Annotated in this window: 60 protein-coding genes and 1 pseudogene (2 of these 61 cut by a window edge); 48 read left to right on the top strand and 13 right to left on the bottom strand. The window is 64.1% G+C overall.

Annotated elements, in window-relative coordinates; translation table 11 throughout:
• The 37 genes from fliS to PF66_RS24900 form a co-directional block, all read left to right on the top strand.
• A protein-coding gene (gene fliS / locus PF66_RS24720; protein ID WP_054060750.1) for a flagellar export chaperone FliS crosses the window boundary here: on the top strand, positions 1–373 show its 3' portion. 23 nt of this gene lie to the left of the window's left edge; only the last 373 of its 396 coding nucleotides appear in the window; its start codon lies beyond the left edge, outside the window; it ends in the stop codon at positions 371–373.
• A 13-nt stretch (positions 374–386) separates the two neighbouring features.
• Positions 387–683 (top strand): hypothetical protein, encoded by a 297-nt coding sequence (locus PF66_RS24725; RefSeq protein ID WP_054064080.1) that lies wholly within the window; start codon positions 387–389, stop codon positions 681–683.
• Between the two features lie 172 nt (positions 684–855).
• Positions 856–2,331 (top strand): sigma-54 dependent transcriptional regulator, encoded by a 1,476-nt coding sequence (locus PF66_RS24730; RefSeq protein WP_054060748.1) that lies wholly within the window; start codon positions 856–858, stop codon positions 2,329–2,331.
• A gap of 128 nt (positions 2,332–2,459) precedes the next feature.
• On the top strand, positions 2,460–3,647 hold the full coding sequence (locus tag PF66_RS24735) for a sensor histidine kinase (RefSeq protein ID WP_162491356.1): 1,188 nt from the start codon (positions 2,460–2,462) through the stop codon (positions 3,645–3,647).
• Between the two features lie 2 nt (positions 3,648–3,649).
• Positions 3,650–5,050 carry a sigma-54-dependent response regulator transcription factor FleR gene (gene fleR / locus PF66_RS24740; RefSeq protein ID WP_054064081.1) on the top strand — a complete coding sequence of 467 codons (1,401 nt, stop codon included), beginning with the start codon at positions 3,650–3,652 and terminating at the stop codon, positions 5,048–5,050.
• A 135-nt stretch (positions 5,051–5,185) separates the two neighbouring features.
• The gene (fliE, locus tag PF66_RS24745) at positions 5,186–5,515 is read left to right on the top strand and encodes a flagellar hook-basal body complex protein FliE (protein WP_054060745.1); all 330 of its coding nucleotides are present in this window, start codon (positions 5,186–5,188) and stop codon (positions 5,513–5,515) included.
• Positions 5,516–5,530: 15 nt separating this feature from the next.
• Positions 5,531–7,312 (top strand): flagellar basal-body MS-ring/collar protein FliF, encoded by a 1,782-nt coding sequence (gene fliF, locus PF66_RS24750; RefSeq protein WP_054064082.1) that lies wholly within the window; start codon positions 5,531–5,533, stop codon positions 7,310–7,312.
• Positions 7,305–8,324, top strand: a complete 1,020-nt coding sequence (fliG, locus tag PF66_RS24755) for a flagellar motor switch protein FliG (RefSeq protein ID WP_017902256.1) — start codon at positions 7,305–7,307, stop codon at positions 8,322–8,324. Before fliF ends, fliG begins: the two co-directional genes overlap by 8 nt.
• A gap of 10 nt (positions 8,325–8,334) precedes the next feature.
• Positions 8,335–9,117, top strand: a complete 783-nt coding sequence (gene fliH, locus PF66_RS24760; protein WP_054059744.1) for a flagellar assembly protein FliH — start codon at positions 8,335–8,337, stop codon at positions 9,115–9,117.
• Complete coding sequence (fliI, locus tag PF66_RS24765) at positions 9,107–10,465, top strand: flagellar protein export ATPase FliI (protein WP_054059745.1); 1,359 nt, start codon at positions 9,107–9,109, stop codon at positions 10,463–10,465. Before fliH ends, fliI begins: the two co-directional genes overlap by 11 nt.
• A 7-nt stretch (positions 10,466–10,472) precedes the next feature.
• The gene (gene fliJ / locus PF66_RS24770; RefSeq protein ID WP_054059746.1) at positions 10,473–10,922 is read left to right on the top strand and encodes a flagellar export protein FliJ; all 450 of its coding nucleotides are present in this window, start codon (positions 10,473–10,475) and stop codon (positions 10,920–10,922) included.
• Positions 10,923–11,056: 134 nt separating this feature from the next.
• Positions 11,057–11,362: an STAS domain-containing protein gene (locus PF66_RS24775; protein ID WP_054059747.1), complete on the top strand. Its 306-nt coding sequence runs from the start codon at positions 11,057–11,059 to the stop codon at positions 11,360–11,362.
• Positions 11,363–11,367: 5 nt separating this feature from the next.
• Entirely contained in the window at positions 11,368–13,074 is a 1,707-nt protein-coding gene (locus PF66_RS24780) for an ATP-binding SpoIIE family protein phosphatase (RefSeq protein WP_054064083.1), read from the top strand.
• A gap of 29 nt (positions 13,075–13,103) precedes the next feature.
• A complete protein-coding gene (locus tag PF66_RS24785; RefSeq protein ID WP_081006041.1) occupies positions 13,104–13,463 on the top strand; it encodes an Hpt domain-containing protein in 360 nt (119 codons plus the stop codon).
• A gap of 87 nt (positions 13,464–13,550) precedes the next feature.
• Complete coding sequence (locus tag PF66_RS24790) at positions 13,551–14,963, top strand: flagellar hook-length control protein FliK (protein WP_054064084.1); 1,413 nt, start codon at positions 13,551–13,553, stop codon at positions 14,961–14,963.
• 202 nt (positions 14,964–15,165) lie between these two features.
• Positions 15,166–15,678, top strand: a complete 513-nt coding sequence (fliL, locus tag PF66_RS24795; RefSeq protein ID WP_054061284.1) for a flagellar basal body-associated protein FliL — start codon at positions 15,166–15,168, stop codon at positions 15,676–15,678.
• A 9-nt stretch (positions 15,679–15,687) separates the two neighbouring features.
• Positions 15,688–16,656: a flagellar motor switch protein FliM gene (gene fliM, locus PF66_RS24800; protein ID WP_054061283.1), complete on the top strand. Its 969-nt coding sequence runs from the start codon at positions 15,688–15,690 to the stop codon at positions 16,654–16,656.
• 54 nt (positions 16,657–16,710) lie between these two features.
• On the top strand, positions 16,711–17,169 hold the full coding sequence (gene fliN / locus PF66_RS24805) for a flagellar motor switch protein FliN (protein ID WP_054061282.1): 459 nt from the start codon (positions 16,711–16,713) through the stop codon (positions 17,167–17,169).
• Positions 17,170–17,604, top strand: a complete 435-nt coding sequence (fliO, locus tag PF66_RS24810; RefSeq protein WP_054064085.1) for a flagellar biosynthetic protein FliO — start codon at positions 17,170–17,172, stop codon at positions 17,602–17,604.
• Positions 17,604–18,356, top strand: coding sequence for a flagellar type III secretion system pore protein FliP (fliP, locus tag PF66_RS24815; RefSeq protein ID WP_054064086.1), 753 nt, complete (start codon positions 17,604–17,606; stop codon positions 18,354–18,356). Before fliO ends, fliP begins: the two co-directional genes overlap by 1 nt.
• A gap of 20 nt (positions 18,357–18,376) precedes the next feature.
• Positions 18,377–18,646, top strand: a complete 270-nt coding sequence (gene fliQ / locus PF66_RS24820) for a flagellar biosynthesis protein FliQ (RefSeq protein ID WP_054061324.1) — start codon at positions 18,377–18,379, stop codon at positions 18,644–18,646.
• Position 18,647: 1 nt separating this feature from the next.
• Positions 18,648–19,430: a flagellar biosynthetic protein FliR gene (fliR, locus tag PF66_RS24825; RefSeq protein ID WP_054061323.1), complete on the top strand. Its 783-nt coding sequence runs from the start codon at positions 18,648–18,650 to the stop codon at positions 19,428–19,430.
• Positions 19,431–19,432: 2 nt separating this feature from the next.
• Positions 19,433–20,572, top strand: a complete 1,140-nt coding sequence (gene flhB, locus PF66_RS24830; protein WP_054061322.1) for a flagellar biosynthesis protein FlhB — start codon at positions 19,433–19,435, stop codon at positions 20,570–20,572.
• A 128-nt stretch (positions 20,573–20,700) separates the two neighbouring features.
• Positions 20,701–22,830 (top strand): flagellar biosynthesis protein FlhA, encoded by a 2,130-nt coding sequence (gene flhA / locus PF66_RS24835; protein ID WP_054061321.1) that lies wholly within the window; start codon positions 20,701–20,703, stop codon positions 22,828–22,830.
• A gap of 11 nt (positions 22,831–22,841) precedes the next feature.
• Positions 22,842–24,170, top strand: a complete 1,329-nt coding sequence (gene flhF / locus PF66_RS24840; RefSeq protein ID WP_054061320.1) for a flagellar biosynthesis protein FlhF — start codon at positions 22,842–22,844, stop codon at positions 24,168–24,170.
• A gap of 121 nt (positions 24,171–24,291) precedes the next feature.
• On the top strand, positions 24,292–25,125 hold the full coding sequence (gene fleN / locus PF66_RS24845) for a flagellar synthesis regulator FleN (RefSeq protein ID WP_017902274.1): 834 nt from the start codon (positions 24,292–24,294) through the stop codon (positions 25,123–25,125).
• Positions 25,122–25,862 (top strand): RNA polymerase sigma factor FliA, encoded by a 741-nt coding sequence (fliA, locus tag PF66_RS24850; RefSeq protein WP_054064087.1) that lies wholly within the window; start codon positions 25,122–25,124, stop codon positions 25,860–25,862. The genes fleN and fliA overlap by 4 nt, the downstream gene beginning before the upstream one ends.
• Before the next feature lie 191 nt (positions 25,863–26,053).
• On the top strand, positions 26,054–26,425 hold the full coding sequence (locus PF66_RS24855; RefSeq protein WP_003183998.1) for a chemotaxis response regulator CheY: 372 nt from the start codon (positions 26,054–26,056) through the stop codon (positions 26,423–26,425).
• Between the two features lie 22 nt (positions 26,426–26,447).
• Positions 26,448–27,236 (top strand): protein phosphatase CheZ, encoded by a 789-nt coding sequence (locus PF66_RS24860; RefSeq protein ID WP_054061318.1) that lies wholly within the window; start codon positions 26,448–26,450, stop codon positions 27,234–27,236.
• 14 nt (positions 27,237–27,250) lie between these two features.
• On the top strand, positions 27,251–29,566 hold the full coding sequence (locus PF66_RS24865) for a chemotaxis protein CheA (protein ID WP_054064088.1): 2,316 nt from the start codon (positions 27,251–27,253) through the stop codon (positions 29,564–29,566).
• A gap of 52 nt (positions 29,567–29,618) precedes the next feature.
• On the top strand, positions 29,619–30,761 hold the full coding sequence (locus PF66_RS24870) for a protein-glutamate methylesterase/protein-glutamine glutaminase (protein ID WP_054064089.1): 1,143 nt from the start codon (positions 29,619–29,621) through the stop codon (positions 30,759–30,761).
• Positions 30,761–31,501 carry a flagellar motor protein gene (locus PF66_RS24875; protein ID WP_054061400.1) on the top strand — a complete coding sequence of 247 codons (741 nt, stop codon included), beginning with the start codon at positions 30,761–30,763 and terminating at the stop codon, positions 31,499–31,501. The genes PF66_RS24870 and PF66_RS24875 overlap by 1 nt, the downstream gene beginning before the upstream one ends.
• A gap of 10 nt (positions 31,502–31,511) precedes the next feature.
• Positions 31,512–32,399, top strand: coding sequence for a flagellar motor protein MotD (motD, locus tag PF66_RS24880; RefSeq protein WP_054061401.1), 888 nt, complete (start codon positions 31,512–31,514; stop codon positions 32,397–32,399).
• A 52-nt stretch (positions 32,400–32,451) separates the two neighbouring features.
• On the top strand, positions 32,452–33,240 hold the full coding sequence (locus PF66_RS24885; RefSeq protein ID WP_054061402.1) for a ParA family protein: 789 nt from the start codon (positions 32,452–32,454) through the stop codon (positions 33,238–33,240).
• 69 nt (positions 33,241–33,309) lie between these two features.
• Positions 33,310–34,182, top strand: a complete 873-nt coding sequence (locus tag PF66_RS24890) for a CheW domain-containing protein (RefSeq protein WP_054064090.1) — start codon at positions 33,310–33,312, stop codon at positions 34,180–34,182.
• A gap of 79 nt (positions 34,183–34,261) precedes the next feature.
• Positions 34,262–34,744, top strand: a complete 483-nt coding sequence (locus PF66_RS24895; RefSeq protein ID WP_010449884.1) for a chemotaxis protein CheW — start codon at positions 34,262–34,264, stop codon at positions 34,742–34,744.
• Complete coding sequence (locus PF66_RS24900; protein WP_054060529.1) at positions 34,745–35,137, top strand: DUF2802 domain-containing protein; 393 nt, start codon at positions 34,745–34,747, stop codon at positions 35,135–35,137.
• Positions 35,138–35,213: 76 nt separating this feature from the next.
• Here the strand turns inward: PF66_RS24900 and PF66_RS24905 are convergent, their stop codons facing one another.
• Both PF66_RS24905 and PF66_RS24910 read right to left on the bottom strand, forming a co-directional pair.
• Positions 35,214–35,543 carry an EscU/YscU/HrcU family type III secretion system export apparatus switch protein gene (locus PF66_RS24905; RefSeq protein WP_054060530.1) on the bottom strand — a complete coding sequence of 110 codons (330 nt, stop codon included), beginning with the start codon at positions 35,541–35,543 and terminating at the stop codon, positions 35,214–35,216.
• Entirely contained in the window at positions 35,540–37,111 is a 1,572-nt protein-coding gene (locus PF66_RS24910) for a flagellar hook-length control protein FliK (RefSeq protein ID WP_054060531.1), read from the bottom strand. Before PF66_RS24910 ends, PF66_RS24905 begins: the two co-directional genes overlap by 4 nt.
• Positions 37,112–37,272: 161 nt before the next feature.
• On the opposite strand from PF66_RS24910, the gene ccmA reads away from it, so the two are divergent.
• The 10 genes from ccmA to PF66_RS24960 are packed head-to-tail and all read left to right on the top strand — an operon-like array spanning position 37,273 to position 44,624.
• The gene (ccmA, locus tag PF66_RS24915) at positions 37,273–37,944 is read left to right on the top strand and encodes a cytochrome c biogenesis heme-transporting ATPase CcmA (protein WP_162491354.1); all 672 of its coding nucleotides are present in this window, start codon (positions 37,273–37,275) and stop codon (positions 37,942–37,944) included.
• The gene (gene ccmB / locus PF66_RS24920; RefSeq protein WP_054060532.1) at positions 37,941–38,609 is read left to right on the top strand and encodes a heme exporter protein CcmB; all 669 of its coding nucleotides are present in this window, start codon (positions 37,941–37,943) and stop codon (positions 38,607–38,609) included. The genes ccmA and ccmB overlap by 4 nt, the downstream gene beginning before the upstream one ends.
• A 44-nt stretch (positions 38,610–38,653) precedes the next feature.
• Positions 38,654–39,412, top strand: a complete 759-nt coding sequence (locus PF66_RS24925) for a heme ABC transporter permease (protein WP_192842782.1) — start codon at positions 38,654–38,656, stop codon at positions 39,410–39,412.
• Positions 39,409–39,585, top strand: coding sequence for a heme exporter protein CcmD (gene ccmD / locus PF66_RS24930; RefSeq protein WP_054064091.1), 177 nt, complete (start codon positions 39,409–39,411; stop codon positions 39,583–39,585). Before PF66_RS24925 ends, ccmD begins: the two co-directional genes overlap by 4 nt.
• Positions 39,582–40,037 (top strand): cytochrome c maturation protein CcmE, encoded by a 456-nt coding sequence (ccmE, locus tag PF66_RS24935; protein ID WP_054064092.1) that lies wholly within the window; start codon positions 39,582–39,584, stop codon positions 40,035–40,037. The genes ccmD and ccmE overlap by 4 nt, the downstream gene beginning before the upstream one ends.
• A 2-nt stretch (positions 40,038–40,039) precedes the next feature.
• Entirely contained in the window at positions 40,040–42,013 is a 1,974-nt protein-coding gene (locus PF66_RS24940) for a heme lyase CcmF/NrfE family subunit (RefSeq protein ID WP_054060536.1), read from the top strand.
• Entirely contained in the window at positions 42,010–42,546 is a 537-nt protein-coding gene (locus PF66_RS24945; protein WP_054060537.1) for a DsbE family thiol:disulfide interchange protein, read from the top strand. Before PF66_RS24940 ends, PF66_RS24945 begins: the two co-directional genes overlap by 4 nt.
• Entirely contained in the window at positions 42,543–43,013 is a 471-nt protein-coding gene (locus tag PF66_RS24950; protein WP_017906324.1) for a cytochrome c-type biogenesis protein, read from the top strand. The genes PF66_RS24945 and PF66_RS24950 overlap by 4 nt, the downstream gene beginning before the upstream one ends.
• A complete protein-coding gene (gene ccmI, locus PF66_RS24955; RefSeq protein WP_054064093.1) occupies positions 43,010–44,218 on the top strand; it encodes a c-type cytochrome biogenesis protein CcmI in 1,209 nt (402 codons plus the stop codon). The genes PF66_RS24950 and ccmI overlap by 4 nt, the downstream gene beginning before the upstream one ends.
• Before the next feature lie 10 nt (positions 44,219–44,228).
• On the top strand, positions 44,229–44,624 hold the full coding sequence (locus PF66_RS24960) for a hypothetical protein (protein WP_054064094.1): 396 nt from the start codon (positions 44,229–44,231) through the stop codon (positions 44,622–44,624).
• 118 nt (positions 44,625–44,742) lie between these two features.
• Here PF66_RS24960 and PF66_RS24965 read toward each other — a convergent pair whose 3' ends face one another.
• The 7 genes and pseudogenes from PF66_RS24965 to gcl form a co-directional block, all read right to left on the bottom strand.
• Positions 44,743–45,738 (bottom strand): sulfate ABC transporter substrate-binding protein, encoded by a 996-nt coding sequence (locus PF66_RS24965; protein ID WP_054064095.1) that lies wholly within the window; start codon positions 45,736–45,738, stop codon positions 44,743–44,745.
• A 92-nt stretch (positions 45,739–45,830) separates the two neighbouring features.
• Positions 45,831–46,655 carry an ion transporter gene (locus tag PF66_RS24970; protein ID WP_054064096.1) on the bottom strand — a complete coding sequence of 275 codons (825 nt, stop codon included), beginning with the start codon at positions 46,653–46,655 and terminating at the stop codon, positions 45,831–45,833.
• 135 nt (positions 46,656–46,790) lie between these two features.
• Positions 46,791–47,669: an urea transporter gene (locus PF66_RS24975; RefSeq protein ID WP_054064097.1), complete on the bottom strand. Its 879-nt coding sequence runs from the start codon at positions 47,667–47,669 to the stop codon at positions 46,791–46,793.
• Positions 47,659–47,775: pseudogene (locus PF66_RS33070) on the bottom strand (hypothetical protein); the annotation flags it as partial. The gene PF66_RS24975 and the pseudogene PF66_RS33070, both read right to left, overlap by 11 nt.
• 234 nt (positions 47,776–48,009) lie before the next feature.
• Positions 48,010–48,900 carry a 2-hydroxy-3-oxopropionate reductase gene (locus tag PF66_RS24980; protein WP_054059553.1) on the bottom strand — a complete coding sequence of 297 codons (891 nt, stop codon included), beginning with the start codon at positions 48,898–48,900 and terminating at the stop codon, positions 48,010–48,012.
• A gap of 42 nt (positions 48,901–48,942) precedes the next feature.
• Positions 48,943–49,725, bottom strand: a complete 783-nt coding sequence (gene hyi / locus PF66_RS24985) for a hydroxypyruvate isomerase (RefSeq protein ID WP_054059552.1) — start codon at positions 49,723–49,725, stop codon at positions 48,943–48,945.
• A 142-nt stretch (positions 49,726–49,867) separates the two neighbouring features.
• Positions 49,868–51,643: a glyoxylate carboligase gene (gene gcl, locus PF66_RS24990; protein ID WP_054064098.1), complete on the bottom strand. Its 1,776-nt coding sequence runs from the start codon at positions 51,641–51,643 to the stop codon at positions 49,868–49,870.
• 262 nt (positions 51,644–51,905) lie between these two features.
• Here gcl and PF66_RS24995 point away from each other — a divergent pair, with 262 nt between their 5' ends.
• A complete protein-coding gene (locus PF66_RS24995) occupies positions 51,906–52,346 on the top strand; it encodes a GlcG/HbpS family heme-binding protein (RefSeq protein WP_054059550.1) in 441 nt (146 codons plus the stop codon).
• Between the two features lie 118 nt (positions 52,347–52,464).
• Here the strand turns inward: PF66_RS24995 and PF66_RS25000 are convergent, their stop codons facing one another.
• The 4 genes from PF66_RS25000 to PF66_RS25015 all read right to left on the bottom strand — a co-directional run.
• Positions 52,465–53,073 (bottom strand): TetR/AcrR family transcriptional regulator, encoded by a 609-nt coding sequence (locus tag PF66_RS25000; protein WP_054064099.1) that lies wholly within the window; start codon positions 53,071–53,073, stop codon positions 52,465–52,467.
• Between the two features lie 167 nt (positions 53,074–53,240).
• Entirely contained in the window at positions 53,241–54,521 is a 1,281-nt protein-coding gene (locus PF66_RS25005) for a TRAP transporter large permease (protein ID WP_054059548.1), read from the bottom strand.
• Positions 54,522–55,049: a TRAP transporter small permease gene (locus tag PF66_RS25010; protein WP_054059547.1), complete on the bottom strand. Its 528-nt coding sequence runs from the start codon at positions 55,047–55,049 to the stop codon at positions 54,522–54,524. It lies immediately after the preceding gene.
• A 71-nt stretch (positions 55,050–55,120) separates the two neighbouring features.
• A protein-coding gene (locus PF66_RS25015; RefSeq protein ID WP_054064100.1) for a TRAP transporter substrate-binding protein crosses the window boundary here: on the bottom strand, positions 55,121–55,421 show its end. Its footprint extends 671 nt past the window's final position; the window shows 301 of its 972 coding nt (coding positions 672–972); its start codon lies beyond the right edge, outside the window; the stop codon is at positions 55,121–55,123.

A 55,421-nucleotide genomic window follows, 5' to 3' on the forward strand; every position in this document is an offset into this window, starting at 1 on the left:
GCAATATCAGAAAGTGGGGGCCCAGGCACAGACCTCCGAGGCCAGTCCTCACCGTCTGGTGCAAATGCTGATGGAAGGTGGCCTGGATCGCATCGCGCAGGCCAAGGGGGCTATCGCGCGCAATGATATCCCCGCCAAGTGCGTGGCGATCGGCAAGGCCATTGGTATCGTCGGTGGCCTGCGTGAGGGGCTGGACCTGGAGAAGCAGGCGGATGCCCTGGCTGATCTGGACAGTCTCTATGCCTACATGATGAAGCGTCTGGCCGAAGCCAACATCAAGTCCGATCCGAAGATCCTTGATGAAGTCGCAGGCCTGCTCAGCACGGTCAAAGAGGGTTGGGACGCCATTGGCGCGCCCACTCCACAGTTCTAGGGAGCACAGCGTCATGAGCCTCGTACTGCAGCGTATCCAGGAAACCCGTGAAGCCTTGGTGAAGGCCCTTGCCGAGCGTGACTGGGGTAGCATTGCCGAGCTGGACCTTGCATGCCGTGCCTGTATGGAGGATGTGCTCAATGAGGCATCGGTCGATGAGGATGCCTTGCGCAGTAACCTGGAAGAGCTGTTGCACGTCTATCGACAGTTGCTGGAGACGGCGATGGCGGAGCGGCAGGCGATAGTCGACGAGATGCAGCACCTGCAACAGGCGCAGAACGCGGCGAAGGTTTACCATTTGTTCGGTTGACACAGGGTTAATCGAAACGTATTGCGCCATAAATTTGACTACGCACGATTTTTTGACTTAACTAGTGCTGTTTTTCCGATTTCAGTCGTCTTTGAAGGTGATAGCCCACCTCGGGCGTCAAGTGTTGCCCATCCATCCCGGGCATCGAGTTGACTAGGGAAGTTGCTATTGCATGTGGCGTGAAACCAAAATTCTGCTGATCGATGACGATAGCGTTCGCCGCCGGGATTTGGCGGTGATTCTAAATTTTCTCGGCGAAGACAACCTGTCCTGCGGCAGCAATGACTGGCAGCAGGCGGCCGAGTCCCTGGCGTCCAGCCGCGAGGTGTTGTGCGTCCTGATCGGGACTGTCAACGCGAGCGCGGGGCTATCGGGCTTGCTTAAGACACTCGGAACCTGGGATGAGTTCCTTCCTGTTCTGCTTTTGGGTGAAAATAGTTCTGCCGAGCTGCCCGAAGACCTGCGCCGCCGGGTGCTTTCCAGCCTTGAACTGCCGCCCAGCTACAGCAAGCTGCTCGATTCCCTGCACCGTGCCCAGGTCTATCGCGAGATGTATGACCAGGCCCGCGAGCGTGGTCGCCAGCGCGAACCGAACCTGTTCCGCAGTCTGGTCGGTACCAGCCGTGCGATTCAGCACGTGCGGCAGATGATGCAGCAGGTGGCCGATACCGATGCCAGCGTGCTGATCCTCGGTGAGTCCGGTACTGGCAAGGAAGTCGTGGCGCGCAACCTGCACTACCATTCCAAGCGGCGCGACGCGCCCTTCGTTCCGGTCAACTGCGGGGCGATTCCGGCCGAGTTGCTGGAAAGCGAGCTGTTCGGTCATGAGAAGGGCGCCTTCACCGGCGCCATCACCAGCCGGGCCGGGCGCTTCGAGCTGGCCAACGGCGGTACGCTGTTCCTCGACGAAATCGGCGACATGCCGCTGCCGATGCAGGTCAAGCTGCTGCGCGTGCTGCAGGAGCGTACCTTCGAGCGCGTGGGCAGCAACAAGACCCAGAGCATCGATGTGCGGATCATCGCGGCGACCCACAAGAACCTCGAAAGCATGATCGAGGTGGGCAGTTTCCGTGAAGACCTCTACTACCGCCTGAACGTCTTCCCGATCGAGATGGCGCCGCTGCGCGAGCGGGTCGAGGATATCCCGCTGCTGATGAACGAGCTGATCTCGCGCATGGAGCACGAGAAGCGCGGTTCGATCCGCTTCAACTCGGCCGCGATCATGTCGCTGTGCCGTCATGGCTGGCCGGGCAACGTCCGCGAGCTGGCCAACCTGGTGGAGCGCATGGCGATCATGCACCCCTATGGGGTGATCGGCGTGGCCGAACTGCCGAAGAAATTCCGCTACGTCGATGACGAAGACGAGCAGATGGTCGACAGCCTGCGCAGCGACCTCGAGGAGCGCGTGGCGATCAACGGCCATACGCCGGACTTCAGCACCTCGGCGATGCTGCCGCCCGAAGGCCTGGACCTCAAGGACTACCTGGGTGGCCTGGAGCAGGGGTTGATCCAGCAGGCCCTGGACGATGCCAATGGTATCGTCGCCCGGGCCGCCGAGCGTCTGCGTATTCGGCGTACCACCCTGGTGGAGAAGATGCGCAAGTACGGCATGAGCCGCCGTGAAGGTGATGAACAGGCGGATGATTGACGCCTGTTTTTCAAGTTACTGAAAATTGGGCGGTTTTTTTTAGGCACGGGTATTGCTAAGTCTCCCGCAACCTTCCGTTTAAATGACGGTCAGTCAAGCGAGAGATGACGATGCCCCAAGCCGCCCAGATGCCTCCTGTCCCCGATGTCGCGGGGCAACCTTCCGTAGAGCAGGCAAGCCGGCTGGGCCTTGAGCAGGCGTTTGCGCTGTTCAACCAGATGTCTACGCAACTCACCGATTCCTACAGCATGCTCGAGGCGCGGGTCACCGAACTCAAGGGTGAACTGGCCGTGGTCAGCGCCCAGCGCATGGCTGAGCTGGCGGAAAAGGAGCGCTTGGCCAACCGTCTGCAGAACCTTCTGGACCTGCTGCCGGGTGGCGTCATCGTCATCGATTCCCATGGTTTTGTCTGCGAGGCCAATCCGGCGGCCCGCGAGTTGCTTGGCGAGCCGCTGGAAGGCGAGCTGTGGCGCCAGGTGATCGCCCGCTGCTTCGCGCCGCGCGAGGACGACGGTCATGAGATCTCGCTCAAGGATGGTCGCCGCCTGTCGATCGCCACGCGGTCGCTGGAAGGCGAGCCGGGGCAGTTGGTGCTGCTCAATGACCTGACTGAAACCCGTCGTCTCCAGGATCAGCTGGCTCGTCACGAGCGTCTGTCTTCCCTCGGGCGGATGGTCGCCTCCCTGGCCCACCAGATCCGCACGCCGCTCTCGGCGGCGTTGCTGTACGCCAGCCATCTCAATGAACAGGCCTTGCCGGTGGAAACCCAGCAGCGTTTCGCCGGGCGTCTGAAGGAGCGCCTGCACGAGCTTGAGCATCAGGTGCGCGACATGCTGGTGTTCGCCCGCGGTGAACTGCCGCTGACCGACCGTCTGACGCCCGCGACCTTGCTGCAGACCCTGCAGGCGGCGGCGCAGACCCATGTGCAGGGTGTGGCGATCCGTTGGCAGTGCGACAGTCATGACGGCGAGTTGCTGTGCAATCGCGACACCCTGGTCGGCGCACTGCTCAACCTGATCGAAAACGCCATGCAGGCCAGTGGTGCCGATGTGCGCCTCAAGGTGCACCTGTACAGCCGGGGCAATACCCTGCGCCTGAGCATCAGCGACAACGGCAGCGGGATCGAGCCGCAGGTGCTGGCGCGCCTCGGCGAACCTTTCTTCACCACCAAGACCACCGGTACCGGCCTCGGCCTGGCGGTGGTCAAGGCTGTCGCCCGGGCGCACCAGGGCGACATGCAATTACGTTCACGTCCGGGGCGTGGCACCTGCGCGATGTTGTGCCTGCCGCTGATTCCCGGCGCCACGGAGGCATAGTGATGGCGGCACGGATCAGGGTTCTGTTGGTCGAGGATGATCGGGCGCTGCGCGAGGCGCTGGCGGACACCTTGCTGCTGGCCGGGCATGACTTTCGCGCGGTGGCCTGCGCCGAGGAGGCGTTGCAGGCCGTGGCGCAGGAGTCGTTCAGCCTGGTGGTCAGCGACGTGAACATGCCGGGCATGGATGGGCACCAGCTGCTCGGCCTGCTGCGGGCCCGCCAGCCATTGCTGCCGGTGCTGCTGATGACGGCTCATGGTGCGGTCGAACGCGCCGTGGAAGCGATGCGTCAGGGCGCCGCCGACTATCTGGTCAAGCCGTTCGAGCCCAGGGCGCTGCTGGAGCTGGTGGAGCGTCATGCGCTGGGGTTGTCCGGTGCGGCGGAGAGCGAGGGTCCGGTCGCCGCCGAGCCGGCCAGTGCGCAGTTGCTGGAGCTGGCTGCGCGGGTGGCCCGCAGCGATTCGACGGTGCTGATTTCCGGCGAGTCGGGGACCGGCAAGGAAGTGCTGGCGCGCTTCATCCACCAGCAATCCCAGCGGGCGGGGCAACCGTTTGTCGCGATCAACTGCGCGGCCATCCCGGACAACATGCTCGAAGCTACGCTGTTTGGTCATGAGAAGGGTTCCTTTACCGGCGCGATCGCGGCCCAGGCGGGCAAGTTCGAACAGGCCGACGGTGGCACCCTCCTGCTCGACGAGATTTCCGAGATGCCCCTGGGGTTGCAGGCCAAGCTGCTGAGGGTGTTGCAGGAGCGTGAGGTCGAGCGGGTCGGTGCGCGCAAGCCGATTGCCCTGGATATCCGGGTGGTGGCCACCACCAACCGTGATCTGGCGGCCGAGGTGGCGGCAGGGCGGTTCCGCGAGGATCTCTATTACCGGCTGTCGGTTTTTCCGTTGGCCTGGCGTCCACTGCGCGAGCGGACTGCCGATATCCTGCCATTGGCCGAGCGCCTGTTGGCCAAGCACAGCGCGAAAATGAAACATGCCGCCGTCAGATTGTCGCCTGGGGCCCAGGCCTGTCTGGTTGGCTATGCCTGGCCGGGCAATGTTCGCGAACTCGACAATGCGATCCAGCGAGCGTTGATTCTGCAACAGGGCGGTGTGATCCAGGCCGAGGACTTCTGCCTGGCCGGGCCGATCGGCTGTGCGCCATTGCCGACGGCGCGGGCACCATCGGTAGAGGTGGACGCCAGCGAAATGGCGGTGGCGGAATCCGCCGGGGCGCTGGGCGACGACCTGCGTCGACGCGAGTTCCAGATGATCATCGACACCCTGCGCGCCGAGCGCGGGCGTCGCAAGGAGGCGGCCGAGCGGCTGGGTATCAGTCCGCGTACGCTGCGCTACAAATTGGCGCAGATGCGCGATGCCGGCATGGATGTGGAAGCCTATCTGTTCGCCACTTGAGTCGCTTCACCCGTTATACGGTCGTGTATCGGTTTTTATTCGGAGGCGATAAGGAGATGGCACCCTTGTTGCTAACACCTCCACTAACCGCTGCACGAGTGTCAAAAAATTGCAGGTTGCCGGAGAGAGTAGTTCATGAGCCAGGGTATTGAATTTAATCGGTTGATGTTGGACATGCGCGCCATGCAAATGGATGCCATGGCTCAGCCGAAGTCGGCTGTGGCCGCGCCAGAAGTCGCCGGCAGCAGCTTTGCCGATCTGCTCGGCCAGGCCGTCAACAAGGTCAACGATACCCAGCAGGCTTCGAGCCAGTTGGCCAATGCCTTCGAAATCGGCAAGAGCGGCGTCGACCTGACGGACGTGATGATTGCCTCGCAAAAGGCCAGCGTCTCGTTCCAGGCCCTGACCCAGGTCCGCAACAAGCTGGTGCAGGCGTATCAAGACATCATGCAGATGCCGGTTTAAGGGCGAGATTGAGTCATGGCAGAAGCAGTCGCCGATAACGTACCGGCCAAGGCCGGCGCGACAGAGAGCAAGCCGCTGTTCGGTTTGTCCTTTCTGGAAAACCTTTCCGAGATGACCATGCTGCGTCAGGTCGGCCTGATGGTCGGCCTGGCTGCCAGCGTGGCGATTGGTTTTGCCGTGGTGTTGTGGTCCCAGCAACCTGACTATCGGCCGCTTTACGGCAGCCTGGCCGGTATGGATGCCAAGCAGGTCACCGAAACCCTGGCGGCGGCGGACATCCCCTACACCGTTGAACCTAATTCCGGCGCGCTGCTGGTCAAGGCCGAGGACGTGTCCCGCGCCCGCCTGAAGCTGGCGGCCGCCGGTGTCACGCCGACCGATGGCACTATCGGCTTCGAAATCCTCGACAAGGACCAGGGGCTGGGGACCAGCCAGTTCATGGAGGCGACCCGTTACCGGCGCGGCCTCGAAGGCGAACTGGCGCGGACCATCTCCAGCCTGAACAACGTCAAGGCGGCCCGTGTGCACCTGGCGATTCCGAAGAGCTCGGTGTTCGTCCGTGACGAACGCAAGCCAAGCGCCTCGGTACTGGTCGAGTTGTACCCTGGCCGTTCCCTGGAGCCGGGCCAGGTGGTGGCGATCATCAACCTGGTGGCAACCAGCGTCCCCGAACTGAACAAGTCGCAGATCACCGTGGTCGACCAGAAGGGCAACCTGCTCTCCGACCAGGTACAGAACTCCGAGCTGACCATGGCCGGCAAGCAGTTCGACTACAGCCGCCGCATGGAAAGCATGCTGACCCAGCGGGTGCACAACATCCTGCAACCGATCCTCGGCAACGATCGCTACAAGGCCGAGGTATCGGCTGATGTCGATTTCAGCGCGGTCGAGTCGACTTCCGAGCAGTTCAACCCGGACCAGCCGGCGCTGCGCAGCGAACAGTCGACCAGCGAACAGCGCACCGCCAGCAACGGCCCGCAAGGCGTGCCCGGTGCCTTGAGCAACCAGCCGCCGGCACCGGCCTCGGCGCCGCAGACCACCGGTGGCGCCACCGCCTCGGCCGGCGCGGTGCAGCCTGGCCAGCCACTGCTCGATGCCAACGGGCAGCAGATCATGGACCCGGCCACGGGCCAGCCGATGCTGGCGCCGTATCCGTCGGACAAGCGTCAACAATCCACCAAGAACTTCGAGCTGGATCGTTCCATCAGCCATACCAAGCAGCAGCAGGGTCGTCTGACCCGTCTGTCGGTGGCGGTGGTGGTCGACGACCAGGTCAAGGTCAACCCGGCCAACGGCGAAACCACCCGCAATCCGTGGAGCGCCGACGAATTGGCGCGCTTCACCCGCCTGGTGCAGGATGCCGTCGGTTTCGACGCCAGCCGCGGCGACAGCGTGAGTGTGATCAACGTGCCGTTCTCCGCCGAGCGCGGGGAAGTGATCGCCGATATTCCGTTCTACTCGCAACCCTGGTTCTGGGATGTGGTCAAACAGGTGCTGGGCGTGCTGTTTATCCTGGTCCTGGTGTTCGGTGTGCTGCGTCCGGTGCTGAACAACATCACCAATGGTGGCAAGAGCAAGCAGCTGGCCGGTCTCGGCGACGTCGAGCTCGGTGGCATGGGCGGCCTGGATGGCGAGCTGGCCAACGACCGTGTGAGCCTCGGCGGTCCGCAGAGCATCCTGCTGCCAAGCCCGAGCGAAGGTTATGACGCGCAGTTGAACGCCATCAAGAGTCTGGTAGCCGAAGATCCGGGCCGTGTGGCACAGGTCGTCAAAGAGTGGATTAACGCCGATGAGTAATAACGCCGCCGTCACCCAGAAGTTGACCCGGGTCGATAAAGCCGCGATTTTGCTGCTGTCGCTGGGGTCGGCCGATGCTGCACAGGTATTGCGTCACATGGGGCCCAAGGAGGTCCAGCGTGTCGGCGTGGCCATGGCGCAGATGCGCAACGTGCATCGCGAGCAGGTCGAGCAGGTCATGAGCGAGTTCGTCGACATCGTCGGCGACCAGACCAGCCTGGGCGTCGGTTCCGACGACTACGTGCGCAAGATGCTGACCCAGGCCCTGGGTGAGGACAAGGCCAACGGCCTGATCGACCGCATCCTGCTCGGTGGCAACACCAGCGGCCTGGACAGCCTCAAGTGGATGGAGCCGCGCGCCGTGGCCGACGTCATTCGCTACGAGCACCCGCAGATCCAGGCGATCGTGGTGGCCTACCTCGACCCGGACCAGGCCGGCGAAGTGTTGAACAACTTCGACCACAAGGTGCGTCTGGACATCATCCTGCGGGTTTCCTCGCTGAACACCGTGCAGCCGGCGGCCCTGAAGGAACTCAACCAGATCCTCGAGAAACAGTTCTCCGGCAACTCCAACGCGGCCCGTACCACCCTGGGCGGTATCAAGCGTGCCGCGGACATCATGAACTTCCTCGACAGTTCGATCGAAGGCCAGCTCATGGATTCGATCCGCGAAGTGGACGAGGATCTGTCGACCCAGATCGAAGACCTCATGTTCGTCTTCAACAACCTGTCCGACGTCGACGACCGCGGCATCCAGGCGCTGCTGCGCGAGGTCTCCTCGGACGTGCTGGTGCTGGCGCTCAAGGGCTCCGACGAGAACGTCAAGGAAAAGATCTTCAAGAACATGTCCAAGCGTGCGGCGGAACTGCTGCGCGACGACCTCGAGGCCAAGGGCCCGGTCCGCGTCAGCGACGTGGAAACCGCGCAGAAGGAAATCCTCACCATCGCCCGCCGTATGGCCGAAGCCGGAGAAATCGTGCTCGGCGGCAAGGGCGGCGAAGAGATGATCTAAGGATCAAGCCATGACTGATCCAACCGATCTGATCCGCGCGCGAGACGTCAGCGGCTTCGACCTGTGGTCGCTGCCCAGTTTCGACCCGCATGTCGAAGAGCCCGAGCCGGAACCTGAGGAAGAGCCGCAGGCCGAGATTGAGGAGGTGCCGCTGGAGGAAGTCCAGCCGCTGACCCTCGAGGAACTCGAGACCATTCGCCAGGAAGCCTACAACGAAGGCTTCGCGGTGGGTGAGCGTGAAGGCTTCCACAGCACCCAGATCAAGGTCCGCCAGGAGGCCGAGGTGGCCCTGGGCGTCAAGCTGGCCAACCTCGAGCGGCTGATGAGCAACCTGTTCCAGCCCATCGCCGAGCAGGACCAGCAGATCGAGAAAGCCCTGGTGGGGCTGGTCGGGCACATCACCCGGCAGGTCATCCAGCGCGAACTCAAGAGCGATTCCAGCCAGATCGAGCATGTGCTGCGCGAAGCGCTGAAACTGTTGCCGCTGGAAGTCGATAACGTGCGGCTGTACATCAATCCGCAGGACTTCGAGCAGGTCAAGGCCTTGCGCGAACGTCACGAAGCGTCCTGGCGCATCGTCGAGGATGAGGCGCTGCTGCCGGGCGGTTGCCGGGTCGAGACCGAGCATAGCCGGATCGATGCCAGCGTCGAAACGCGGATCGAACAGGCGATCGCGCAACTGTTCGATCAGATGCACGAACAGTCGCTGCACCCGGCCCAGCCTGACCTCGAGGTCGACCTGGGTGAATTCCACGTGCCGCTCGGCACTCCGGAACCCGCCGATGCGTCTTGAACGGACCAGCTTCGGCAAGCGCTTGAGCACTTACGCCGATGCGATCAACCTGCCGGGGCAACCGATTCTCGAAGGGCGCCTGTTGCGCATGGTCGGCCTCACCCTCGAAGCCGAGGGCTTGCGCGCGGCCATGGGTGCGCGCTGCGTGGTGATCAACGACGACAGCTACCATCCGGTGCAGGTCGAAGCCGAGGTCATGGGCTTTTCCGGCAACAAGGTATTCCTGATGCCGGTGGGCAGCGTCGCCGGTATCGCGCCGGGGGCCCGGGTCGTGCCGCTGGCCGATACCGGCCGCCTGCCGATGGGCATGGGCATGCTCGGGCGGGTCCTGGACGGTGCCGGGCGGGCGCTGGACGGCAAGGGCGGTATGAAGGCCGAGGACTGGGTGCCGCTGGACGGCCCGACCATCAACCCGCTCAATCGTGACCCCATCCACCAGCCGCTGGATGTGGGCATTCGTTGCATCAACGGACTGTTGACGGTCGGTCGTGGCCAGCGTCTCGGGCTGTTCGCCGGTACCGGCGTCGGCAAGAGTGTGCTGCTGGGCATGATGACCCGCTTCACCGAGGCCGACATCATTGTGGTGGGGCTGATCGGTGAGCGGGGTCGCGAGGTGAAGGAGTTCATCGAGCACATCCTCGGTGAGGAAGGCCTCAAGCGTTCGGTGGTGGTCGCGTCCCCTGCCGACGATGCGCCACTGATGCGCCTGCGTGCGGCGATGTACTGCACGCGGATCGCCGAATATTTCCGCGACAAGGGCAGGAATGTCCTGCTGCTGATGGATTCGCTGACGCGTTTCGCCCAGGCCCAGCGGGAAATCGCCCTGGCCATCGGCGAGCCGCCGGCGACCAAGGGTTATCCGCCTTCGGTGTTCGCCAAGTTGCCGAAACTGGTGGAGCGGGCCGGTAATGCCGAGGCGGGTGGCGGTTCGATCACCGCGTTTTACACCGTGCTGTCGGAAGGCGACGACCAGCAGGACCCGATCGCCGACTCGGCGCGGGGTGTGCTCGACGGGCATATCGTGCTGTCGCGGCGTCTGGCCGAAGAGGGGCATTACCCGGCCATCGACATCGAGGCCTCCATCAGCCGGGTGATGCCGGCGGTGGTCAGTCCCGAACACATGAAGCGTGCGCAATACTTCAAGCAGCTCTGGTCGCGTTATCAACAGGCCCGCGACCTGATCAGCGTCGGTGCCTATGTGGCCGGCGGTGACCGCGAGACCGACACGGCGATCTCGCTGCAGCCGTCGATGGTCCAGTACCTGCGCCAGGGCCTCAACGACAACGTCAGCCTCGGCGAGAGCGACGCACACCTGTCGACGATCTTCGCCCCGGCGCCGGGCGGCTGATCCGGTCATGGCCCAGAGTCGTGCCGCGCGCCTGGCGCCGGTGGTGGAGATGGCCGAGAGCAAGGAGCGCACGGCTGCCCAGCGCCTGGGGTATTTCCAGGGGCAGGTGCAACTGGCGCAGAACAAGCTGGCTGACCTCGAGGGATTTCGCCTGCAGTATCAGGAGCAGTGGATCGAGCGTGGCCGGCACGGTGTGTCCAGCCAGTGGCTGCTGGGCTACCAGCAGTTTCTCAGCCAGTTGGACACCGCGGTGGCCCAGCAGCGCCAGAGCCTGGCCTGGCACCAGAACAACCTCGACAAGGGCCGGGTGACCTGGCAGGAAGCCTATGCCCGTGTCGAAGGCCTGCGCAAGCTGGTCCAGCGTTATATCGAAGAGGCGCGGATGCTGGAGGACAAGCGCGAGCAGAAACTGCTGGACGAACTGTCCCAGCGCCTGCCGCGCCATGACGTCTACTGAGCGTGAGGCACCCTGAACCCCACATTCCAGGCGGGGTCGCAGGTCAACCGCAGGTATTTTGACGGTCTTGGTTGCCCTGCCGTCAGCGGGGTGCTAAACCTTGTACACATTGCCACTGACAAGGAAGCTGGATCATGGCTGTAGAGTCTGCAGTAAGTGACAACGGCAGGAAATTGACGATCTCCATCAAGGGGCGCTTCGATTTCGGCAAGCATCAGGAATTTCGCGATTCCTACGAGCGGGTCGACACCAAACCCGACTCGGTGGTCGTCGATCTGAAGGATGCCACCTACCTCGACAGTTCGGCCCTGGGGATGCTGCTCCTGTTGCGTGATCATGCGGGCGGCGACAGCGCCGATATCCGTGTGATCAACAGCAACTCGGACGTGCGCAAGATCCTCGCCATCTCCAATTTCGACAAGCTCTTCGACATCGCCTGACGATCATGCAGTCCGACGAGGAGCCGCTGACGGTACTGATTGCCGAGGATGGTGCGGCGGACCGCTTGTTGCTGTCGAACATCGTGCGACGTCAGGGGCATACGGTGCTCACCGCCAGTGATGGCGCCGAGGCCGTCGAGGTGTTCCAGGCGCAGCGGCCGCAGCTGGTGCTGATGGACGCCCTGATGCCGGTGATGGATGGCTTCGAGGCAGCGCGTCGGATCAAGCGGCTGGCCGGCGAGTCGCTGGTGCCGATCATCTTTCTCACCTCCCTGACCGAAAGCAGCGCACTGGCTCGTTGTCTGGAGGCGGGCGGTGACGACTTTCTGGCAAAACCCTACAACCAGATCATCCTGGCCGCCAAGATCAAGGCAATGGACCGCCTGCGCCGGCTGCAGGCGACCGTGTTGCAGCAGCGCGACCTGATCGCCCGGCACCATGACTACCTGCTCAACGAGCAGCGGGTCGCCAAGGCGGTGTTCGACAAGGTCGCCCACTCCGGCTGCCTGCGGGCGCCGAATATCCGTTACCTGCAATCGCCCTACGCGTTGTTCAATGGCGACCTGTTGCTGGCGGCCTACACGCCGGGTGGCGACATGCACATCCTGCTCGGCGATTTCACCGGCCATGGCCTGCCGGCCGCCGTCGGCGCGATGCCGCTGGCGGAAGTTTTCTATGGCATGACCGCCAAGGGCTACGGGCCGGCGGAAACCCTGCGGGAGATGAACGCCAAGCTCAAGCGCATCCTGCCGGTGGACATGTTCTGCTGCGCCACCTTTCTGCGCCTGAGCCCGCAGCGACGGGCGGTCGAGGTGTGGAACGGCGGCATGCCCGACGGCTATCTGCACGATGTCGCCTCGGGCGAACGGCGCCCGCTGGAGGCCCGACACCTGCCGCTGGGGGTGCTGGGGGCCAAGGCCTTCGACGACCGCACCGAGGTTTATCCCATGGCCCGGGGGGACCGGATCATCCTGCTGTCGGACGGTGTCATCGATACCTGCAACGGCGATGAGCAATTGTTCGGTGTGGAGCGTCTGCACCAGGTGTTCGAGCGCAACCGGGATCCGGATCGGCTGTTCGAGGAGGTGCAGGAGGCGCTCAGGCAGTTCGGTGGGGTGGCCCGCGACGATATCAGCCTGGTCGAGATCGGCCTGCCCGAGATCGGCGTGCAGTTGCCGACGGCGGTGGTCTATTCCGACAGCGGCGAGTCCTGTCCGCTGGACTGGTCGGTCAACTTCGAGTTCCGCGCCGCGACGCTGCGGCGTTTCAACCCCTTGCCCTATCTGTTGCAACTGCTGATGGAGGTGCATGGGCTGCGGGCCCTCAGCGGTGCGTTGTACAGCGTACTCGCCGAGCTGTATTCCAATGCCCTGGAGCATGGCGTGCTGGGCCTGGACTCCAGCCTCAAGCGCGATGTGCGCGGCTTTGCGCAATACTATGAACAGCGTAACCAGCGTCTGCTCGACCTGAGCGAGGGGTTTGTCCGCGTCAGTCTGCGGGTGAGTCCGGAGGGGGCGGGTGGACGCCTGTCCATCGAGGTCGAGGACAGTGGTGCCGGTTTCGACTTCGAACGGGTCATGGAGCGTCCGCCGGAGGTTGAACGGTTGTCGGGGCGTGGGGTCGGGCTGGTCCGGCAACTGGGCCACAGTGCCCGCTGGTCGAAGGGTGGCCGGTGTGCCCACGTGGAGTTTTCGTGGGGGTCTCAGGCATAATTCACGGGTGTTGATCAGGGAGCGAATCAGTGAGCGTCAATCAGGAAGAACACCTCGACTACGATGTGCTCAGCGCATTGCAGGAAGTCATGGAGGACGAGTATCCGGTGCTGCTGGACACCTTCCTTGACGATTCGGAAAAGCGCCTGGGCCAGTTGCATCAGGCTGACAACCCGACCGAGCTGGGCCTGGTTGCCCACAGCTTCAAGGGCAGCAGCAGCAACATGGGCGCGTTTCATCTGGCCGACCTTTGCCGGCAGTTGGAAGAGCAGGCGGCGCAGCTGCCGTTGCCGGAGGTCGAGGCTCTGCTCGGGCAGATCGATCGCGAGTACGAGCAGGTGCGCTATCTGTATGCGCGCGAGCGCGAGCGATTCCCGGTCAAACAGTAGTTCGCGCGGTTGCCGGGTAAGCTGGCCCGAACCTTGCTTGCACTCACTGCATCGAATTCACGATCCCTGTGCAGCGGAGACTGTGTTATGCCCCTCGCTCCCAATCCTTTTCTCCAGGCCAACGCTGCGGCCAAGTCCAAGGTGGACCTCGCGAGCAGCCAGCCGACTCCGGCTGCGCAGCCCAAGGACAACGGGTCCAGCTTTGCGCAGGTCTACAAGGACACCCAGAGCAAACCGGCCAAAGTAGCCGATAGCGTGGTCAAGTCGACTCGGGACAGCAGTGCCGCGGTACCGGCCAAAAAGGACGCGATCCCCAGCAAGCAGGACGATGCGGCAAAGCCGGCGGTTGCCGATAGCGGCAATTCCTTGCCTGCCAGCAAGACCGATGACAAGACCGCCACCGGCAGCGACACCGCTCAGGCTGGCAGTGATGACCAGGCGAGCACCGACGACAGCGGCAAGGACACCAGCGGCAGCACCGCGGTGGCGGATGCCGCTCCGGTGGACCCGGTTGTCGATCCGGCGTTGATCCAGGCTGTCGTCACGCCGCCGGCTGCTCAAACGCCGCCCGCGCCGGTGCAGCCGCAACCGGTGGTGGAGGCGCCGCTGGCGGCGGCTGTGACCGCAGCGCCGGCGCAGGCTGCCACGACACCGTCGAGCACCGACGACTTCGACCCGAACGCCGATCCGTTGGACAACCTGCCGGTCGTGCGCCTGGCGATGGAGCAGAGCGGTCACGTGTCGGCCGCCAGCCAATCGACCACCCCCAAGACCGCCGGCAACGGCGACCAGGATCCGACCCAGGCGCAGAACCTGGCCGGCAACCTGGGTATGCTGGTGGATCAGAAAACCGACACCGGCACCACCGAACAGGGCGGCGAGAAGTCCTTCAAGGGCCTGATCGAAGATGGCCTGAAGGATCTGAAAGGCGCTTCCAGCGACACCCGGGTCGATGATTTCGCCAATCGCCTGGCGGCCTTGACCCAGGCAGCGGTACCCAAGACCGCCAATGCCCTGCCGGTCAACCAGTCATTGGCCATGCACCAGAGCGGGTGGACCGAGGAAGTGGTCAACCGGGTCATGTACCTGTCGAGTGCCAACCTCAAGTCCGCTGATATCCAGCTGGAGCCGGCGGAGCTCGGGCGGCTGGACATCAAGGTCAACATGGCGGCCGATCAGACCACGCAGATCAATTTCATCAGCGGCCATGCCGGTGTTCGTGATGCGCTGGAAGGCAACCTGTTCCGTCTGCGCGAGATGCTCCAGCAGCAGGGCCTGGGCCAGACCGATGTCAGCGTGTCCGACCAGGCGCGTGGCTGGGCCGGCCAGGGGCAGGACCCGCAACAGCAGCAACAGCAGGCCCAGAAGGGCAACAACAACGGTGGCACCCGCGTTGATGGTGGCGATGATGAGCTGTCCGTCGCAGCGGTCGGTGACGCAGCGGCGGCGGCCGGCACCAGCGTCGTGGTGGGCTCCAGCGCGGTCGACTACTACGCCTGAGGCCGCGCCTTTCAGCGCCTTGTCCTTGCAGGTGCCGTACCGCCGGCTCCTGCCGGGAGCTGCACGCCTTCATGGAAGCGGTCGGGCGGGCGTCTTTGCCGCCCGGTGCCGCTCTCGTCCTTTCTTTCGCCAACTCTGGCATAACACTTGCTCCTGCCTAGCCGTGCGACTGTGAAAAACCGAATAGTGACGGATTATTGGCATGGCGAAGAGCGAAGCAGCAGCGGTAAAGGAACCAGGCGGGAAAAGCAAACTCAAGCTGATTATCGTGATCGTGGTGGCGCTGTTGCTGGCCATCGGTCTGTCCGTGGGTGCGACCTGGTATTTCATGCACAGTGCCCAGAGCAAGCCCGCACCGGAGGCGCATGCCGAGGCGGCCCCGGCCGGCAAGCAGCCGGCGATCTACGAGCCGATGGCGCCGGCCTTCGTTGCCAACTTCAAGGACGCCACCGGCCGCCAGCGCTACATGCAGGTGAGCATCACCCTGCTGGCGCGCAACCAGGCTGATCTGGATGCCCTCAAAGTGCACATGCCGGTGATCCGCAACAACCTGGTCATGCTGTTCTCCGGGCAGACCTACGAAACCCTCGCGACTCCGGTCGGTCAGGAACTGCTGCGCCAGAAGGCCACTGCCAGCGTGCAGGAAGTGGCCCAGAAAGAGGTGGGCAAGGTCGTGGTCGAACAGTTGCTCTTCACTAACTACGTACTGCAGTAGGATCACGACATGGCCGTGCAGGACCTGCTGTCCCAGGATGAGATCGATGCCCTCTTGCATGGCGTCGACGACGGTCTGGTACAGACCGAAAACGTTGCCGACCCCGGCAGCGTCAAAAGTTACGACCTGACCAGCCAGGATCGCATCGTCCGTGGACGCATGCCGACCCTGGAGATGATCAACGAGCGTTTCGCCCGCTATACCCGTATCAGCATGTTCAACATGCTGCGCCGTTCCGCCGACGTGGCGGTGGGCGGGGTACAGGTGATGAAGTTCGGCGAATACGTGCACTCGCTGTACGTGCCGACCAGTCTCAACCTGGTCAAGATCAAGCCGCTGCGCGGCACTGCGCTGTTCATCCTCGACGCCAAGCTGGTGTTCAAGCTGGTGGACAACTTCTTCGGCGGCGACGGGCGTCACGCCAAGATCGAGGGCCGCGAGTTCACCCCGACCGAACTGCGGGTGGTGCGCATGGTGCTGGAGCAGGCCTTCGTCGATCTGAAGGAAGCCTGGCAGGCGATCATGGAAGTCAACTTCGAGTACATCAACTCGGAAGTGAACCCGGCCATGGCCAACATCGTCGGCCCGAGCGAGGCGGTGGTGGTGTCCACGTTCCATATCGAACTCGACGGCGGTGGCGGCGACCTGCACGTGACCATGCCGTATTCGATGATCGAGCCAGTGCGCGAAATGCTCGACGCCGGCTTCCAGTCGGACCTCGACGACCAGGACGAGCGCTGGGTCAAGGCCCTGCGCGAAGACGTGCTGGATGTGGCCGTGCCGCTCAGTGCCACCGTGGCCCGCCGTCAGCTGCGCCTGCGGGACATCCTGCACATGCAGCCGGGGGACGTGATTCCGGTGGAGTTGCCCGAGGACATGATCATGCGCGCCAACGGCGTGCCGTCGTTCAAGGTCAAGCTCGGTTCCCACAAGGGCAACCTGGCGTTGCAAGTGATTTCGCCGATCGAGCGCCGTTGAGCGCCCGATCAGGCATGTACCGTTAACTGAATTTCTGCCCGCCGAGGATGACTCATGGCTGACGAACACGATATGAATGACCAGGCCCTGGCTGACGAATGGGCGGCCGCCCTGGAAGAGTCCGGTGAATCCGGCCAGGCCGATATCGACGCCCTGCTGGCGGCCGATGCGGCCACCGCGCCGGGCTCCAACCGCCTGCCGATGGAAGAGTTCGGCAGCATGCCGAGGAGCCAGGACCCGGTCACCCTCGATGGGCCGAACCTGGACGTGATCCTGGACATTCCGGTGTCGATTTCCATGGAAGTCGGCAGCACCGATATCAACATCCGCAACCTGCTGCAGTTGAACCAGGGGTCGGTGATCGAGCTCGACCGCCTGGCCGGCGAGCCGCTGGACGTGCTGGTCAACGGTACGCTGATCGCCCACGGTGAAGTGGTGGTGGTGAACGAAAAGTTCGGTATCCGTCTGACCGACGTGATCAGCCCGAGCGAACGCATCAAGAAGCTGCGCTGAATGAGCAGGTTCCTCGGCGCACTCCTGTGGCTGCCGGTCTCTGCGCTGGCCGCCGAGCCCGCGGCCACGGCGGCAGCGGCCCCTGCGTCGACGGTCGGTGGCGGGATGGCCGGGCAGTTGACGCAACTGGTGCTGGGCCTGCTGCTGGTGCTGGCGGTGATCTTCGTCCTCGCCTGGCTGGTGCGCCGCGTGCAGCAGGCGGGGCCGGCGGGCAAGGGGCAGGTGATCGAGGTCGTCGGCTCCCGTGCGCTCGGGCCGCGTGACCGGCTGGTGCTGGTGCAGGTCGGCAAGGAGCAGATCCTGCTCGGCCTGACGCCGGGTACGATCACTCCGTTGCACGTGCTCAAGGAGCCGGTCCAGGTGCCCAATGGCGAGCCGGCGGCCCCGGAGTTCGCCCAACGCCTGATGGAATTGCTGGGTAAGGACAAGAAGTGATGGTTGCGTTGCGTTTCATCCTGACCCTGGCGCTGGTGCTGGCCGCGCCGCTGGCGTTCGCTGCCGATCCGTTGTCGATCCCGGCGATCACCGTCGGCACGGGCGCCAACGGCCAGCAGGAATACTCGGTCAGCCTGCAGATCCTGCTGATCATGACGGCGCTGAGCTTCATCCCGGCGTTCGTCATCCTGATGACCAGCTTCACCCGGATCATCATCGTCTTCTCGATCCTGCGCCAGGCCCTGGGCCTGCAGCAGACGCCGTCGAACCAGATCCTCACCGGCATGGCGCTGTTCCTGACCCTGTTCGTCATGGCGCCGGTGTTCGACAAGGTCAACCAGCAGGCCCTGCAGCCCTATCTCGCCGAGAAGATGACGGCCCAGGATGCGGTGCTCAAGGCCCAGGGGCCGCTCAAGGATTTCATGCTGGCGCAGACCCGCAGCAGTGACCTGGAGCTGTTCATGCGCCTGTCCAAGCGCACCGACATCGCCTCGCCGGACCAGGCGCCGCTGACCATCATCGTGCCGGCCTTCGTCACTTCCGAGCTGAAGACCGCGTTCCAGATCGGTTTCATGATCTTCATCCCGTTCCTGATCATCGACCTGGTGGTCGCCAGTGTGCTGATGGCGATGGGGATGATGATGCTGTCGCCGCTGATCATTTCCCTGCCGTTCAAGATCATGCTGTTCGTGCTGGTGGATGGTTGGGCGCTGATCATCGGTACCCTGGCCAGCAGTTTTGGTGGTGTCTAGATATTTACGGGTAGCGCGCCATGACGCCTGAAGTAGCCATTGATATTTTCCGTGATGCCCTCTGGCTGACCACGCTGATGGTTTCGGTGCTGGTGGTGCCAAGCCTGATCGTCGGGTTGATCGTGGCGATGTTCCAGGCCGCCACGCAGATCAACGAACAGACCCTGGGTTTCCTGCCGCGCCTGCTGGTGATGCTGATCACCCTGATCGTGGCCGGGCCATGGCTGGTGCAGAAGTTCATGGAGTACATCCAGTCGCTCTATGGCAGCATCCCGCAGGTCATCGGCTGACATGTCGCTGCTGGCGCTGACCGACGCGCAGATCAGCACCTGGGTCGCGAGCTTCATGTTGCCGCTGTTCCGGGTCGGCGCGGTGCTGATGACCATGCCGATCTTCGGTACCACCCTGGTTTCGCGACGGATCCGGATGTATTTCATCCTGGCCATTACCGTGGTGATCGCGCCCGGCCTGCCGCCGATGCCCGAAGTCCACCCGCTCGATCTCAGCGGGCTGATGCTGATCGCCGAGCAGATCATCATCGGCGCCTTGCTCGGTTTCTCCCTGCAACTGTTCTTCCAGGCCTTCGTGGTGGCCGGACAGATCGTCGCGATCCAGATGGGCATGGGCTTCGCCTCCATGGTCGACCCGGTCAATGGTGTCTCGACGGCGGTGATCGGGCAGTTCTTCACCATGCTGGTGACCCTGATGTTTCTCGGGATGAACGGTCACCTGGTGGTGTTCGAGGTGCTGACCGAGAGCTTCACCACCCTGCCGGTGGGCAGTGGCCTGGCGACCACGGATTTCTGGACGATCGTCGGCAAGCTCGGCTGGGTACTCGCCGCGGCGCTGATGCTGGTACTGCCGGCGATCACCGCGCTGCTGGTGGTCAACGTGGCCTTCGGCATCATGACCCGCGCCGCGCCGCAACTGAACATTTTCTCCATCGGCTTCCCGTTGACCCTGGCGTTGGGGATGCTGATCCTCTGGGTCAGCCTCGGGGATATTCTCAATCAGTATCAACCGCTGGTCGTCGAGGCCCTGCAGTTTTTACGTGAACTGGCACGGGCGCGCTGAGCATGGCAGAGAGCGAGAGCGGTCAGGACAAGACAGAAGAGCCCACGGAGAAACGCAAGAAGGACTCCCGGGAAAAGGGTGAGATCGCCCGCTCCAAGGAGCTCAATACGCTCGCGGTGATGCTGGCCGGGGCGGGTGGGCTGCTGGTCTTCGGCGGTACGCTGGCGCAGCAGATGGCCGAGCTGATGCGCTTGAACTTCACCCTGTCGCGCGAGGTGGTGCTCGACCAGCGCTACATGGCGATCTTCCTCATGCAGTCGGGCAAGCTGGCGATCCTGGCGGTGCAGCCGCTGCTGCTGACTCTGCTGATCGCCGCCTTCGTCGGGCCGATTTCCCTGGGTGGCTGGTTGTTCGCCGCCGGCAGCATGGCACCCAAGTTCAGCCGGATGAATCCGCTGGCCGGTCTCAAGCGGATGTTCTCGACCAAGGCCCTGGTGGAACTGCTCAAGGCCCTGGCGAAATTCTTCATCGTCCTGCTGGTGGCGCTGGCGGTGCTGTCGTCGGATATCGACGATCTGGTGCGGATAGCCCATGAGCCGCTGGAAATGGCGATTATCCACAGCCTGCAACTGGTCGGCTGGAGTGCCTTGTGGATGTCCCTCGGCCTGCTGCTGATCGCTGCGGTGGATGTGCCGGTGCAGTTGTGGGAAAGCCACAAGAAGCTGCTGATGACCAAGCAGGAAGTGCGCGACGAATACAAGGATCAGGAAGGGCGTCCCGAGGTCAAGCAGCGGATTCGCCAGTTGCAGCGGGAGATGTCCCAGCGTCGGATGATGGCGGCGATTCCCGAGGCCGACGTGGTCATCACCAACCCGACCCACTACGCGGTCGCGCTCAAGTACGATTCGGAAAAGGGCGGGGCGCCGATCCTGTTGGCCAAGGGTAACGACTTCATTGCCCTGAAGATCCGCGAGATCGCTGTCGAACACGACATCATGCTGCTCGAATCACCGGCCTTGGCCCGTTCGATCTACTACTCCACCGAGCTGGAGCAGGAGATTCCGGCGGGGCTGTATCTGGCGGTGGCGCAGGTGCTGGCGTACGTCTACCAGATCCGCCAGTTCCGCGCGGGCAAGGGCCGCCGGCCGGACCCGCTCAAGGACGACCTGCCGATTCCGCCGGAGTTGCGCCGCGATTCCTGATGGGCCCGCAAGTCTTGCTTTCCCCCGCATTTTCAACGTCTTCGTCATAGTTGGAGAGCTTCTTGCAGAAGCAGCTCCACGACGCCCGCAGGCGTCAAAAGTTTGCTTCAAGGTGACGAGGAATACCGGTGGATCGCACTCAACTCATCAACACTGCACGCAGCAACCTGGCCGGCCTCGGTCGGGGCAACCTGGGTGTGCCGCTGCTGCTGTTGGTCATGCTGGCGATGATGATGTTGCCGGTGCCGGCCTTCCTGCTGGACGTGTTCTTCACCTTCAACATCGCCCTGTCGATCGTCGTCCTGCTGGTCTGCGTGTATGCGCTGCGGCCGCTGGATTTCGCGGTGTTCCCGACCATCCTGCTGGTCGCCACGCTGTTGCGCCTGGCGCTGAACGTGGCATCGACCCGGGTGGTCATGCTCCATGGCCAGGAAGGCCATGCCGCCGCGGGCAAGGTGATCCAGGCTTTCGGTGAGGTGGTGATCGGCGGTAACTACGTGGTCGGTATCGTGGTCTTCGCGATCCTGATGATCATCAACTTCGTCGTGGTCACCAAGGGTGCCGGGCGGATTTCCGAGGTGAGCGCGCGTTTCACCCTCGATGCGATGCCCGGCAAGCAGATGGCGATCGATGCCGACCTCAACGCCGGCCTGATCGACCAGGCCCAGGCCAAGGCGCGCCGTGCGGAAGTGGCCCAGGAGGCCGAGTTCTACGGTTCGATGGACGGTGCCAGCAAATTCGTCCGCGGTGACGCCATCGCCGGCCTGCTGATCCTGTTCATCAACCTGATCGGCGGCATGGCGGTCGGCATCTTCCAGCACAACATGACATTCGCCGACGCCGGCAAGGTCTACGCCCTGCTGACCATCGGTGACGGTTTAGTGGCGCAATTGCCATCACTGTTGTTATCCACAGCCGCGGCCATCATGGTGACCCGTGCCTCCGGCTCGGAAGACATGGGCAAGCAGATCAACCGGCAGATGTTCGCTTCGCCCAAGGCCCTGGCCGTGGCGGCCGGCCTGATGGCGGTCATGGGGCTGGTGCCGGGCATGCCGCACATCTCCTTCCTCAGCCTGGCGCTGCTGGCCGGTGGTGCGGCGTACCTGGTCTGGAAAAAACAGAATGTTGCCAAGGCCCAGGCCCTGGCCGAAGTCCAGCGCCAGCAGGAACTGCTGCCGTCGCCGGCCCGCGCCATGGAAACCAAGGAACTGGGCTGGGACGACGTGACCCCGATCGACATGATCGGCCTGGAAGTGGGCTACCGCCTGATTCCGCTGGTGGATCGCAACCAGGGCGGGCAGTTGCTGGCGCGGATCAAGGGCGTGCGCAAGAAGCTGTCCCAGGACCTGGGCTTTCTGATGCCCACCGTGCATATTCGTGACAACCTCGACCTGGCGCCCAGCGCCTACCGCCTGACCCTGATGGGGGTGATCCTGGCCGAGGCCGAGATCTATCCCGAGCGCGAACTGGCGATCAACCCGGGGCAGGTCTATGGCACGCTCAACGGGATTACCGCCAAGGACCCGGCCTTCGGGCTGGATGCGGTCTGGATCGAGATCAGCCAGCGCGCCCAGGCACAGTCGCTGGGCTACACCGTGGTCGATGCCAGTACCGTGGTCGCGACCCACCTCAACCAGATTCTGTACAAGCACTCCAGCGAGCTGATCGGTCACGAGGAAGTCCAGCAACTCATGCAACTGCTGGCCAAGAACTCGCCGAAACTGGCCGAGGAACTGGTGCCGGGGATCATTTCCCTGTCGCACCTGCTCAAGGTGCTGCAGGCGTTGCTCGCCGAACACGTGCCGGTGCGCGATATCCGCACCATTGCCGAAGCGATCGCCAACAATGCCTCCAAGAGTCAAGATACTGCCGCTTTGGTTGCCGCCGTGCGTGTCGGTTTATCCCGCGCAATCGTCCAAAGCATTGTAGGGCTTGACTCCGAGCTGCCTGTGATCACCTTGGAACCCAGGTTGGAACAAATATTGCTCAATAGTCTGCAGAAGGCCGGACAAGGCTCGGAAGAGGGCGTTCTGCTCGAACCGAGCATGGCTGAAAAGCTTCAGCGTTCACTGATTGAGGCCGCCCAGCGTCAAGAGATGCAGGGGCAGCCGGTGATCCTGCTGGTAGCCGGTCCGGTTCGCGCGATGCTTTCGCGGTTCGGACGCCTGGCGGTACCCAGCCTGCATGTGCTGGCTTACCAGGAAATTCCGGACAACAAGCAAGTCACCATCGTTGCGACAGTAGGGCCCAACGGCTGAGGTAGTGGGTTATGCAAGTTAAGCGTTTTTTCGCCGCCGATATGCGTCAGGCCATGAAGCTGGTTCGTGACGAATTGGGCTCGGACGCGGCCATCATCGGCAACCGCCGGATCGCCGGCGGTGTCGAGCTGACGGCTGCGCTCGACTACAAGCTCTCGGCCCTGGCCCCACGGGTTCCGAACATGGAACTCGAGGACGAGTTGCGCAAGACCCAGTCGCGGATCGTCACCGCCCAGGCCGAACTGAGCCTGCGCAGCGAAGGTGAAAGCGATGCAGGCACCAACCGCCAACTGTTCGCCGGCCTGCCGCTGACCGCGGCGGAACCGCTGATCGAACCGACCTTCGACGAGCCACGCCGTCCGGCTCCGGCCCCGGCTGCAGCGGCCCCGGCGGTGGACCAGCGGGTTTTCGAGTCGATGCGCTCGGAGCTCAACGGCCTGCGTGAACTGCTGGAAGTCCAGCTCGGCTCGCTGGCCTGGAACCAGTTGCAGGGGCGTCAGCCGGAGCAGGCCAACCTGTGGCGACGCCTGCAGCGCATCGGCTTGTCCGGGCCGCTGTCGCGCGACCTGCTGGCACTGATCACCGACATCCAGGACCCACGCCAGGCCTGGCGCATGCTGCTGGCGCACCTGGCACGCATGATCGTCACGCCCGAGATCGAACCGCTGGAAGAGGGCGGGGTGATCGCCATGGTCGGCCCGGCCGGCATGGGCAAGACCACGACCCTGGCCAAGCTGGCCGCACGCTACGTACTCAAGTACGGCGCACAGAATATCGCGCTGGTAAGCATGGACAGCTTCCGCATTGGCGCCCAGGAGCAGCTCAAGACGCTGGGGCGGATTCTCAATGTCTCCGTGACCCATGTCGACCCCGGCCAGTCCCTGGCACAGGCCCTCGATCCGCTGCTGCGCAAGCGCGTGGTGCTGATCGACACCGCCGGCCTGCAGGCCAGCGACCCGGCCTTGCGCATGCAGCTGGAAAGCCTGGCCGGTCGCGGGATCAAGGCGAAGAACTATCTGGTCCTGGCCACCACCAGCCAGAAGCAGGTGCTCACCGCCGCCTACCATAGCTACAAGCGCTGTGGCCTGGCCGGTTGCATCCTGACCAAACTGGACGAGACGGCAAGCCTCGGCGAAGTGCTGAGCCTGGCCATCAGCCATGAACTGCCGGTGGCCTATCTGACCGATGGCCCGCGGATCCCGGACGATCTGCATCTGCCACGCCGTCACCAGCTGGTGAGCCGGGCGGTGAGTGTGCAGATGCAGGAAGAACCCAGCGAAGAGGCCATGGCCGATATGTTCGCTGACATCTACCACAGCCCCTCCAAACGAGTGGGGTGAGGTAACCATGAAGACGTTGCAACGCATCTACATCGATGGTCTGCCAGGCATTAGTCTCCCTCGGGAGCGCGCAGCCAGTTATGTGGCCTTCCGTCTACGCAAGACAAGGTAAGAAGAGAACATGGGTAGCATGCATCCCGTACAGGTGATTGCGGTGACCGGCGGCAAGGGTGGCGTCGGGAAGACTAACGTGTCAGTGAACTTGTCCCTGGCGCTGGCTGAGCTTGGCCGGCGTGTCATGCTGCTGGATGCCGACCTGGGCCTGGCGAATGTCGACGTTCTGCTGGGGCTGACCCCGAAACGGACCCTGGCCGATGTGATCGAGGGCCGCTGCGAGTTGCGCGATGTGCTGCTGCAGGGGCCTGGCGGGATCCGTATCGTGCCGGCGGCCTCCGGCACCCAGAGCATGGTCAATCTCAATCCGGCCCAGCATGCCGGCCTGATCCAGGCGTTCAGCGATATCGGCGACAATCTCGACGTGCTGGTGATCGACACCGCTGCGGGTATTGGTGACTCGGTGGTCAGTTTTGTCCGCGCGGCCCAGGAAGTGCTCCTGGTGGTCTGCGACGAGCCGACCTCGATCACCGACGCCTACGCGCTGATCAAGCTGCTCAACCGCGACTACGGCATGAATCGTTTCCGGGTGCTGGCCAACATGGCCCAGAGCCCGCAGGAAGGGCGCAACCTGTTCGCCAAGTTGACCAAGGTCACGGACCGCTTCCTTGACGTGGCCCTACAATACGTCGGCGCCGTTCCCTACGACGAATGCGTTCGCAAGGCCGTGCAGAAGCAGCGTGCGGTCTACGAAGCCTTCCCACGTTCGAAATGTGCCCTGGCGTTCAAGGCCATCGCGCAGAAGGTCGACACCTGGCCGTTGCCCGCCAACCCGCGGGGGCACCTGGAGTTCTTCGTCGAACGTCTGGTACTTCAAACGAGTGCGGGACCGGTGCTATGACTGCAAGTGGCTATCGCATGTATTCCAAGTCTTCGCGTGACAGCCAGTATGAATTGATCGAGCGATACGCGCCGCTGGTCAAGCGCATCGCCTATCACCTGCTGGCACGGCTGCCGGCCAGTGTTCAGGTCGAGGACCTGATCCAGGCCGGGATGATCGGCCTGCTCGAGGTTTCGACCAAGTACGACTCGGGCAAGGGCGCGAGTTTCGAGACCTATGCCGGTATCCGCATTCGTGGCGCGATGCTCGACGAGGTGCGCAAGGGCGACTGGGCACCCCGTTCGGTACACCGCAACACCCGCATGGTCAGTGACGCAATCCGCGCAATTGAAGCGAAAACCGGTCGCGACGCTAAAGATCATGAAGTTGCAGCCGAACTCCAGTTGAGTCTCGATGATTATTACGGGATTTTGAATGATACCTTGGGCAGCCGCCTGTTCAGTTTCGACGACCTGTTGCAGGACGGCGAACATGAAGGGTTGCATGAGGATGGCGCGAGTGCTCATCTCGAACCGTCGCGCGATCTGGAGGATGAACGCTTCCAGGCCGCACTGGCGGACGCGATCGCCAATTTGCCGGAGCGTGAGCGGCTGGTGTTGTCGCTGTACTACGACGAGGAGCTGAACCTCAAGGAAATCGGTGAGGTCCTGGGGGTCAGCGAATCACGGGTCAGCCAGTTGCATAGCCAGTGCGCAGCCCGTTTGCGGGGGCGTTTGGGAGAGTGGCGAGCGCGTTGACGGGGCAGTGTGTGGGGACACTGCGAACGAGACCGATGCAGCGTGTGACGGTGTATCGGCGGCTCGGCCGGTTGTGGTTTCCATGCAGTAGGGTACAGAGCCTTGTCGAGTGTTGTGCCGAATTGATTTAACAGCGCGTCCAGGTGCTGAAACGCGTTTAAGACTGCTTGGAGGTCGAATTGAACAAGAACATGAAAATCCTCATTGTTGATGACTTTTCAACGATGCGGCGGATCATCAAGAACCTGTTGCGTGATCTCGGGTTCACCAACACTGTCGAGGCCGATGACGGTACTACCGCCATTCCGGTGCTGAACAGTGGCAGCATCGACTTTCTGGTCACCGACTGGAACATGCCCGGCATGACCGGCATCGATCTGCTGCGCCACGTGCGTGCCGACGAGAAGCTCAAGCACCTGCCGGTCCTGATGGTAACGGCCGAGGCCAAGCGCGAGCAGATCATCGAGGCCGCACAGGCCGGTGTGAACGGCTATGTGGTCAAACCATTCACGGCCCAGGCGTTGAAAGAGAAGATCGAGAAGATCTTCGAACGCATCGGTTGATGAAGTCCGCCACGGGGGCGCTATGGAGCACTACGAATCCTCTCTGGGCGATTTTGAATCGACCCTGAAAAAACATGCTCGTGAGCTGGTCGAAAGCCTTGAAAAAGGCCGCTTCGGCGACGCCGTGCAAATGATCCATGAGCTGAACCAGGCCCGTGACCGCGGCTTGTATCTGGAAGTCGGCAAGCTGACCCGCGAGCTGCACAGTGCGATCGTCAATTTCCAGATCGATCCCACCATGCCGCAAGCCGAGGAAGTCTCGCAGATCACCGATGCCACCGAGCGCCTGTCCTATGTGGTCAGGCTGACCGAGGCTGCGGCCAACCGCACCATGGATCTGGTGGAGAGCGCGACCCCGCGGATCAATGGCCTGAATGACGAGGCCAAGGCGCTGAGCGCCGACTGGGGGCGGTTCATGCGGCGCGAGGTCGGTGCCGAGGAATTCCGTGCGTTGGCCCGCCGGGTCGACAGTTTTCTGACGCGCAGCGAGCAGGAAACCCAGGCGGTTTCGAGCGAGCTCAACGACATCCTGCTGGCCCAGGATTATCAGGATCTGACCGGCCAGGTGATCAAGCGCGTCACGCAGATGGTCACCGAGGTCGAGAGCAACCTGCTCAAGCTGGTGCTGATGGCCAGCCATGTGGATCGCTTTGCCGGCATCGAACATGACCGTGAAGCGATCCTTGCGCAAAAAGATCCACAAAAACAAATGGCAAAGGGTGAAGGTCCGCAGATTCATGCCGATAAACGTGAAGACGTTGTGTCCGGCCAGGACGATGTCGACGATTTGCTTTCCAGCCTTGGATTCTAGGAGCACCCATACACATGAGCTTCGGCGCCGATGAAGAGATCCTTCAGGATTTCCTGGTTGAGGCCGGCGAGATTCTTGAGCAACTGTCCGAACAACTGGTCGAGCTGGAAAGCCGGCCGGACGATGCTGACCTGCTCAATGCCATCTTTCGCGGTTTTCACACTGTAAAAGGGGGCGCCGGCTTCCTCCAGCTCAACGAGCTGGTGGAGTGCTGTCACATCGCCGAGAACGTGTTCGACATCCTGCGCAAGGGTGAGCGTCGCGTCGACGCCGAGCTGATGGACGTGGTCCTGGAAGCGCTCGATGCGGTCAACGGCATGTTCGGCCAGGTGCGCGAGCGCAGCCCGATCACTCCAGCGACCCCGGAGCTGCTGGCGGCCCTGTCGCGCCTGGCGGAACCCGCCGGTGCCGAACCGGCGCCGGAGCCCGTGGCCGAGGTCGCGGCAGCCGAGCCGGAACCGGTGGCCGAACCGGTCGCCGAAAGCCCGTCCGGCGACATCACCGACAATGAATTCGAACAGTTGCTCGACTCCCTCGACGGTGGCAAGGCCGATGCGCCACAAGCCGCCAGCGAAGGCGAGGCCGAGAGCGATGAAATCACCGATGCCGAGTTCGAGTCCCTGCTCGACCAGTTGCATGGCAAGGGCCAGTTCGCGCCCGACGCCGTGGCGGCTTCGGCCCAGGCACCGACCGCCGAGGCGGCCGGTGAGCAGCCTGACAGCGGCGACATTACCGACGACGAATTCGAAGCCCTGCTCGATCAGTTGCATGGCAAGGGCACGTTCAAGGTCGAGGGGATCGACACCGCTGCGGCGGCGGCCCAGGCCGCGGAAGTGACCGGTGCCTCCGGCAGCGACCTGATCACCGATCAGGAGTTCGAGTCCCTGCTCGACGAACTGCACGGCAAGGGCAAGTTCACCGATGTGGCGGCCAGTGCCGCCGCGCCGGCCGTCGCCAAGCCGGCCGCCGTCTCTGCACCGGCCGCCGCCTCGGCCACTTCCGCCCCGGCCGCCAAGGCTCCGGCGGCAGCGGCTGCGGCCTCACCGGCGCCAGCGGCGAAAGCGGCACCCGCCCCGGCTGCCGCCGCGGCGGCCCCGGCTCCGGCCCGTGCCCCGGCACCAGCCGCCGCGGGCGCAGGCGACAAGCCGGCTGCCAGTGAAGCGGAAACCACGGTGCGGGTCGACACCGCGCGCCTGGACGAGATCATGAACATGGTCGGCGAGCTGGTGCTGGTGCGTAACCGCCTGGTGCGCCTGGGGCTCAACAGCGGCGACGAGGCCATGTCCAAGGCGGTGTCCAACCTCGATGTGGTGACCGCCGACCTGCAGACCGCGGTGATGAAGACCCGCATGCAGCCGATCAAGAAAGTCTTCGGCCGCTTCCCGCGCCTGGTCCGTGACCTGGCCCGGCAGTTGAAGAAAGAGATCAACCTGGAGCTGGTGGGTGAGGAAACCGACCTCGACAAGAACCTCGTCGAGGCACTGGCCGACCCGCTGGTCCACCTGGTGCGCAACTCGGTCGACCACGGTATCGAAGAGCCGGCCGACCGCGAAGCGATGGGCAAGCCGCGCAGTGGCCGGGTGGTGCTTTCGGCCGAACAGGAAGGCGACCACATCCTGCTGTCGATCTCCGATGACGGCAAGGGCATGGATGCCGACGTGCTGCGCAGCATCGCCGTGAAGAAGGGCCTGATGGACAAGGATGCGGCGGATCGCCTGAGCGAGACCGACTGCTTCAACCTGATCTTCGCCCCGGGTTTCTCGACCAAGACCGAGATCTCCGACGTGTCCGGCCGCGGCGTCGGCATGGACGTGGTGAAGACCAAGATCGCCCAGCTCAACGGCACCATCAATATCTACTCGACCAAGGGCAAGGGCTCGAAGATCGTCATCAAGGTGCCGCTGACCCTGGCGATCATGCCGACCCTGATGGTCATGCTCGGCAACCAGGCCTTCGCGTTCCCGCTGGTCAACGTCAACGAGATCTTCCACCTCGACCTGTCGCGCACCAACGTGGTCGACGGCCAGGAAGTGGTGATCGTGCGCGACAAGGCCTTGCCGCTGTTCTATCTCAAGCGCTGGCTGGTCAGTTCCGCTGTTCATGAAGAGCAGCGCGAGGGCCATGTGGTGATCCTTTCCGTCGGCACCCAACGCATCGGCTTTGTCGTCGATCAATTGGTTGGCCAGGAGGAAGTGGTAATCAAGCCTCTGGGCAAAATGCTGCAGGGAACCCCGGGCATGTCGGGCGCCACCATCACCGGTGACGGTCGCATCGCGCTGATTCTCGATGTGCCGAGCATGCTCAAGCGTTACGCCGCGCGGCGTATTTGATTCTGGTACGGCGACAGGACATGAGTCCTGCGCCGTGTCTAACGGAGTGTTTATGGTAGTCAAGGTCCTGGTGGTGGATGACTCGGGTTTTTTCCGCCGCCGCGTCTCGGAAATCCTTTCGGCGGATACGAGCATCCAGGTCGTCGGTACGGCGACCAACGGTAAAGAAGCGATTGATCAGGCGCTGGCGCTCAAGCCGGATGTGATCACCATGGACTATGAGATGCCGATGATGGATGGCATCACGGCAGTGCGGCACATCATGCAGCGCTGCCCGACTCCGGTGTTGATGTTTTCCTCCCTGACCCACGAAGGCGCCCGCGTCACGCTCGACGCGCTGGATGCCGGTGCCGTGGACTTCCTGCCGAAGAACTTCGAAGACATCTCGCGCAACCCCGAGAAGGTCAAGCAACTGCTGTGCGAGAAGGTTCACAGCATCTCGCGCAGCAACCGTCGTTTCAGCAGCTACAGTGCCCCGGCGCCGCAGCCCGCTGCCGCTCCGGCACCGTCCGCCACCAGCAGTTTCTCCAGCAGCCATGCCCCGGCTCCCGCGCCGGTACGCAATGCGCCGCCGCCCAGCCGCAGCGCGCCACCGGCCGCCACCGCCAGCACTTCCGGCACGCCCAAGCGCAAGGCCTACAAGCTGGTGGCGATCGGTACCTCGACGGGTGGGCCGGTGGCCCTGCAGCGCGTGCTGACGCAATTGCCGGCGAACTTCCCGGCGCCGATCGTGCTGATCCAGCATATGCCGGCCGCCTTCACCAAGGCCTTTGCCGAGCGCCTGGACAAGCTCTGCCGGATCAGCGTCAAGGAAGCCGAGGATGGTGACATCCTGCGTCCGGGCCTGGCCCTGCTGGCGCCAGGTGGCAAGCAGATGATGGTCGACGCCCGCGGCGCGGTGAAAATCCTGCCGGGCGACGAGCGTCTCAACTACAAGCCTTGCGTGGACATCACCTTCGGTTCCGCGGCCAAGTCCTACGGCGACAAGGTTCTGGCGGTGGTGCTGACCGGCATGGGTGCCGACGGTCGTGAAGGCGCGCGCCTGCTCAAGCAGGGCGGCAGTGCGGTCTGGGCCCAGGATGAAGCGAGCTGCGTGATCTATGGCATGCCAATGGCGATCGTCAAGGCCGACCTGGCCGACGCCGTCTACAGCCTGGACGATATCGGCAAGCACCTGGTCGAGGCCTGTCTCTGATGGATGTGTTGAGCCTCATCGGTATCATCATGGCCTTTGTCGCCATTATCGGCGGCAACTTCCTCGAAGGCGGTCATATCGGCGCCCTGGCCAACGGCCCGGCGGCGCTGATCGTGCTCGGCGGGACCATCGGCGCGGCGTTGCTGCAGTCGCCGATGAGCGCCTTCAAGCGTGCCATCCAGATTCTCGGCTGGATCTTTTTCCCGCCCCGGGTCGACCTGGCCGGCGGTATCGACCGGGTGGTCAACTGGAGCCTCACCGCGCGCAAGGAAGGCCTGCTGGGCCTGGAAGGCGTGGCCGATACCGAACCCGACAGCTACTCGCGCAAGGGCCTGCAACTGCTGGTCGACGGCGCCGAGCCGGAAGCCATCCGCAGCATTCTCGAGGTGGATTTTTTCACCCAGGAAAGCCGTGACATCGAAGCCGCCAAGGTCTTCGAAAGCATGGGCGGCTACGCCCCGACCATCGGCATCATCGGTGCGGTGATGGGCCTGATCCACGTCATGGGCAACCTCAGCGATCCGTCGCAGTTGGGCAACGGCATCGCCGTGGCCTTCGTCGCCACCATCTACGGCGTGGCCAGTGCCAACCTGGTGCTGCTGCCGATCGCCAGCAAGCTGAAGTCGATCGCGGTACGCCAGTCGCGCTATCGCGAGATGCTGCTCGAAGGCATCCTGTCGATTGCCGAAGGCGAGAACCCGCGCTCCATCGAATTGAAGCTCCAGGGCTTCATGGATTGATGGAGTAGTCATGGCCAGGCGTCGCCACCACGAAGAGCATGTGAACCACGAGCGTTGGCTGGTCTCCTATGCCGACTTCATCACCCTGCTGTTCGCGTTCTTCGTGGTCATGTATTCGATCTCGTCGATCAACGAAGGCAAGTACAAGATCATTTCCCAGGCGCTGGTCGGCGTGTTCACCGATGCCGACCGCAGCATCAAGCCGATCCCCATCGGCAACGAGCGCCCGGTCACCGTCAAGCCGGCCGATCCGCTGATCAAGGATGCCGAGCAGACCGACGCGGCCCTGGGGCAGGGCGCGGCGGACCCGCTCAAGAGCATCGCCGACGATATCAGCGCGGCGTTCGGCGACCTGATCAGCTCCAACCAGATGACTGTGCGCGGCAACGAACTGTGGGTGGAGATCGAACTCAATTCCGGTCTGTTGTTCGGCAGCGGCGATGCCTTGCCCAGCGACAAGGCGTTCGACATCATCGCCAAGGTGGCGAAAATCCTGAAGCCGTTCGACAACCCGATCCATGTCGAGGGCTTCACCGATGATCAGCCGATCCGCACGGCGCAGTATCCGACCAACTGGGAACTGTCCTCGGCGCGTTCGTCGAGCATCGTGCGGATGATGGCGATGGAGGGGGTCAACCCGCAGCGCATGGCGTCGGTGGGTTATGGCGAGTTCCAGCCGGTGGCCAACAACGCCACGGCCGAAGGGCGCGCGCGCAATCGCCGGGTGGTACTGGTGGTGTCGCGCAACCTCGACGTGCGACGCAGCCTGACCGGTACCGGCACCGCCAATGCAACACCCGATGCGGCATTGAAGCGGGCTGGCACACAAACTGCACCGCCAGCGGTAAAGCAAGCGGTACGCGAGAGCTCCGTCAATTCTCCGGCACCTGCTCTATAACTTGGCGCTATTTCTCGGCGGGCCTGGGGTTTGGCCGGGAGGAACACACTGAATGAGAGTCTGGGCAGTAGCCAATCAAAAAGGTGGCGTCGGTAAGACCACTTCCTCCATCGCTCTGGCCGGGCTGCTGGCCGAGGCGGGCAAGCGTGTGGTCGTCGTCGACCTCGACCCGCACGGGTCGATGACCAGCTACTTCGGCTACGATCCGGACACTCTGGAGCACAGCAACTTCGACCTGTTCCAGCACAAGGGCCAGGTGCCCGAGGGCCTGCCGGGCCAGTTGCTGCTGTCCACCAGTGACGAACGGATTTCCCTGCTGCCGTCCAGCACCGCGCTGGCGACCCTCGAGCGCCTGTCGCCGGGTCAGAGCGGCCTTGGCCTGGTGATCGCCAAGAGTCTGGCGCAGCTGTGGCAGGACTTCGACTACGCGGTGATCGACAGCCCGCCGCTGCTGGGCGTGCTGATGGTCAATGCATTGGCGGCCAGCCAGCAGCTGGTGGTGCCGGTCCAGACCGAACACCTGGCGGTGAAAGGCCTGGAGCGCATGGTCAACACCCTGGCGATGATCAACCGATCGCGCCGCCAGGCCTTGCCGTTCACCATCGTGCCGACCCTGTTCGACCGGCGTACCCAGGCCTCCATGGGCACCTTGCGGGTACTGCGCGACAAGTTTCCCGAGGCGATCTGGCAAGGCTACATACCGGTCGACACACGCCTGCGCGATGCCAGCCGGGCAGGGGTCACGCCCTCGCAGTTCGACGGCAAGAGCCGGGGCGTGCTGGCCTACCGTGCCTTGCTCAAGCATCTGCTGGCCCAGCAGCTCGTACCGCAGGTGGCCTGACGTGTTGCGCTCAAGTCACCTGCCGTTTCAGCCGATAACTCCTACAGGACACTGTAGCGGGACATTTTCATGGGCATTCAGATGATCCGTCCCGTCGATATCACTACCCGTCCGCAACTGGCGCTGCAGTCCTATCTGGACGCCTTGCTCCAGGAGGCGACCGAAGAACTGCCGGTGGAGCTGGCGGTCGAGCCGGCAGTCGAGATCCCGCTGCCGGTCGAACCCGAGCCGGTCAGCGAGCTGGATGAATTCCAGGCCGCGGTGCTGGAGGAACAGGCCCGCGATGCCCTGGCCGCCCAGGCGCTGGCGGTGGCGTCAGCGCCGCTGGCCAAGGTCGACGTGCCAGTGGCCCGGGCCGAGGTGCCGGTGGCCGAGCCGGTCGCGCCGGTGCTGGTGGAGCCGGTGGTCGAGGTGCATCTGCCTCCCGCCGAGCACACGCCACCGCCGCCGGTGGCGGGCGATTCGCGTCCGTATTGGGCGGCGGAGCCGTTCGAATGCCTGTTGTTCGACGTCGCCGGGCTGACCCTGGCGGTGCCGCTGGTCTGCCTCGGGTCGATCTATTCCCTGGCCGGCCAGGAGCTGACGCCACTGTTCGGGCAACCGGAATGGTTCCTCGGCATACTGCCGAGCCAGGCCGGTAACCTGAAGGTGCTGGATACCGCCCGCTGGGTGATGCCCGATCGCTATCGCGACGACTTCCGCCAGGGGCTGCAATACGTTATTTCGGTTCAGGGCTATGAGTGGGGGCTGGCGGTGCATCAGGTCAGCCGTTCGCTGCGCCTGGACCCCAACGAGATCAAATGGCGCACCCAGCGTGGGCAGCGGCCGTGGCTGGCTGGCACGGTCATCGAACACATGTGTGCGTTGCTCGACGTCTCCGAGCTGGCCGAGTTGATCGCCAGCGGTGCCGTCAAGCAAATGCAGTTGAACAAGCCGACATAAACAACAGCCCAGGGCGACCAGTGCGCCAGGGCGTCAGACAGCACACACACCGTATCAACGGTAATCGAGGGGCAGGGGTATGAATAAGTCAGCGTCTTCACAGGGTTCCGATGATCCAATCCTGCAGTGGGTGACGTTCAAGCTGGACAATGAGTCCTACGGCATCAACGTGATGCGGGTCCAGGAAGTCCTGCGCTATACCGAAATCGCCCCGGTACCGGGTGCGCCAAGCTACGTGCTGGGGATCATCAACCTGCGCGGCAACGTCGTCACCGTGATCGACACCCGCCAGCGTTTCGGCCTGATGCCGACCGAGGTCAACGACAACACCCGTATCGTCATCATCGAGGCTGATAAGCAGGTGGTCGGGATCATGGTCGACAGCGTGGCGGAAGTGGTCTACCTGCGTCAGTCGGAAGTCGAGACCGCACCGAACGTCGGCAACGAAGAGTCGGCCAAGTTCATCCAGGGCGTCTGCAACAAGAACGGCGAACTGCTGATCCTGGTCGAGCTGGACAAGATGATGACTGAAGAAGAATGGTCCGAGCTGGAGAGCATCTGATTGATTCTTGAGGTCGTAGTCATCCTCCTGGTCCTGTTGTGGATCGGGACAGTGGTGATGTTCCTGATCCACGTGCGCAATCAGCAGAAGATTGCCGCACAGCAGGCCGAGGGTGATGCGTTGCGAGACCAGCGCATCAAGGAACTGGCCCGTCGGGTCGACAACTTTCAGAACGGCACGGTGCGCATGGGCGAGGATCTGCACGAGTTGCGTGCGGTGGTCGCGCCCCTGCCGGACAAGCTGGCCCAACTGGAACAGCGCGATCCCTCGACCCTGTCCTTCGCCCAGGCCGCCCGGCTGGTCGGCATGGGGGCCAGCGTCGATGAACTGACCCAGGCCTGTGGGCTGACCCAGGCCGAAGCCGAGCTGATGAGCAAGCTGCATCGCAGTTGAGCCGGACGCAGCTCCGTCCGTGGTCGGCTGGCGGATAGGGCAGGGTTCAGGCAGGCCTCCCGGCCTGCCTTCACATTCAGTAATCGTCGCCCCGCTCGGTCACGTCCTTTTCCAACGGCTGCGGCAGCGGCTCGAAACCCTGGGGTACCTTGCCCTTCAGATTCCAGGCGAAAGCGATGATCACCGCGATGGTTCGGTACAGCTCCTCGGGAATGCTGTCGCCCAGTTCCAGGCGTGCCAGCAGTTTCACCAGCTCGGCGTTCTCGTAGATCGGCACTTCGTAGTCGCGGGCCAGCTTGAGGATGGCTTCGGCCAGTGCCTCGTCGCCCTTGGCTGTCAGGGTCGGGGCCTGCTGGCCGTCGTACTTGAGGGCGATGGCCTGGCGTGGGGGGTTGGGGTTTCTCATGCGGTTTCGTCGACCCAGCGTTGTTCCAGTCGGGTTTGATTGCCCTGCGGCGGCGTGCCCCGGTGGCAGTCGAGTTCGCCGACGTTGAGCCCGGAGGCGAGCAGGCGCTCGCGCAGGGCGTCCAGCTGGCTTTCGATCAGGCTTGCGGTTTGCTCGCGTTCGGCCCAGAGATGGCCGGACAGGCTGCCGCTCAGCAGTTGCGCCTGGACGTGCAGCGGGCCCAGCGGGTCGAGGTCGAAGGCCAGCTCCACGCGCCACAACTGGGCTTTCTGTTCGCGTGGCTCGGACTTCTCGGACGATGGCCGTTCTTCCCGTTCCTCGCGCTGGATCCTGACCTGCAGGGGCACGATGTCCTGCAGGTTGCGCATGGGAATTTCCAGTTGCCAGGTGGTCTGCAGGTTGCCATCAGGGGTGCGGCCGGTCTGTTCCAGGCTCGACAGCTGGTGGCTCTGCAGGCGTGAGACGGCTGCCGCGGCGAGGCGCAACAGGTTCTCCAGGTCGCCTTCGCCGGCCAGGTTCTGCAGCAGCCGCGAGGGCAGCGGAAAGCTGATCGGCTGTGGCTTGCCGCCGACCTGGCCGAGCGCACCCAGAGCGCTGCGGACAAAGCCCGGCAGGGCCTGGGCGAGCACCGCGGCGCTGGCGCCCGGGTTGCTCGCGGCACCGTCCGGCAACTGCGGCATGATCTGCGCGATCAGGCGCAGCAGGTTGCCCTTGAGGTCGGGCACCATGGCCGGGTTCTGGCCCGCCAGCAGCCTGGCTTCGAGGAACAGCCCGCTGTTCTGCAGGAGCTGGGCCAGGGTCTTGGGATTGCTCAGTTGGCTGATGTCCGGCAGGTCGCCGAGCAGGGTGGCGATGGCGCTGCGCAGTTCGGCCGGCAGCCCGGCGCTATCCGGCAGGTTCTGCAGGCTGTTGAGCAGGCCTTCCAGCGAGCCTTGGCGGCCTTGCTGGGCGAGCAACTGTTGGGTCACCGCCAATTGGTCCAGGCGTGCGCCCTGCGGTACGAAGGTCAGGCTCTGCGAGCCTTCGACCAGGGCGCTGAGCAGGCTGCCGATGCGCAGCGGTTGCGGGCTGTCGAGGGTCAGCGTGGTGCCGCTGAGGGCGGTGTTGAGCAGGCCCACCAGCGAACGATAGACCTGCGGCTGGCCCGGTACCTGCGGCAATGCCTGGCTGGTCAGGACCTTGCCCTGCAACAGCGTGCCGACCGGCAGTTGCGTGGTGTCGAGGCGGGTCAGGGCGGCGACGCTGGCACTGAGCGCCTGTTGCACGGTGATCGCCAGGTTGCCGGCCGAGGGCTGGGTCACGGTCAACTGGGCGCCCTGGGGCAGAGGCTGGTTGCTGCTGGCCTGCACGGTGGTCTGGCGGCCGTTGTCGGTGGTCAGCTTGAGCAGCAGCTGGAAGGTCTGGTCGGTCTGTTTGAGCGACAGCACATCGGCCCTGGCGCTTTGCCCGGGGGCGATCAGTCCTTCCTGTGGCAGTGTCAGCTTCAGCAATTCGCCGGCGAGCACTGCCGGGCGGCTGCCGGCCGGAATCAACTGGGCCAGCCCAGGGATATTGAATTCGCCTGTCATCGGGTCGCAACCTGTCGAGATAGCCCTCTTGGGAGTAGGGCAATGCATGTATAATGCCGCGCCGTCTCCCGAAACAATGTTCAAACTATCGCATAAATTGACCCAGCTCTCTGGAACGGGCTGCAAAAGCATTTATGCTGCCTTACGTTAACGGCCGCGTCATGGCCGACTTGAGAACCGCAAAAGGCTTCGATCATTTGACCAGCCCTCTTCTAGAAGCCGTAGCGCTTGCCTGTGAGCGTGATTGGCGGATGCTGTTCGAGAACCTCGAACTGCGCCTGAGTCCCGGCGACATGTTGCAGATCAGCGGCCCCAACGGCAGCGGCAAGACCAGCCTGCTACGCCTGCTGGCCGGCTTGATGCAGCCCACCAGCGGCGAGATCCGCCTCAATGGCCAGCCGCTGAACAGCCAGCGCAGCGAACTGGCGCGCACGCTCCTGTGGATCGGCCATGCCGCCGGGATCAAGGACTTGCTGAGTGCCGAGGAGAACCTGCGCTGGCTTTGTGCACTGCACCGGCCGGCCGAGCGCGAGGCGATCTGGCAGGCCCTGGCCGCTGTCGGCCTGCGCGGTTTCGAGGATGTGCCCTGTCATACCCTGTCCGCCGGCCAGCAGCGCCGCGTGGCCCTGGCCCGGCTGTACCTGGACAGCCCGCCGCTGTGGATTCTCGACGAACCCTTCACCGCCCTCGACAAGCAGGGCGTGGCGCAACTGGAAGAGCACCTGGCCGGTCATTGCGAGCGGGGCGGCATGATCGTGCTGACCACCCACCACAGCCTGACGCGGGTGCCGGCCGGTTACCGCGACCTCGATCTCGGGCGGTGGGCGGTATGAGCGTTTTCGGTCTATTGTTTGCCCGCGAGGCGCGGCTGTTGTTCCGCCGTCCGGCCGAGCTGGCCAACCCGCTGGTGTTCTTCGCCATCGTGATCGCGCTGTTTCCGCTGGCGGTCGGTCCCGAGACGAATATGTTGCAAACCTTGTCTCCGGGGCTGGTCTGGGTCGCGGCGCTTTTGTCCGTCCTGCTCTCGCTGGACGGGCTTTTCCGCGGTGATTTCGAGGATGGTTCCCTGGAACAGTGGGTCCTTTCGTCGCACCCCCTGGCCCTTCTGGTGCTGGCCAAGGTGCTGGCACACTGGGTGTTTTCCGGGCTGGCGCTGGTGCTGCTGTCACCCTTGCTGGCGCTGATGCTCGGCTTGCCGACGGCCTGCCTGCCGGTGCTGCTGTCATCGCTGCTGCTGGGCACGCCGGTGCTGAGCCTGCTCGGTGCGGTGGGCGCGGCGCTGACGGTGGGGCTCAAGCGTGGTGGCCTGTTGTTGGCGCTACTGATCCTGCCGCTGTATATCCCGGTACTGATTCTCGGCAGCGGGGCCCTGCAGGCCGCGTTGCAGGGCATGCCGGCAACGGGTTATCTGCTCTGGCTCGGCAGCCTGGCCGCCCTGGCGGTGACCCTGGCACCTTTTGCAATAGCGGCTGGCCTGAAGATCAGCGTCGGCGAATAATGAGGTCTGGCCGGTTTCCGGCCAGCAAAGACCCTGGATGTACCGTGATGAACTGGACTTGGTTTCATAAGCTGGGCTCGCCCAAATGGTTTTATGGCATCAGCGGGCGCCTGCTGCCCTGGCTGAGCATCGCCGCCGTACTGCTGATCGGCAGCGGCGTGGTCTGGGGGCTGGCCTTCGCGCCTCCGGACTATCAGCAGGGCAACAGCTTTCGCATCATCTACATCCATGTGCCGACGGCCATGCTCGCCCAGTCCTGCTATGTGATGCTGGCGGTCTGCGGGGTGGTGGGGCTGGTGTGGAAGATGAAACTGGCCGATGTCGCCCTGCAGTGCGCGGCACCCATCGGTGCCTGGATGACCGCCGTGGCGCTGGTCACCGGCGCCATCTGGGGCAAGCCGACCTGGGGCGCCTGGTGGGTGTGGGACGCGCGCCTGACCTCGATGCTGATCCTGCTGTTCCTCTATTTCGGCCTGATCGCCCTGGGCAACGCCATCACCAACCGTGACAGCGCGGCCAAGGCCTGTGCGGTGCTGGCGATCGTCGGCGTGATCAACATCCCGATCATCAAGTACTCGGTGGAGTGGTGGAACACCCTGCACCAGGGCGCGACCTTCACCCTGACCGAGAAGCCGGCGATGCCGGTGGAAATGTGGCTGCCGCTGCTGCTGACCGTGCTCGGTTTCTACTGCTTTTTCGGTGCCGTGGTGCTGCTGCGCATGCGCCTTGAAGTGCTCAAGCGCGAGGCCCGGGCCAGTTGGGTCAAGGCCGAGGTCCTGAACGAACTGGAGGCGGCCCGATGAGTTTTACTTCATTCGGCGATTTTCTCGCCATGGGTCATCACGGCCTGTACGTCTGGTCGGCCTATGGCATCTGCCTGGCGGTCCTGCTCATCAACGTCGCCTCGCCGCTGCTCGCCCGTCGGCGTTACCTGCAACAGGAGGCGCGTCGTCTGCGCCGGGAGAAGAGTCAGTGAACCCGCTGCGCAAGAAACGTCTGATCATCATCCTGGCGATCCTGGTCGGGGTCGGTGCCGCCGTCGGCCTGGCCCTGAGTGCGCTGCAGGAAAACATCAACCTGTTCTACACCCCGACCCAGATCGCCAATGGCGAAGCACCGCTGGATACCCGCATCCGCGCCGGCGGCATGGTGGAGAAAGGTTCGCTGGTGCGTTCCAGCGACTCGCTGGACGTGAAATTCGTCGTCACCGATTTCAACAAGTCGGTGACCATCAGCTACCGCGGCATTCTCCCCGACCTGTTCCGCGAAGGGCAGGGTATCGTCGCCCTCGGCAAGCTGAACGCCCAGGGCGTGGTGGTGGCCGACGAGGTGCTGGCCAAGCACGATGAGAAATACATGCCGCCGGAAGTGACCAAGGCACTCAAGGACAGCGGCCAGGCCGCCCCGACGCCTGCGAAGGAGGGTTGATCATGATTCCCGAGCTTGGCCACCTGGCCATGATCCTGGCGCTGTGCTTTGCCCTCGTGCAGGCCAGCGTCCCGCTGCTCGGCGCCTGGCGTGGCGACCGCCTGTGGATGAGCCTGGCGCAGCCGGCGGCCTGGGGGCAGTTCGCCTTTCTCGCCTTCGCCTTCGGCGTGCTGACCTACGCGTTCATGACCGACGACTTCTCCGTCGGCTATGTCGCCAACAACTCCAACAGCGCCTTGCCCTGGTACTACAAGTTCAGTGCCGTGTGGGGCGCCCACGAAGGGTCGCTGCTGCTCTGGGCGCTGATCCTCGGTGGCTGGACCTTCGCCGTGTCGGTGCTCTCGCGGCAACTGCCGCAGGCGATGCTGGCGCGGGTGCTGGCGGTGATGGGCATGATCAGTTCCGGCTTCCTGCTGTTCCTGATCCTCACCTCCAACCCGTTCTCGCGCATCCTGCCGCAGATTCCGGCGGACGGTCGCGACCTCAACCCGCTGTTGCAGGACATCGGCCTGATCGTCCATCCGCCGATGCTGTACATGGGCTATGTCGGGTTCTCCGTGGCCTTCGCCTTCGCCATCGCCGCGTTGCTCGGCGGCCGCCTCGACGCGGCCTGGGCGCGCTGGTCGCGGCCGTGGACCATTGTCGCCTGGGCCTTCCTCGGCCTCGGCATCACCCTGGGCTCCTGGTGGGCCTACTACGAGCTTGGCTGGGGTGGGTGGTGGTTCTGGGACCCGGTGGAAAACGCCTCGTTCATGCCCTGGCTGGTCGGCACGGCGCTGATCCACTCGCTGGCGGTCACGGAAAAGCGCGGCGTGTTCAAGAGCTGGACGGTGCTGCTGGCCATTGCCGCATTCTCCCTCAGCCTGCTGGGGACCTTCCTGGTCCGCTCGGGTGTGCTGACCTCGGTGCACGCGTTCGCTTCCGACCCGGCCCGTGGGGTGTTCATCCTGATCTTCCTGCTGTTCGTGGTCGGCGGTTCGCTGACGCTGTTCGCCCTGCGTGCGCCGGTGGTGAAGAGTCATGTCGGCTTCGGCCTGTGGTCCCGCGAAACGCTGCTGCTGGCCAACAACCTGGTGCTGGTGGTGGCTGCCTCGATGATCCTGCTGGGGACCCTGTATCCGCTGGTGCTCGATGCCTTGAGCGGCGCCAAGCTGTCGGTGGGGCCGCCATACTTCAATGCGCTGTTCATCCCGCTGATGGCGGTGCTGATGGCGGTGCTGGCGGTGGGGGTGCTGGTGCGCTGGAAAGACACCCCGGTGAAATGGCTGGTGGGCATGCTGACCCCGGTCCTGCTCGGCAGCGTGGCGCTGGCGGCGGTGGCCGGCCTGGTCTACGGCGATTTCAACTGGGCGGTGCTGGCGACCTTCCTGCTGGCGGCCTGGGTGGTGCTGGCGGGGGTGCGCGACATTCTCGACAAGACCCGTCACAAGGGCCTGTTCAAGGGCCTGCCGAGCCTGACCCGCAGCTACTGGGGCATGCATCTGGCGCACCTGGGCATCGCCGTCTGCGCCCTCGGCGTGGTGCTGTCGAGCCAGGAGAGCGCCGAGCGCGACCTGCGCCTGGCGCCGGGTGAAGCCATGGAGCTGGCCGGTTATCAGTTCGTCTTCGAAGGCGCCAGGCACTTCGAGGGGCCGAACTTCACCTCGGACAAGGGCACCATCCGGGTGCTCGACAAGGGCCGGGAGGTGGCCGTGCTGCACCCCGAGAAACGTCTCTACACCGTGCAGCAATCGATGATGACCGAAGCCGGCATCGATGCCGGTTTCACCCGTGACCTCTACGTCGCCCTCGGCGAGCCGCTGGGCGATGGTGCCTGGGCGGTGCGGGTGCACGTCAAGCCGTTCGTGCGCTGGATCTGGTTCGGTGGCCTGCTGACCGCCCTCGGTGGTGCGCTGGCGGCGCTGGACCGGCGTTACCGGCTCAAGGTCAAGAGCCGGGTCAGGGAAGCATTGGGCATGAGCGGAGCGACTGCATGAAGCGTTGGATAATGGTAGTGCCACTGGCCGTGTTCCTGGTGGTGGCGGTGTTCCTGTATCGCGGGTTGTACCTGGACCCGGCCGAGTTGCCATCGGCGATGATCGGCAAGCCGTTCCCGGCGTTCTCCCTGCCCGATGTGCAGGGCGGGAAGACCCTGACCCAGCTCGATCTGCATGGCCAGCCGGCGCTGGTCAACGTCTGGGGCACCTGGTGTATCTCCTGTCGGGTCGAGCACCCGGTGCTGAACAAGCTGGCGCAGCAGGGCGTGCGGATCTACGGGGTGAACTACAAGGACGACAACGCCGAGGCGCTGAAGTGGCTGAAGGACTTCCACAATCCTTACCAGCTGGATATCCGTGACGAGCAGGGCAGCCTGGGCCTGGACCTGGGCGTGTACGGCGCACCGGAGACCTTCTTCATCGATGCCAAGGGTGTGATCCGCCACAAGTATGTCGGGGTGATCGACGAAGTGGTCTGGCGCGAGCAACTGGCGCCGGTGTACCAGGCACTGGTGGACGAGGCGCGACCATGAAGCGTTGGCTGGCCGCCGTGGCCCTGGGCCTGACCCTGACCGGCGTGGCCCACGCCGCCATCGACACCTACGAGTTCGCCAACGAGGCCGAGCGCGAGCGTTTCCGCGACCTGACCAAGGAACTGCGCTGCCCCAAGTGCCAGAACCAGGACATCGCCGACTCCAACGCGCCGATTGCCGCCGACCTGCGCCGGGAGATTTTCCGCATGCTCGGTGAGGGCAAGGACAATCAGCAGATCATCGACTTCATGGTCGATCGGTATGGCGACTTCGTCCGCTACAAGCCGGCCCTGACCGGCAAGACCGCGCTGCTCTGGTTCGGCCCGGCCGGGCTGCTGCTGGGGGGCCTGGTCGTGATCGCCGTGATCGTCCGCCGGCGCCGCGCCCAGCGCAGCGAAACCCCGGACGTGCTTTCCGCCGAGGAGCGCGAGCGCCTCGACCACCTGCTGGATAAGAACCGCGAATGATTGATTTCTGGCTTGCTACCGGTCTGTTGTTACTGATTGCCCTGAGTTTCCTGCTGATCCCCATCCTGCGCGATCGCCGCGTCCGCCAGGAAGAGGATCGCACCGCGCTGAACGTGGCGTTGTACCAGGAGCGTGTGGCTGAGCTGCAGGCGCAGCGCGACGACGGCGTACTGACGCTCGAACAGATGGACAGTGCCCGTGCCGAGGCGGCTCGCGAGTTGCTGGCCGATACCGATGGCCTGGCCCCGGCGCCGGTTTCGCGGCTGGGCAGGCCGCTGCCGTTGCTGGCGGCGCTGCTGGTGCCGGTGCTCGGGCTGGTGCTGTACCTGCACTTCGGTGCCAGTGACAAGGTCGAACTGACCCGCGAATTCGCCCAGGCCCCGCAATCGATGGAAGACATGACCCGCCGCCTGGAGCGTGCGGTCGCCGCCCAGCCGGACTCGGCCGAAGGCCTGTACTTCCTGGGGCGGGCGTACATGGCCCAGGACCGGCCGGCGGACGCGGCGAACCTCTTCGAACGTACCGTCAAGCTCGCCGGGCGCCAGCCCGAGTTGCTCGGGCAGTGGGCGCAGGCGCGCTACTTCGCCGATGGCAAGCGCTGGTCGCCGCTGCTCCAGGCGTTGACCGACGAGGCGCTGAAGGCCGATCCCAACGAAGTCACCAGCCTCGGCCTGCTCGGGATCGCCGCCTTCGAGGGCGAGCGTTACCAGGAGGCGATTGATCACTGGAAGCGCCTGCTGGTGCAACTGCCGGCGCAGGATCCGTCCCGCGCCGCCTTGCAGGGCGGGATCGACCGGGCGACCGAGAAGCTGCTCGCCAGTGGCGGCAAGGTTGCCGCGGCGCCTGCCGCCGCGGTCGGAAAGGGCGCGCTGCTCAAGGTGCGTGTCGACCTGGCGGCGCAGCTCAAGGCCAAGGTCCAGCCGGGCGACAGCGTGTTCGTCTTCGCCCGTGCCACCCAGGGGCCGCCGGCACCGCTGGCGGCCAAGCGCCTGACGGTGGCCGACCTGCCGGCCACGGTGGAGCTGGGCGATGCCGACGCAATGATGCCGCAATTGAAACTGTCGAACTTTCCTGAAGTCCAACTGGTTGCACGGATCTCCCGCGCCGGCCAGCCGACGGCCGGCGAGTGGATCGGACGTAGCCAGCCCCTGGCCAGCAGTACCGCCGCGCAACAGAACCTGACCATCGACAGCCCGGACAAATAGAGAACCCGCCATGACCGCCATCGCTCGCCTCACCCTGTTAACGCTGGTCCTGGGGTTGAGCGCCTGTACGGTCCAGCGCCCGTCGGCACCGACGGGCCCGACGATCCCGCCGTCCGTTCCGACGACCAAGCCCTATCCCCCGGCAACACCGGGCAAGCCGATTCCGGCGACCAAGCCGCGTCCGAGCACTTCGGCGACCTTTGCCCCACCGCCTGGCGGTCGCAGCCACTGGGACGGGCAGATGGGCGTGTACGTGCTCGACAACCAGCCCAACACTTTCTATCGCCAGCGCACCTACTATCGCTGGGACAACGGCTGGAGCCGTTCGATCAGCCCCAACGGGCCCTGGGAAGAAACCGACATCCACGGCGTGCCGCCGGGGTTGGGCAAGCAGTTCGCGCAGTAACCTCTAGGCGCCCGGCGCCTGCAAGGCGTACACGTTCTGCGTCACAAGAGCGGACGCCGAGCGTCCAGAGAGGTATTCCCACGCGGAGCGTGGGAATGCTCGGGGGGCGGGGTATTACTTACTTGCCATAGATCTGGTCGAACACGCCACCGTCATTGAAGTGGGTCTTCTGCACCGTGCGCCAGTCGCCGAAGGTCTTCTCCACCGAGAGGAAGTCGACTTTCGGGAAGCGGTCGGTGAACTTCGCCAGTACCTTCGGATCACGCGGACGCAGGTAGTTCGCCGCAGCGATTTCCTGGCCTTCCGGTGACCACAGGTACTTCAGGTATTCCTCGGCCGCCGCACGGCTGCCTTTCTTGTCCACCACCTTGTCGACCACGCTCACCGGCGGCTCGGCCTCGGCGGAAACGCTCGGGTAGATGACTTCGAACTGGTCGCGACCGAACTCGCGGGCAATCATTTCCGCTTCGTTCTCGAAGGTCACCAGCACGTCGCCGATCTGGTTGGTCATGAAGGTGGTGGTGGCGGCACGGCCACCGGTATCCAGCACCGGCACCTGCTTGAACAGCTTGCCGACGAAGTCCCTGGCCTTGTTCTCGTCGCCGCCGTTCTTCAGCACATAGCCCCATGCCGACAGGTAGGTGTAGCGACCGTTACCCGAGGTCTTGGGGTTCGGCACGACCACTTGCACGCCTTCCTTGAGCAGGTCCGGCCAGTCCTTCAATGCCTTCGGATTGCCCTTGCGCACAATGAACACGGTGGCCGAGGTGAACGGCGCACTGTTGTTCGGCAGACGGGTGACCCAGTTCTCCGGTACCAGCTTGCCGTTGTCCGCCAGGGCGTTGATGTCGGTCGCCATGTTCATGGTGATCACATCCGCCGGCAGGCCGTCGATCACGGCACGCGCCTGTTTGCTGGAGCCGCCGAAGGACATCTGCACGGTGACGTTTTCGTTGTGCTCGGCCTGCCAGTGCTTCTGGAAGGCGCTGTTATAGTCCTTGTAGAAGTCCCGCATCACATCGTAGGACACGTTCAGCAGGGTCGGGGCGGCCTGGGCGATGCCACCGAAGGCCAGGCCAGCGGCCAGGAGCGAGGCGCCAAAGAGTTTTTTCACTGCGCATTCCTTGTTCGGGTCAGAGAGAGGGCAATTTGCCAGCAACTATAACGGCGAGCGCATAGTCGCTAAAAGATTAAAAAGTACTTTGCTTATTCCAGCTTCTTGAACAACGCATTGCCGCAACGGGAGCAGAAGGCCGCCGCGGGTTCATGGCTGTCCTTGCGACACACCGGGCACGCATGCTTGAGCTGTTCGCCGCGCAGGGCCGTGGCCAGTTCGGCGGTGAAGATCCCGGTGGGCACGGCGATGATCGAGTAACCGGTGATCATCACCAGCGACGAAATGATCTGCCCCAGCACGGTCCTGGGCACGATATCGCCATAGCCGACCGTGGTCAGGGTGACGATCGCCCAGTAGATGCCCTTGGGGATGCTGGTGAAGCCGTGCTCGGGGCCTTCGATCACATACATCAGGGTACCGAACACGGTCACCAGGGTGCACACGCCGAACAGGAACACCAGGATCTTCTGCTTGCTGCCGCGCAGCGCGTCGAGCAGGTAGTGGGCCTGCCTGAGATAGGGTGCGAGCTTGAGCACGCGGAAGATCCGCAGCATGCGGATGATGCGGATGATCAGCAGGTACTGCGCATCGCTGTAGTACAGCGCGAGGATCCCCGGCACGATCGCCAGCAGGTCGACCAGTCCATAGAAGCTGAAGGCATAGCGCAGCGGCCGTGGCGAGCAGTTGAGGCGCACCAGGTACTCGGCGGCGAAGATCAGCGTGAAGCCCCATTCGATCCCGGCGAGGAGGCCGGCGTAGTTCTGGTGGATGTTCTCGATGCTGTCCAGGACCACCGTCACCAGGCTGGCGAGGATGATCAGCAGAAGGATCTTGTCGAAGCGCCTGCCGGCGACGGTATCGGTTTGAAAAATCATGACGTAGAGCCGTTGGCGCCAGTCGTTGTTGCTGTTCATGAGGTGTTGCCCAAGTGGTCGATGCCGCAAGGGTGGGGCAAGGGCGGGCAATCCGCAAGCCGGGACCGGCGTGGGTGCGTTACCGCGCACTACGGCGGCCCCAGGCCTTGCGTGCCGTCCCGGCTGTCGCCGTTTTCACAGGGGCGGACGCTGCATCCGCGCCACGGCCCGGCTCAGCCAGCAGGCGAGGATGAACGGTGCGGTCAGTGGCGACAGGCCCAGGCTGGCGAGGGCCGGTGTCAGCAGGATCGCCAGGAGCATGCCGCCCAGTGCCAGCCAGGGGCGGCGCTGCAATGGGCTCAGGGCCAGTCCGGCGAGGGCGGCGTTGTAGCCGTTCAGTCCCGCCAGGGCCGGGCTGGCTTCGCTGCAAAGGCCGAACACCAGTCCCATGCCACTGCCGAGCACTGCCCACAGCGCCGCCCGCCGGTTGGCCAGCAGCAAGCCGGTCAGTATCAGGCCGCCTGCCAGTGGCTCGTCGAGGAACATGATCTGCCCGAAACCCTTGGAGATCGCTTGCAGCAGCCTGGGCAGATCCGCTTCGGCCGGGGCTGCCTCTGGCGCAAGGTGCGTGCTGAACGCCAGCAGTGTCCAGCCGAGCAGGACAAAGGGCGCAGTATAGGTCGGCAGTCTCCTCGGCCAGTGGCGCACGAGTATCGCGCTCAGGCCGCCGGCGGCGATGATCAGCAGCGGCAACAGCGGTGAACAGGGGAGATGCAGGCCGATCAGCAGGCCCAGCAGGACGCCGTTGTAGCTGTACAGGCCGGCCTGGCGTTCGGCCTTGGGATAGCCACGGCGCTGGGCCGTGATCAGGCCGGCGAGACCACCGAGCAGGGCGCCGCCGAGCAGGCCCGGGGCGCCGCAGAGGATTGCCAGCAGGCAGAACAGGCCGCAGAGCGGATGGCGCTGGAGAACGATCTGACTGAAACCGTTGAACAGGGCGGTGGCCCAGTCGGGGCAGTCGCAGGTGGCCGGGCCGGGGGTGGCGAGGGTTTTGACTTTCTTGTCAGGCGTCATGTGCAGTGCGCCCCTGGCTCGCGCTGTCGAAAATCAGGATGGCGCGCAGGTCGTTGACGTTGGTTCGGGTCGGCTCGGTGACGACCAGCGCGTCCAGCGCGGCGAAGGCCGTGGCAAACAACTGACGCAGGAATTCTTGCGGATCGACCGACATGGCGGGCTCCCGGATTTATTGTTATGTCATGGCGGGCAAGATTCTTGTAGGGACCGAATGCTGTCGAGGCTCACCCCTGTGGGGGCCGGACTCATCCGCGAAGCGGGTGGCGCTTGTTCGCGGATAAATCCTGCTCCCACAGAAGCAGGCGTTTCACAGGTGCAGGTTCCGAGCGGGAAACGGGAGTTACTGGTCGCGGATCGAGAAGTTGGCCATATGCTCCAGCCCCTTGATCAGCGCCGAGTGGTCCCATTCGCTGCCACCGATGGCCGCACAGGTGCTGAACACCTGCTGGGCGTTGGCGGTGTTGGGCAGGTTGATACCCAGCTCGCGGGCGCCGGCCAGGGCCAGGTTGAGGTCCTTCTGGTGCAGGTTGATGCGAAAGCCCGGGTCGAAGGTGCCCTTGATCATGCGCTCGCCGTGGACCTCAAGGATTCTCGACGAGGCGAAGCCGCCCATCAGCGCCTCGCGGACCTTGGCCGGGTCGGCACCGTTCTTCGCCGCGAACAGCAACGCCTCGGCGACTGCCTGGATGTTCAGGGCGACGATGATCTGGTTCGCCACCTTGGCGGTCTGGCCGTCGCCGTTGGCCCCGACCAGGGTGATGTTCCTGCCCATGTTCTGGAACAGCGGCAAGGCGCGGGCAAAGGCCTGGCTGTCGCCGCCGACCATGATGCTCAGGGTCGCGGCCTTGGCCCCGACCTCACCGCCGGACACCGGTGCGTCGAGGTACTGCGCGCCTTTTTCGTTGATCTTCGCGGCGAAGTCCTTGGTGGCGCTGGGCGAGATCGAGCTCATGTCGATGACGATCTTGCCCGGGCCGGCGCCGGCGGCAATCCCGTCGGCACGAAACAGCACGTCTTCCACCTGCGGGGTGTCGGGCACCATGACGATGATGAACTCGGCCTCCTGGGCCACTTCCCGGGGGGTGGCCAGAGCCACCGCACCGGCGGCGACCAGGTCGGCCGGAGCGCTGGCGTGGTGCTGGGAAAGGAACAGGCTGTGGCCTGCCTTCTGCAGGTTCGAAGCCATGGGGTGGCCCATGATGCCGGTGCCGATGAAACCGATTTTAGCCATGAGAAAATCCTCTTGTTACCTGTGCCAAAGGAGGGGAAGCGTTCAGATCGCGTTGTGGCTCTTCAGCCAGCCGAGGCCCGCCTCGGTGGTGGTCAGCGGCTTGTATTCGCAGCCGACCCAGCCCTGGTAGCCGATGCGGTCCAGGTGTTCGAACAGGAAGCGGTAATTGATCTCGCCGGTGCCGGGCTCGTTGCGGCCCGGGTTGTCGGCGAGCTGGACGTGATTGATTTCGCCCAGGTGATTGCTCAGGGTCCGGGCCAGGTCTCCTTCCATGACCTGCATGTGGTAGATGTCGTATTGCAGGAACAGGTTGGCGCTGCCGACCTGTTCGCGAATCGACAGGGCCTGGGCCGTGGTGTTGAGGTAGAAACCGGGAATGTCGCGGGTGTTGATCGCTTCCATCACCAGCCGGATGCCGGCGGCCTGGAGCTTGTCCGCGGCGTACCTGAGGTTCTCGACCAGGGTCTTCTCCAGGAAGGCTTCGTCGAAACCCTGTGGGCGAATCCCGGCCAGGCAGTTGATCTGGCTGTTGCCGAGCACCTGGGCATAGGCGATGGCCAGATCGACACCGCCGCGGAATTCCTCGACGCGATCCGGGTGGCAGGCGATGCCGCGCTCACCCTTGGTCCAATCGCCGGCGGGCAGGTTGAACAGCACCTGGGTCAGGCCGTGGGCGTCGAGTTGCGCCTTGATCTCGGCGGAACTGAAATCGTAGGGGAACAGGTATTCCACGCCGCTGAAGCCGGCATCGGCGGCGGCCTTGAAGCGGGCGAGGAAGTCCTGTTCGGTGAACAGCATGGACAGGTTGGCGGCAAAACGTGGCATGGCGGTCTCCGGTGTTGATACGGCGGGTTGCTGGCTACTCAGGCGGTGTAGGAGCGGGCTTGCCCGCGAAGAAGGCCGCGGGCCTTCAGGCGCTTCGCGGGCAACCGAGCGTCGGCCGGCCGCTCCCACATTCGCCGAGGGGTCAGTCGAGCAGCGCGATAGCGGTCGGCGCATCGTTGCCGACCAGGGCCAGGTCCTCGAACTCGTTGATGGCGTTGATCTCGGTGCCCATGGAAATGTTGGTGACGCGCTCGAGGATGATTTCGACCACCACCGGTACCCTGAACTCATCGATCAGTTCCCGGGCCTGGCGCAGTGCCGGCTGGATCTGGTCTGGCTCGAACACGCGCAGCGCCTTGCAGCCCAGGCCCTCGGCCACGGCCACGTGGTCGACGCCATAACCGTTCAGTTGTGGCGCGTTCAGGTTGTCGAAGGACAACTGCACGCAGTAGTCCATGTCGAAGCCGCGCTGGGCCTGGCGGATCAGCCCCAGGTAGGAGTTGTTCACCACCACGTGGATGTACGGCAGCTTGAACTGTGCACCCACCGCCAGCTCTTCGATCATGAACTGGAAGTCGTAGTCGCCCGACAGCGCCACCACCTTGCGCTGCGGATCGGCCTTGACCACCCCGAGCGCGGCCGGAATGGTCCAGCCCAGTGGGCCGGCCTGGCCGCAGTTGATCCAGTGGCGCGGCTTGTAGACGTGGAGGAACTGCGCACCGGCGATCTGCGACAGGCCGATGGTGCTGACGTAGCAGGTGTCCTTGTCGAACGCCAGGTTCATCTCCTCGTAGACACGTTGCGGCTTGACCGGCACGTTGTCGAAGTGGGTCTTGCGCTGCAGGGTGGCCTTGCGCTGCTGGCAATCCTTGAGCCAGGCGCTGCGGTTCCTCAGCTTGCCGGCGGCCTGCCATTCGCGGGCCACGTCGATGAAAACGGTCAGGGCCGAGGCCGCGTCGGAGACGATGCCCAGGTCGGGGGTGAATACCCGGCCGATCTGGGTCGGCTCGATATCGACATGGATGAACTTGCGGCCTTCGGTGTAGACCTCCACCGAGCCGGTGTGGCGGTTGGCCCAGCGGTTGCCGATGCCCAGCACCAGGTCGGACTTGAGCAGGGTGGCGTTGCCGTAGCGGTGCGAGGTCTGCAGGCCGACCATGCCGACCATCAGCGGGTGATCGTCGGGCAGGCTGCCCCAGCCCATCAGGGTCGGGATCACCGGGATGCCGGTCAGCTCGGCGAACTCCACCAGCAGTTCGCTGGCGTCGGCGTTGATGATCCCCCCGCCGGCCACCAGCAGTGGCCGTTCGGCCTGGTCGAGCAGGGCCAGGGCCTTCTCGGCCTGGATCCGCGTGGCGCCGGGTTTGACCAGCGGCAGCGGCTGGTAGGTGTCGATGTCGAATTCGATTTCGGCCATCTGCACGTCGAAGGGCAGGTCGATCAGCACCGGGCCGGGGCGGCCCGAACGCATTTCGTAAAAGGCTTTCTGGAAGGCATAGGGCACCTGGCCCGGCTCCAGCACGGTGGTCGCCCACTTGGTCACCGGCTTGACGATGCTGGTGATGTCCACGGCCTGGAAGTCTTCCTTGTGCAGGCGGGCACGGGGCGCCTGGCCGGTAATGCAGAGGATCGGGATCGAGTCGGCGCTGGCGCTGTACAGGCCGGTGACCATGTCGGTGCCGGCCGGGCCCGAGGTGCCGATGCACACGCCGATGTTGCCGGCCTTGGTGCGGGTATAGCCCTCGGCCATGTGCGAGGCACCTTCAACGTGGCGCGCGAGGACGTGATCGATGCCGCCGACTTTCTGTAGTGCCGAGTACAGCGGGTTGATGGCGGCGCCGGGAATGCCGAAGGCGGTGTCGACCCCTTCGCGGCGCATCACCCACACGGCAGCTTCGATTGCTCTCATTTTGCTCATTGTTTTGTGCCTCTTAGGTTTTGTAATTGTATACAAGTGGCTTTTCATCGAGTGTATTCACGGCCAATGGCGCAGGTCAATTCATTTTCTTGAATCGGCGTGGCATTCGTCCGGATCACAAAAAACCGCGGAGCTTGCGACATTTTGTCAGTGATTTGAATTTTTTGTATACAAAAATATATTTTATTGTGTTCTATTTGTGATGCGGAATTGCTCCCGCGCGGAGCGCCAAAGACTTTCCAAAACAATGAGGACGGCACCCATGAGCGCTTTAACCCTGAAAGTCGCAGTCAGCCTGGCCGGTCAGGCGATCGCTGCGGGCCGGATGATGTGCGCGGCGCCGCTGACCATTGCGGTACTCGATGGTGGCGGGCATCTGGTGACTTTGCAGCGGGAGGACGGAGCCAGTCTGTTGCGGCCGCAGATCGCCATCGGCAAGGCCTGGGGCGCGATCGCCCTGGGCAAGGGCTCGCGTCTGCTGGCGCTGGATGCGCAGCAGCGGCCGGCGTTCATCGCCGCCTTGAACGGGTTGGGGCAGGGCAGTGTGGTCCCGGCGCCGGGTGGGGTGCTGATCCGCGATCAGGCCGGGCAGGTGGTGGGGGCGATCGGCATCAGTGGCGATACGTCGGATATCGACGAGCAGTGCGCGATCAGTGCGATCGAGGCATTGGGGCTGACGGCGGATGCGGGGGTATCAGCCTGATCCAGGTGAGCGCCTTTTCGCGGGCAAGCCCTGCTCCTACAGGAAACGTGTGCACACAAATCTGGTGTTCGCCCCGTACTGTAGGCGCGTGGCTTGCCCGCGAAAGGGGCGCCTCGTTTTACTGGTCGGGCTCGCATCCCTTGAGCACCAGCCGCACGATGGTCTGCGTTGCCGCTTCATAGTCGGCGTCATCGAGCTTGGCCTTGCCGGTGATCGCCGAGATCTGCCAGTCGAAGTCGGCATAGGTCTGGGTCGCGGCCCAGATGGTGAACATCAGGTGGTTGGGATCGACCGGGGCGATCTGGCCGCGGTCGATCCAGCTCTGGATACACTCGATGTTGTGCCGGGCCTGGGCGTTGAGCTGTTCGACCAGGTCGGGGCTCAGGTGCGGAGCGCCGTGCATGATCTCGCTGGCGAACACCTTGGACGCCGCCGGCAGATCGCGGGAGATGCGGATCTTCGAACGGATGTAGCCGGCCAGCACCTCGCCGGGCACGCCGTCGGGATTGAACGGCGTCGAGGCCTGCAGGATCGGTTCGATGATGCTTTCCAGGACCTCGCGGTAGAGGTTGTCCTTGGACTTGAAGTAGTAATAGACGTTGGGCTTGGGCAGGCCGGCCCGGGCGGCGATGTCGCTGGTCTTGGTGGCGGCGAACCCCTTGTCGGCGAACTCTTCACTGGCTGCGCGCAGGATCAGTTCTTTGTTGCGTTCGCGGATGGTGCTCATAAAGCGGGTCATTCCTTGCCTGTCCGGGCGGTTGGGCATGGTAGCACCGGGTCTGCGGCAGGCCAAGATTGCCTGCCCGCGCGCCCGCCAAGGCAAGCGAGGCGGGCATGGCGGGTGGTTTTTCTTCACCCGGCCGCCCGTTTCGGCGGCTCTCGGCAATGGCGGCTCTACAGCACCAGGCGCGGCAGCCAGAGCGACAGCGCCGGGATATAGGTCACGGCCATCAGCACCAGGAACAGCACGCCGTAGAACGGCAGCAGTGCGGTCACGGTCTTCTCGATGCTCACCTTGCCCACCGCCGAGCCGACGAACAGCACCGCGCCCACCGGCGGGGTGATCAGGCCGATCCCCAGGTTCACCAGCATGATCATGCCGAAGTGCACCGGGTCGACGCCGATGCCGAGAATCACCGGCATCAGGATCGGCGTGAGGATCAGGATCAGCGGCGCCATGTCCATCACCGTGCCGAGCAACAGCAGCATGGCGTTGATGCACATCAGGATCACGTAGCGGTTGTCCGACAGGGTCAGGAACAGCGTGGTGATCTTCGCCGGGATCTGCATCAGGGTCATGATGTAGCCGAAGCTGGCGGCGAAGCCGATCAGGATCATCACGATGGAGATGGTTCGCACGGTGCGATGCATCAGCTTGGGCAGCTCGCGCCACTGGTAGTCGCGGTAGATGAACATGGTTACGAAGAATGACCAGAGCACCGCAATCGCCGCCGACTCGGTCGCGGTGAACACCCCCGAGAGAATCCCGCCGAGAATGATCACCATGGCCATCAGGCCCCATAGCGCATCGGCGCAGATCTTCAGGGCCTGGCGCAGGGGAATGACCTCGCCCTTGGGGTAGTCGCGCTTTTTCGCGAAGATCAGGCACAGCACCATCAGGCAGGCGCTCATCAGCAGTCCCGGCACCACCCCGGCCATGAACAGCGAGGCGATGGACACCGTGCCGCCGGCCGCCAGCGAGTAGAGCACCGAGTTGTGGCTGGGTGGGGTCAGCAGGGCCTGGACCGAGCCGCTGACCGTGACCGCGGTGGAGAAGTCGCGCGGGTAGCCGCGGCGCTCCATCTCCGGAATCAGCACCGAGCCGACCGAGGCGGTGTCGGCCACCGACGAACCGGAAATCGCCCCGAAGAAGGTCGAGGCCATGATGTTCACCAGGGACAGGCCGCCGCGGACGAAACCCACCAGCACCCCGGCGAACGCCACCAGCCGCCGCGACATGCCGCCCTCGGCCATGATCGCGCCGGCGAGGACGAAGAACGGAATCGCCATCAGCGAGAACTTGTTCACGCCGCCGGCGACCTGGATCATCAGGGCCTGGAACGGGATGTCGATCCACCAGGCGCCGATCAGCGCCGAGAGCCCGAGGGCGTAGGCCACCGGCATGCCGATGAGGATCAGCAGGATAAAACTGCCCAACAGGATCACGGCGTCCATTCACACGGCTCCTTCGTTTTCTTCGACCAGGTCGAAACGCACCACGCGGCGCTGGCTCTGGTCGCCCAGCAGGAGTTTTTCCAGGACGAACACCAGGGTCAGGCAACCGCCCACGGGGATCGGCATGTAGCTGATGCCGACCCGCAAGGTCGGCAGCGCGCTCATGAACTGGTTCCAGGTCGAGGCGCAGAGCTTGGCGCCCCAGACGGTCATGAACAGGCAGATGGTCGCCATCAGCACCTGCGCGACCAGCGCGGCAGCCGAGCGCAGGGCAGGGTTCAGGCGGTCGGTCAGCATGGCCACGGCCATGTGCGCGCCGGCGCGGTAGCTGGAGGCTGCGCCGATGAAGGTGAACACCATCATCAGCAGGATCGCGGTGGGCTCCGGCCAACTGGAGCCGGTGCCGAGGACGTAGCGGGCGAAGATGCCCCAGGGGATGATCAGGCTGATGGCGAGGATCGCCAGGCCCGCGACCCAGACACAGGCCATGTAGAGCCGATCGTTGATCAGCAGCACGAGATTCTTCATCGGATTTCACCGTTACCCGCCGGTCCGCGCTGGACGCGCATGGCGGCGGGCCTTCCATGTGGGTGGGGGCGTTACTCGACCGCTTCGATGCGGCTCATCAGCTCGGCGTAGGGGGCGCCGTATTTCTGGCGGATCGGGGCGGTGGCCTCGTAGAAGGGTTTCCTGTCGACTTCGACGAACTCGACGCCGGCGGCCTTGAGCTTCTCTTCGCTGCTGGCGGACTTGGCATCCCACAGGTCACGCTGTTCCAGCTGCGCCTGGCGGGCGGCCTGGCGGACCAGGGTCTGCTGTTCGGGGGTGAGCTTCTCCCAAGTGCTTTTGGAGATCACCAGCGGTTCCGGGAGGATCAGGTGACCGGTCAGGGCGTAGTAT

It is taken from the genome of Pseudomonas asplenii (genome assembly GCF_001293465.1).
GTDB classification, from domain to species: domain Bacteria; phylum Pseudomonadota; class Gammaproteobacteria; order Pseudomonadales; family Pseudomonadaceae; genus Aquipseudomonas; species Aquipseudomonas fuscovaginae_B.

Excerpts from the sequence above, each read along its gene's own strand:
- PF66_RS24905 (WP_054060530.1), bottom strand. The coding sequence starts at position 35,543 with ATGAGAAACCCCAACCCCCCACGCCAGGCCATCGCCCTCAAGTACGAC.
- PF66_RS24865 (WP_054064088.1), top strand. The coding sequence starts at position 27,251 with ATGAGCTTCGGCGCCGATGAAGAGATCCTTCAGGATTTCCTGGTTGAG.
- hyi (WP_054059552.1), bottom strand. The coding sequence starts at position 49,725 with ATGCCACGTTTTGCCGCCAACCTGTCCATGCTGTTCACCGAACAGGAC.
- PF66_RS24940 (WP_054060536.1), top strand. The coding sequence starts at position 40,040 with ATGATTCCCGAGCTTGGCCACCTGGCCATGATCCTGGCGCTGTGCTTT.
- fliI (WP_054059745.1), top strand. The coding sequence starts at position 9,107 with ATGCGTCTTGAACGGACCAGCTTCGGCAAGCGCTTGAGCACTTACGCC.
- ccmD (WP_054064091.1), top strand. The coding sequence starts at position 39,409 with ATGAGTTTTACTTCATTCGGCGATTTTCTCGCCATGGGTCATCACGGC.
- flhF (WP_054061320.1), top strand. The coding sequence starts at position 22,842 with ATGCAAGTTAAGCGTTTTTTCGCCGCCGATATGCGTCAGGCCATGAAG.
- PF66_RS24960 (WP_054064094.1), top strand. The coding sequence starts at position 44,229 with ATGACCGCCATCGCTCGCCTCACCCTGTTAACGCTGGTCCTGGGGTTG.
- fliL (WP_054061284.1), top strand. The coding sequence starts at position 15,166 with ATGGCGAAGAGCGAAGCAGCAGCGGTAAAGGAACCAGGCGGGAAAAGC.
- PF66_RS24950 (WP_017906324.1), top strand. The coding sequence starts at position 42,543 with ATGAAGCGTTGGCTGGCCGCCGTGGCCCTGGGCCTGACCCTGACCGGC.
- gcl (WP_054064098.1), bottom strand. The coding sequence starts at position 51,643 with ATGAGCAAAATGAGAGCAATCGAAGCTGCCGTGTGGGTGATGCGCCGC.
- fliJ (WP_054059746.1), top strand. The coding sequence starts at position 10,473 with ATGGCCCAGAGTCGTGCCGCGCGCCTGGCGCCGGTGGTGGAGATGGCC.
- PF66_RS24870 (WP_054064089.1), top strand. The coding sequence starts at position 29,619 with ATGGTAGTCAAGGTCCTGGTGGTGGATGACTCGGGTTTTTTCCGCCGC.
- fliQ (WP_054061324.1), top strand. The coding sequence starts at position 18,377 with ATGACGCCTGAAGTAGCCATTGATATTTTCCGTGATGCCCTCTGGCTG.
- PF66_RS24730 (WP_054060748.1), top strand. The coding sequence starts at position 856 with ATGTGGCGTGAAACCAAAATTCTGCTGATCGATGACGATAGCGTTCGC.
- flhB (WP_054061322.1), top strand. The coding sequence starts at position 19,433 with ATGGCAGAGAGCGAGAGCGGTCAGGACAAGACAGAAGAGCCCACGGAG.
- fliG (WP_017902256.1), top strand. The coding sequence starts at position 7,305 with ATGAGTAATAACGCCGCCGTCACCCAGAAGTTGACCCGGGTCGATAAA.
- fliA (WP_054064087.1), top strand. The coding sequence starts at position 25,122 with ATGACTGCAAGTGGCTATCGCATGTATTCCAAGTCTTCGCGTGACAGC.
- PF66_RS25005 (WP_054059548.1), bottom strand. The coding sequence starts at position 54,521 with ATGGACGCCGTGATCCTGTTGGGCAGTTTTATCCTGCTGATCCTCATC.
- fliP (WP_054064086.1), top strand. The coding sequence starts at position 17,604 with ATGGTTGCGTTGCGTTTCATCCTGACCCTGGCGCTGGTGCTGGCCGCG.
- fliM (WP_054061283.1), top strand. The coding sequence starts at position 15,688 with ATGGCCGTGCAGGACCTGCTGTCCCAGGATGAGATCGATGCCCTCTTG.
- PF66_RS24970 (WP_054064096.1), bottom strand. The coding sequence starts at position 46,655 with ATGAACAGCAACAACGACTGGCGCCAACGGCTCTACGTCATGATTTTT.
- motD (WP_054061401.1), top strand. The coding sequence starts at position 31,512 with ATGGCCAGGCGTCGCCACCACGAAGAGCATGTGAACCACGAGCGTTGG.
- fliF (WP_054064082.1), top strand. The coding sequence starts at position 5,531 with ATGGCAGAAGCAGTCGCCGATAACGTACCGGCCAAGGCCGGCGCGACA.
- PF66_RS25010 (WP_054059547.1), bottom strand. The coding sequence starts at position 55,049 with ATGAAGAATCTCGTGCTGCTGATCAACGATCGGCTCTACATGGCCTGT.
- PF66_RS24775 (WP_054059747.1), top strand. The coding sequence starts at position 11,057 with ATGGCTGTAGAGTCTGCAGTAAGTGACAACGGCAGGAAATTGACGATC.
- PF66_RS24875 (WP_054061400.1), top strand. The coding sequence starts at position 30,761 with ATGGATGTGTTGAGCCTCATCGGTATCATCATGGCCTTTGTCGCCATT.
- PF66_RS24890 (WP_054064090.1), top strand. The coding sequence starts at position 33,310 with ATGGGCATTCAGATGATCCGTCCCGTCGATATCACTACCCGTCCGCAA.
- PF66_RS24910 (WP_054060531.1), bottom strand. The coding sequence starts at position 37,111 with ATGACAGGCGAATTCAATATCCCTGGGCTGGCCCAGTTGATTCCGGCC.
- PF66_RS24980 (WP_054059553.1), bottom strand. The coding sequence starts at position 48,900 with ATGGCTAAAATCGGTTTCATCGGCACCGGCATCATGGGCCACCCCATG.
- PF66_RS24885 (WP_054061402.1), top strand. The coding sequence starts at position 32,452 with ATGAGAGTCTGGGCAGTAGCCAATCAAAAAGGTGGCGTCGGTAAGACC.
- fleN (WP_017902274.1), top strand. The coding sequence starts at position 24,292 with ATGGGTAGCATGCATCCCGTACAGGTGATTGCGGTGACCGGCGGCAAG.
- fliH (WP_054059744.1), top strand. The coding sequence starts at position 8,335 with ATGACTGATCCAACCGATCTGATCCGCGCGCGAGACGTCAGCGGCTTC.
- PF66_RS24790 (WP_054064084.1), top strand. The coding sequence starts at position 13,551 with ATGCCCCTCGCTCCCAATCCTTTTCTCCAGGCCAACGCTGCGGCCAAG.
- PF66_RS24975 (WP_054064097.1), bottom strand. The coding sequence starts at position 47,669 with ATGACGCCTGACAAGAAAGTCAAAACCCTCGCCACCCCCGGCCCGGCC.
- fleR (WP_054064081.1), top strand. The coding sequence starts at position 3,650 with ATGGCGGCACGGATCAGGGTTCTGTTGGTCGAGGATGATCGGGCGCTG.
- fliE (WP_054060745.1), top strand. The coding sequence starts at position 5,186 with ATGAGCCAGGGTATTGAATTTAATCGGTTGATGTTGGACATGCGCGCC.
- fliO (WP_054064085.1), top strand. The coding sequence starts at position 17,170 with ATGAGCAGGTTCCTCGGCGCACTCCTGTGGCTGCCGGTCTCTGCGCTG.
- ccmA (WP_162491354.1), top strand. The coding sequence starts at position 37,273 with ATGGCCGACTTGAGAACCGCAAAAGGCTTCGATCATTTGACCAGCCCT.
- PF66_RS24895 (WP_010449884.1), top strand. The coding sequence starts at position 34,262 with ATGAATAAGTCAGCGTCTTCACAGGGTTCCGATGATCCAATCCTGCAG.
- PF66_RS24780 (WP_054064083.1), top strand. The coding sequence starts at position 11,368 with ATGCAGTCCGACGAGGAGCCGCTGACGGTACTGATTGCCGAGGATGGT.
- PF66_RS24725 (WP_054064080.1), top strand. The coding sequence starts at position 387 with ATGAGCCTCGTACTGCAGCGTATCCAGGAAACCCGTGAAGCCTTGGTG.
- ccmI (WP_054064093.1), top strand. The coding sequence starts at position 43,010 with ATGATTGATTTCTGGCTTGCTACCGGTCTGTTGTTACTGATTGCCCTG.
- PF66_RS24945 (WP_054060537.1), top strand. The coding sequence starts at position 42,010 with ATGAAGCGTTGGATAATGGTAGTGCCACTGGCCGTGTTCCTGGTGGTG.
- fliN (WP_054061282.1), top strand. The coding sequence starts at position 16,711 with ATGGCTGACGAACACGATATGAATGACCAGGCCCTGGCTGACGAATGG.
- PF66_RS24855 (WP_003183998.1), top strand. The coding sequence starts at position 26,054 with ATGAAAATCCTCATTGTTGATGACTTTTCAACGATGCGGCGGATCATC.
- fliR (WP_054061323.1), top strand. The coding sequence starts at position 18,648 with ATGTCGCTGCTGGCGCTGACCGACGCGCAGATCAGCACCTGGGTCGCG.
- PF66_RS25000 (WP_054064099.1), bottom strand. The coding sequence starts at position 53,073 with ATGAGCACCATCCGCGAACGCAACAAAGAACTGATCCTGCGCGCAGCC.
- PF66_RS24860 (WP_054061318.1), top strand. The coding sequence starts at position 26,448 with ATGGAGCACTACGAATCCTCTCTGGGCGATTTTGAATCGACCCTGAAA.
- ccmB (WP_054060532.1), top strand. The coding sequence starts at position 37,941 with ATGAGCGTTTTCGGTCTATTGTTTGCCCGCGAGGCGCGGCTGTTGTTC.
- PF66_RS24735 (WP_162491356.1), top strand. The coding sequence starts at position 2,460 with ATGCCTCCTGTCCCCGATGTCGCGGGGCAACCTTCCGTAGAGCAGGCA.
- PF66_RS24995 (WP_054059550.1), top strand. The coding sequence starts at position 51,906 with ATGAGCGCTTTAACCCTGAAAGTCGCAGTCAGCCTGGCCGGTCAGGCG.